Annotated in this window: 55 protein-coding genes, 13 pseudogenes and 1 riboswitch (2 of these 69 cut by a window edge); of the genes and pseudogenes, 45 read left to right on the plus strand and 23 right to left on the minus strand. The window is 37.8% G+C overall.

What is annotated here, in order from left to right; genetic code table 11:
• The 3 genes from NST16_RS07640 to NST16_RS07650 all read left to right on the plus strand — a co-directional run.
• Window positions 1–1,729 carry the 3' portion of a T7SS effector LXG polymorphic toxin gene (locus NST16_RS07640; RefSeq protein WP_340885373.1) on the plus strand. Its footprint begins 26 nt before the window's first position, so the window shows 1,729 of its 1,755 coding nt (coding positions 27–1,755); its start codon lies off the left edge, out of view; its stop codon occupies window positions 1,727–1,729.
• A gap of 1 nt (window position 1,730) precedes the next feature.
• Window positions 1,731–2,294, plus strand: coding sequence for an SMI1/KNR4 family protein (locus NST16_RS07645; protein ID WP_340885375.1), 564 nt, complete (start codon window positions 1,731–1,733; stop codon window positions 2,292–2,294).
• Between the two features lie 104 nt (window positions 2,295–2,398).
• Window positions 2,399–2,860: a YrhA family protein gene (locus NST16_RS07650; RefSeq protein ID WP_268449763.1), complete on the plus strand. Its 462-nt coding sequence runs from the start codon at window positions 2,399–2,401 to the stop codon at window positions 2,858–2,860.
• A 289-nt stretch (window positions 2,861–3,149) separates the two neighbouring features.
• Here the strand turns inward: NST16_RS07650 and NST16_RS07655 are convergent, their stop codons facing one another.
• The gene (locus NST16_RS07655) at window positions 3,150–3,230 is read right to left on the minus strand and encodes a putative holin-like toxin (RefSeq protein ID WP_229147581.1); all 81 of its coding nucleotides are present in this window, start codon (window positions 3,228–3,230) and stop codon (window positions 3,150–3,152) included.
• Window positions 3,231–3,569: 339 nt separating this feature from the next.
• Between NST16_RS07655 and NST16_RS07660 the strand changes: the two genes are divergently transcribed.
• The 3 genes and pseudogenes from NST16_RS07660 to NST16_RS07670 form a co-directional block, all read left to right on the plus strand.
• Window positions 3,570–3,932 carry a hypothetical protein gene (locus NST16_RS07660; protein ID WP_340885379.1) on the plus strand — a complete coding sequence of 121 codons (363 nt, stop codon included), beginning with the start codon at window positions 3,570–3,572 and terminating at the stop codon, window positions 3,930–3,932.
• 271 nt (window positions 3,933–4,203) lie between these two features.
• Window positions 4,204–6,798 carry a phosphoenolpyruvate synthase gene (ppsA, locus tag NST16_RS07665; RefSeq protein WP_340885382.1) on the plus strand — a complete coding sequence of 865 codons (2,595 nt, stop codon included), beginning with the start codon at window positions 4,204–4,206 and terminating at the stop codon, window positions 6,796–6,798.
• 284 nt (window positions 6,799–7,082) lie between these two features.
• Window positions 7,083–8,001: pseudogene (locus tag NST16_RS07670) on the plus strand (DinB/UmuC family translesion DNA polymerase); the annotation flags it as partial.
• Between the two features lie 25 nt (window positions 8,002–8,026).
• Here NST16_RS07670 and phrK read toward each other — a convergent pair.
• Together phrK and rapK are read right to left on the minus strand one after the other, a co-directional pair.
• On the minus strand, window positions 8,027–8,149 hold the full coding sequence (gene phrK / locus NST16_RS07675; protein WP_004399440.1) for a phosphatase RapK inhibitor PhrK: 123 nt from the start codon (window positions 8,147–8,149) through the stop codon (window positions 8,027–8,029).
• Window positions 8,146–9,261 carry a response regulator aspartate phosphatase RapK gene (rapK, locus tag NST16_RS07680; protein WP_340885385.1) on the minus strand — a complete coding sequence of 372 codons (1,116 nt, stop codon included), beginning with the start codon at window positions 9,259–9,261 and terminating at the stop codon, window positions 8,146–8,148. Before rapK ends, phrK begins: the two co-directional genes overlap by 4 nt.
• A gap of 284 nt (window positions 9,262–9,545) precedes the next feature.
• Here rapK and NST16_RS07685 point away from each other — a divergent pair, with 284 nt between their 5' ends.
• The 4 genes and pseudogenes from NST16_RS07685 (at window position 9,546) to NST16_RS07700 (ending at window position 11,172) form a co-directional block, all read left to right on the plus strand.
• Complete coding sequence (locus NST16_RS07685) at window positions 9,546–10,058, plus strand: GNAT family N-acetyltransferase (protein ID WP_340885389.1); 513 nt, start codon at window positions 9,546–9,548, stop codon at window positions 10,056–10,058.
• A gap of 27 nt (window positions 10,059–10,085) precedes the next feature.
• A pseudogene (locus NST16_RS07690) lies at window positions 10,086–10,197 on the plus strand (helix-turn-helix domain-containing protein); the annotation flags it as partial.
• A 212-nt stretch (window positions 10,198–10,409) separates the two neighbouring features.
• A pseudogene (locus NST16_RS07695) lies at window positions 10,410–10,684 on the plus strand (hypothetical protein).
• A gap of 104 nt (window positions 10,685–10,788) precedes the next feature.
• Window positions 10,789–11,172: a UPF0715 family protein gene (locus tag NST16_RS07700; protein WP_340888311.1), complete on the plus strand. Its 384-nt coding sequence runs from the start codon at window positions 10,789–10,791 to the stop codon at window positions 11,170–11,172.
• On the opposite strand, the gene NST16_RS07705 is transcribed toward NST16_RS07700, so the two are convergent.
• Both NST16_RS07705 and NST16_RS07710 read right to left on the minus strand, forming a co-directional pair.
• Window positions 11,165–11,395, minus strand: coding sequence for a hypothetical protein (locus NST16_RS07705; RefSeq protein ID WP_286059914.1), 231 nt, complete (start codon window positions 11,393–11,395; stop codon window positions 11,165–11,167). The two genes, NST16_RS07700 and NST16_RS07705, sit on opposite strands and share 8 nt — an antisense overlap.
• 206 nt (window positions 11,396–11,601) lie before the next feature.
• Window positions 11,602–11,750, minus strand: a pseudogene (locus NST16_RS07710) (hypothetical protein).
• An 89-nt stretch (window positions 11,751–11,839) separates the two neighbouring features.
• On the opposite strand from NST16_RS07710, the pseudogene NST16_RS07715 reads away from it, so the two are divergent.
• The 8 genes and pseudogenes from NST16_RS07715 to NST16_RS07750 all read left to right on the plus strand — a co-directional run.
• A pseudogene (locus NST16_RS07715) lies at window positions 11,840–12,084 on the plus strand (hypothetical protein).
• A gap of 3 nt (window positions 12,085–12,087) precedes the next feature.
• Window positions 12,088–12,302: pseudogene (locus tag NST16_RS07720) on the plus strand (hypothetical protein).
• 11 nt (window positions 12,303–12,313) lie between these two features.
• Window positions 12,314–12,406 (plus strand): annotated as a pseudogene (locus NST16_RS07725) (hypothetical protein); the annotation flags it as partial.
• 53 nt (window positions 12,407–12,459) lie between these two features.
• Complete coding sequence (locus NST16_RS07730; RefSeq protein ID WP_326232451.1) at window positions 12,460–12,771, plus strand: hypothetical protein; 312 nt, start codon at window positions 12,460–12,462, stop codon at window positions 12,769–12,771.
• 89 nt (window positions 12,772–12,860) lie between these two features.
• Window positions 12,861–13,142 carry a hypothetical protein gene (locus NST16_RS07735; RefSeq protein WP_340885393.1) on the plus strand — a complete coding sequence of 94 codons (282 nt, stop codon included), beginning with the start codon at window positions 12,861–12,863 and terminating at the stop codon, window positions 13,140–13,142.
• 114 nt (window positions 13,143–13,256) lie between these two features.
• A complete protein-coding gene (locus tag NST16_RS07740; protein WP_168748021.1) occupies window positions 13,257–13,586 on the plus strand; it encodes an HIT domain-containing protein in 330 nt (109 codons plus the stop codon).
• Between the two features lie 300 nt (window positions 13,587–13,886).
• Entirely contained in the window at window positions 13,887–15,020 is a 1,134-nt protein-coding gene (locus NST16_RS07745) for a hypothetical protein (RefSeq protein ID WP_340885399.1), read from the plus strand.
• Window positions 15,021–15,029: 9 nt separating this feature from the next.
• Window positions 15,030–15,287 (plus strand): annotated as a pseudogene (locus NST16_RS07750) (UV damage repair protein UvrX); the annotation flags it as partial.
• A 41-nt stretch (window positions 15,288–15,328) separates the two neighbouring features.
• Here NST16_RS07750 and NST16_RS07755 read toward each other — a convergent pair.
• The 3 genes and pseudogenes from NST16_RS07755 to NST16_RS20810 all read right to left on the minus strand — a co-directional run bounded on the left by NST16_RS07755 (window position 15,329) and on the right by NST16_RS20810 (window position 15,796).
• Complete coding sequence (locus NST16_RS07755) at window positions 15,329–15,505, minus strand: aspartate phosphatase (protein WP_340885402.1); 177 nt, start codon at window positions 15,503–15,505, stop codon at window positions 15,329–15,331.
• A pseudogene (locus tag NST16_RS07760) lies at window positions 15,495–15,596 on the minus strand (tetratricopeptide repeat protein); the annotation flags it as partial. The gene NST16_RS07755 and the pseudogene NST16_RS07760, both read right to left, overlap by 11 nt.
• A gap of 77 nt (window positions 15,597–15,673) precedes the next feature.
• Window positions 15,674–15,796 carry a phage holin gene (locus tag NST16_RS20810; RefSeq protein WP_445684574.1) on the minus strand — a complete coding sequence of 41 codons (123 nt, stop codon included), beginning with the start codon at window positions 15,794–15,796 and terminating at the stop codon, window positions 15,674–15,676.
• A 345-nt stretch (window positions 15,797–16,141) separates the two neighbouring features.
• On the opposite strand from NST16_RS20810, the gene NST16_RS07765 reads away from it, so the two are divergent.
• Complete coding sequence (locus NST16_RS07765; RefSeq protein WP_340885405.1) at window positions 16,142–16,594, plus strand: hypothetical protein; 453 nt, start codon at window positions 16,142–16,144, stop codon at window positions 16,592–16,594.
• Window positions 16,595–16,673: 79 nt separating this feature from the next.
• Window positions 16,674–16,820, plus strand: a pseudogene (locus tag NST16_RS07770) (hypothetical protein); the annotation flags it as partial.
• Between the two features lie 91 nt (window positions 16,821–16,911).
• Here NST16_RS07770 and NST16_RS07775 read toward each other — a convergent pair.
• The 3 genes and pseudogenes from NST16_RS07775 to NST16_RS07785 form a co-directional block, all read right to left on the minus strand.
• Window positions 16,912–17,187, minus strand: coding sequence for an LCI fold-containing protein (locus NST16_RS07775; RefSeq protein ID WP_340888314.1), 276 nt, complete (start codon window positions 17,185–17,187; stop codon window positions 16,912–16,914).
• A 46-nt stretch (window positions 17,188–17,233) separates the two neighbouring features.
• Window positions 17,234–17,611: a YoqO family protein gene (locus NST16_RS07780; RefSeq protein WP_340888316.1), complete on the minus strand. Its 378-nt coding sequence runs from the start codon at window positions 17,609–17,611 to the stop codon at window positions 17,234–17,236.
• A 293-nt stretch (window positions 17,612–17,904) separates the two neighbouring features.
• A pseudogene (locus NST16_RS07785) lies at window positions 17,905–18,328 on the minus strand (ATP-dependent DNA ligase); the annotation flags it as partial.
• Between the two features lie 24 nt (window positions 18,329–18,352).
• On the opposite strand from NST16_RS07785, the pseudogene NST16_RS07790 reads away from it, so the two are divergent.
• Together NST16_RS07790 and NST16_RS07795 are read left to right on the plus strand one after the other, a co-directional pair.
• Window positions 18,353–18,424: pseudogene (locus tag NST16_RS07790) on the plus strand (hypothetical protein); the annotation flags it as partial.
• A 210-nt stretch (window positions 18,425–18,634) separates the two neighbouring features.
• Window positions 18,635–19,276 (plus strand): glycoside hydrolase family 11 protein, encoded by a 642-nt coding sequence (locus NST16_RS07795; protein WP_010334513.1) that lies wholly within the window; start codon window positions 18,635–18,637, stop codon window positions 19,274–19,276.
• Between the two features lie 808 nt (window positions 19,277–20,084).
• Here NST16_RS07795 and NST16_RS07800 read toward each other — a convergent pair.
• Complete coding sequence (locus NST16_RS07800) at window positions 20,085–20,324, minus strand: hypothetical protein (RefSeq protein WP_340885409.1); 240 nt, start codon at window positions 20,322–20,324, stop codon at window positions 20,085–20,087.
• A gap of 183 nt (window positions 20,325–20,507) precedes the next feature.
• Window positions 20,508–21,011 carry a DinB family protein gene (locus NST16_RS07805; protein WP_010334512.1) on the minus strand — a complete coding sequence of 168 codons (504 nt, stop codon included), beginning with the start codon at window positions 21,009–21,011 and terminating at the stop codon, window positions 20,508–20,510.
• A gap of 315 nt (window positions 21,012–21,326) precedes the next feature.
• On the opposite strand from NST16_RS07805, the gene NST16_RS07810 reads away from it, so the two are divergent.
• Together NST16_RS07810 and NST16_RS07815 are read left to right on the plus strand one after the other, a co-directional pair.
• A complete protein-coding gene (locus NST16_RS07810; protein WP_340888317.1) occupies window positions 21,327–21,947 on the plus strand; it encodes a lytic polysaccharide monooxygenase auxiliary activity family 9 protein in 621 nt (206 codons plus the stop codon).
• Window positions 21,948–22,463: 516 nt separating this feature from the next.
• Window positions 22,464–22,860, plus strand: a pseudogene (locus NST16_RS07815) (UPF0715 family protein).
• A 12-nt stretch (window positions 22,861–22,872) separates the two neighbouring features.
• Here the strand turns inward: NST16_RS07815 and NST16_RS07820 are convergent.
• Complete coding sequence (locus NST16_RS07820; RefSeq protein WP_061573089.1) at window positions 22,873–23,103, minus strand: hypothetical protein; 231 nt, start codon at window positions 23,101–23,103, stop codon at window positions 22,873–22,875.
• 567 nt (window positions 23,104–23,670) lie between these two features.
• Here NST16_RS07820 and NST16_RS07825 point away from each other — a divergent pair.
• The 3 genes from NST16_RS07825 (at window position 23,671) to xynB (ending at window position 27,595) form a co-directional block, all read left to right on the plus strand.
• The gene (locus NST16_RS07825; RefSeq protein ID WP_010334507.1) at window positions 23,671–23,934 is read left to right on the plus strand and encodes a hypothetical protein; all 264 of its coding nucleotides are present in this window, start codon (window positions 23,671–23,673) and stop codon (window positions 23,932–23,934) included.
• A gap of 637 nt (window positions 23,935–24,571) precedes the next feature.
• A complete protein-coding gene (locus NST16_RS07830) occupies window positions 24,572–25,963 on the plus strand; it encodes an MFS transporter (protein WP_340885415.1) in 1,392 nt (463 codons plus the stop codon).
• 30 nt (window positions 25,964–25,993) lie between these two features.
• A complete protein-coding gene (gene xynB / locus NST16_RS07835) occupies window positions 25,994–27,595 on the plus strand; it encodes a xylan 1,4-beta-xylosidase (protein WP_340885418.1) in 1,602 nt (533 codons plus the stop codon).
• A 171-nt stretch (window positions 27,596–27,766) separates the two neighbouring features.
• Here the strand turns inward: xynB and xylR are convergent, their stop codons facing one another.
• On the minus strand, window positions 27,767–28,921 hold the full coding sequence (gene xylR / locus NST16_RS07840; RefSeq protein ID WP_340885421.1) for a transcriptional repressor XylR: 1,155 nt from the start codon (window positions 28,919–28,921) through the stop codon (window positions 27,767–27,769).
• A gap of 269 nt (window positions 28,922–29,190) precedes the next feature.
• Here xylR and xylA point away from each other — a divergent pair, with 269 nt between their 5' ends.
• From xylA to NST16_RS07855, 3 genes are all read left to right on the plus strand, one after another.
• Window positions 29,191–30,528, plus strand: coding sequence for a xylose isomerase (gene xylA, locus NST16_RS07845; RefSeq protein ID WP_326197496.1), 1,338 nt, complete (start codon window positions 29,191–29,193; stop codon window positions 30,526–30,528).
• 158 nt (window positions 30,529–30,686) lie between these two features.
• Complete coding sequence (gene xylB, locus NST16_RS07850; protein ID WP_340885427.1) at window positions 30,687–32,186, plus strand: xylulokinase; 1,500 nt, start codon at window positions 30,687–30,689, stop codon at window positions 32,184–32,186.
• A gap of 348 nt (window positions 32,187–32,534) precedes the next feature.
• Window positions 32,535–33,230 (plus strand): glycoside hydrolase family 11 protein, encoded by a 696-nt coding sequence (locus tag NST16_RS07855; protein ID WP_340885430.1) that lies wholly within the window; start codon window positions 32,535–32,537, stop codon window positions 33,228–33,230.
• A 191-nt stretch (window positions 33,231–33,421) separates the two neighbouring features.
• Here NST16_RS07855 and NST16_RS07860 read toward each other — a convergent pair whose 3' ends face one another.
• Together NST16_RS07860 and NST16_RS07865 are read right to left on the minus strand one after the other, a co-directional pair.
• Window positions 33,422–34,861 (minus strand): flavin monoamine oxidase family protein, encoded by a 1,440-nt coding sequence (locus tag NST16_RS07860; protein ID WP_340885433.1) that lies wholly within the window; start codon window positions 34,859–34,861, stop codon window positions 33,422–33,424.
• 79 nt (window positions 34,862–34,940) lie between these two features.
• Window positions 34,941–35,552: a thermonuclease family protein gene (locus NST16_RS07865; protein ID WP_340885436.1), complete on the minus strand. Its 612-nt coding sequence runs from the start codon at window positions 35,550–35,552 to the stop codon at window positions 34,941–34,943.
• Window positions 35,553–36,087: 535 nt separating this feature from the next.
• Between NST16_RS07865 and NST16_RS07870 the strand changes: the two genes are divergently transcribed.
• From NST16_RS07870 to NST16_RS07885, 4 genes are all read left to right on the plus strand, one after another.
• The gene (locus NST16_RS07870; RefSeq protein ID WP_340885439.1) at window positions 36,088–37,503 is read left to right on the plus strand and encodes a sugar porter family MFS transporter; all 1,416 of its coding nucleotides are present in this window, start codon (window positions 36,088–36,090) and stop codon (window positions 37,501–37,503) included.
• Between the two features lie 355 nt (window positions 37,504–37,858).
• The gene (locus NST16_RS07875; protein WP_268449688.1) at window positions 37,859–38,404 is read left to right on the plus strand and encodes a delta-aminolevulinic acid dehydratase; all 546 of its coding nucleotides are present in this window, start codon (window positions 37,859–37,861) and stop codon (window positions 38,402–38,404) included.
• A gap of 192 nt (window positions 38,405–38,596) precedes the next feature.
• Window positions 38,597–39,076, plus strand: a complete 480-nt coding sequence (locus NST16_RS07880; protein ID WP_268447411.1) for a hypothetical protein — start codon at window positions 38,597–38,599, stop codon at window positions 39,074–39,076.
• 290 nt (window positions 39,077–39,366) lie between these two features.
• Complete coding sequence (locus NST16_RS07885) at window positions 39,367–39,846, plus strand: DUF4944 domain-containing protein (protein WP_326197491.1); 480 nt, start codon at window positions 39,367–39,369, stop codon at window positions 39,844–39,846.
• 159 nt (window positions 39,847–40,005) lie between these two features.
• Here NST16_RS07885 and NST16_RS07890 read toward each other — a convergent pair whose 3' ends face one another.
• Window positions 40,006–40,203: a YoqO family protein gene (locus NST16_RS07890; protein ID WP_340885450.1), complete on the minus strand. Its 198-nt coding sequence runs from the start codon at window positions 40,201–40,203 to the stop codon at window positions 40,006–40,008.
• A gap of 235 nt (window positions 40,204–40,438) precedes the next feature.
• On the opposite strand from NST16_RS07890, the gene NST16_RS07895 reads away from it, so the two are divergent.
• On the plus strand, window positions 40,439–40,795 hold the full coding sequence (locus NST16_RS07895; protein ID WP_340885453.1) for a DUF3221 domain-containing protein: 357 nt from the start codon (window positions 40,439–40,441) through the stop codon (window positions 40,793–40,795).
• Between the two features lie 149 nt (window positions 40,796–40,944).
• On the opposite strand, the gene NST16_RS07900 is transcribed toward NST16_RS07895, so the two are convergent.
• Entirely contained in the window at window positions 40,945–41,490 is a 546-nt protein-coding gene (locus NST16_RS07900; RefSeq protein WP_340885458.1) for a hypothetical protein, read from the minus strand.
• 171 nt (window positions 41,491–41,661) lie between these two features.
• Window positions 41,662–42,255 (minus strand): VanZ family protein, encoded by a 594-nt coding sequence (locus NST16_RS07905; RefSeq protein ID WP_340885461.1) that lies wholly within the window; start codon window positions 42,253–42,255, stop codon window positions 41,662–41,664.
• 951 nt (window positions 42,256–43,206) lie between these two features.
• On the opposite strand from NST16_RS07905, the gene NST16_RS07910 reads away from it, so the two are divergent.
• Window positions 43,207–43,980 (plus strand): acetoin reductase, encoded by a 774-nt coding sequence (locus tag NST16_RS07910; protein ID WP_268449671.1) that lies wholly within the window; start codon window positions 43,207–43,209, stop codon window positions 43,978–43,980.
• Window positions 43,981–44,265: 285 nt separating this feature from the next.
• Here the strand turns inward: NST16_RS07910 and NST16_RS07915 are convergent, their stop codons facing one another.
• Entirely contained in the window at window positions 44,266–45,276 is a 1,011-nt protein-coding gene (locus NST16_RS07915) for a polysaccharide lyase family 1 protein (RefSeq protein ID WP_411803617.1), read from the minus strand.
• A 196-nt stretch (window positions 45,277–45,472) separates the two neighbouring features.
• Here NST16_RS07915 and NST16_RS07920 point away from each other — a divergent pair, with 196 nt between their 5' ends.
• Both NST16_RS07920 and NST16_RS07925 read left to right on the plus strand, forming a co-directional pair.
• The gene (locus NST16_RS07920; RefSeq protein WP_268472582.1) at window positions 45,473–46,150 is read left to right on the plus strand and encodes a YoaK family protein; all 678 of its coding nucleotides are present in this window, start codon (window positions 45,473–45,475) and stop codon (window positions 46,148–46,150) included.
• Between the two features lie 259 nt (window positions 46,151–46,409).
• Entirely contained in the window at window positions 46,410–47,108 is a 699-nt protein-coding gene (locus NST16_RS07925) for an expansin EXLX1 family cellulose-binding protein (RefSeq protein WP_229147329.1), read from the plus strand.
• Between the two features lie 335 nt (window positions 47,109–47,443).
• On the opposite strand, the gene NST16_RS07930 is transcribed toward NST16_RS07925, so the two are convergent.
• Together NST16_RS07930 and NST16_RS07935 are read right to left on the minus strand one after the other, a co-directional pair.
• The gene (locus NST16_RS07930; protein ID WP_168748001.1) at window positions 47,444–47,740 is read right to left on the minus strand and encodes a hypothetical protein; all 297 of its coding nucleotides are present in this window, start codon (window positions 47,738–47,740) and stop codon (window positions 47,444–47,446) included.
• A gap of 110 nt (window positions 47,741–47,850) precedes the next feature.
• The gene (locus NST16_RS07935) at window positions 47,851–49,893 is read right to left on the minus strand and encodes a molybdopterin oxidoreductase family protein (protein ID WP_340885469.1); all 2,043 of its coding nucleotides are present in this window, start codon (window positions 49,891–49,893) and stop codon (window positions 47,851–47,853) included.
• A gap of 148 nt (window positions 49,894–50,041) precedes the next feature.
• Window positions 50,042–50,133, plus strand: a riboswitch (SAM riboswitch).
• 97 nt (window positions 50,134–50,230) lie between these two features.
• On the opposite strand from NST16_RS07935, the gene NST16_RS07940 reads away from it, so the two are divergent.
• The 7 genes from NST16_RS07940 to NST16_RS07970 form a co-directional block, all read left to right on the plus strand.
• On the plus strand, window positions 50,231–51,253 hold the full coding sequence (locus tag NST16_RS07940; protein ID WP_326202600.1) for a 2-hydroxyacid dehydrogenase: 1,023 nt from the start codon (window positions 50,231–50,233) through the stop codon (window positions 51,251–51,253).
• Between the two features lie 18 nt (window positions 51,254–51,271).
• Window positions 51,272–52,750 carry an FGGY-family carbohydrate kinase gene (locus NST16_RS07945; RefSeq protein ID WP_340885473.1) on the plus strand — a complete coding sequence of 493 codons (1,479 nt, stop codon included), beginning with the start codon at window positions 51,272–51,274 and terminating at the stop codon, window positions 52,748–52,750.
• Between the two features lie 93 nt (window positions 52,751–52,843).
• On the plus strand, window positions 52,844–54,088 hold the full coding sequence (locus tag NST16_RS07950) for an MFS transporter (RefSeq protein ID WP_340885476.1): 1,245 nt from the start codon (window positions 52,844–52,846) through the stop codon (window positions 54,086–54,088).
• Window positions 54,089–54,530: 442 nt separating this feature from the next.
• Window positions 54,531–55,082, plus strand: coding sequence for a MarR family winged helix-turn-helix transcriptional regulator (locus NST16_RS07955; RefSeq protein WP_010334482.1), 552 nt, complete (start codon window positions 54,531–54,533; stop codon window positions 55,080–55,082).
• Window positions 55,083–55,094: 12 nt separating this feature from the next.
• Window positions 55,095–56,033: an ABC transporter ATP-binding protein gene (locus tag NST16_RS07960; RefSeq protein WP_340885480.1), complete on the plus strand. Its 939-nt coding sequence runs from the start codon at window positions 55,095–55,097 to the stop codon at window positions 56,031–56,033.
• Window positions 56,034–56,043: 10 nt separating this feature from the next.
• Window positions 56,044–56,790, plus strand: a complete 747-nt coding sequence (locus NST16_RS07965) for an ABC transporter permease (protein WP_340885483.1) — start codon at window positions 56,044–56,046, stop codon at window positions 56,788–56,790.
• Window positions 56,784–57,671, plus strand: partial view of an ABC transporter permease gene (locus tag NST16_RS07970; RefSeq protein WP_340885485.1) — the 5' portion only. Its footprint extends 102 nt past the window's final position; 888 of the gene's 990 nt are visible here — the first part of the coding sequence; its start codon is at window positions 56,784–56,786; the stop codon falls past the right edge of the window. The genes NST16_RS07965 and NST16_RS07970 overlap by 7 nt, the downstream gene beginning before the upstream one ends.

Raw genomic sequence — 57,671 nt, forward strand, 5'->3', positions numbered from 1 at the left:
ACTCTCTGAAGCGGATAAAAGAACCAAAGAGTACAAGGAACTAAGGTCGCAAATGGTGAAGCTCAGAAACGCGTTTAAAGACGTAGCCGACCTAGATGACAGTGAGCTTTCAGGTAAGGGTGCTAACAACATTAAAGCATTTTATCATGATCATGTCGGTGTTACCGATCAATGGATTGATTTAATTGACATGAAGATTGCCTTCTTAAGCAGCATTTCTGCAAAACTTGAAGATGCCAAGATGTCAGATGCATATATAGAAGAATCTTTTCTTGAACATGAGTTGGCGAACGCTTATACAAAATCAAAATCCATTATGTCTGAACAGAAAAAAGCAATGAAAGACATATTAAACGACATCAATGATATTCTTCCACTTGAAATATTCTCAACAGAAGACTTCAAAGACAAACTTTCTTCTGCAGATGACAAACGTGAAAAAACAATCGATAAGCTGAACAAGCTTGATGAGGATTTAAAAACAGAATACGCTGAAACAGAACCAAACGAACAATTTATTCAGCAAGACTTTAAAAAGCTGCAGGAATCAACAGGCAAAGGGAAAAACGCCACACCAATTCACTATAACGCCAAAGCGTATAGAGAAAGTGACATACATAAGAAAAGAGGCGATATTGAGAAGCATTCTGAAGCTTATTTAAGCGTGAAGAAGGAGGAAGCAAAAGAACGAGAAATTAAGGAATTGAAAAAGAAACTTAATGACGGTGTTTCTGATCCTGATGAGTATTTAGAGATTGCTAAGAAAGTAGGCTACGAGAATCTTGAACCGGCTCAAGTTCAGCTTGCAGTGCAAATTGAACAAGCGAAGCAGCTAGAAGGAGCAGGAGAAATCACCTGGGATATTGTAAAAGGTGTAGGAGTTGGTTTATACGATGTTGGAAAAGACACTGTAACCGGCATATGGGATTTCATCACCGATCCAGGAGAAACATTGTCAGCACTGGGCAATGCAGTTCTTCATCCGGTCAAAACATATGATGCTGTTTCAGCAGCAATAGAAGAGTCGTATCGAAAAGATATGGTGAATGGAGATGCCTATTCTAGATCAAGATGGGTTACCTATGCTGTTGGTTCAGTGGCTGTAGCTGTTTTTGGAACCAAAGGTGCAGGAGCCATTAATAAAGCAGATGCAGCGGGTAAGGTCATAAACAAAGCAAGTCAGGCAGGGAAGAAAATTAATGACGTCAAGATTCCAGATTTTCTGCCTTATAATCCTAAGTACGACCTTGCCATGGCAGGGGGCGTGCCATACAATGTAGTAAACGGAGAAAGTTTAAAAAATAGGCTACTCCAATTAATTCAATCTGCAAATCCAAGAACCAGATTGCCGAGAACTAAAGGGCGCTGGGAAGGTACTCCAGGTAACAGTAAATGGTACTCTGATAAACCAGAAGTAAATGCAGTAACTAAAGGAGAGCCTATAGTATTTAAAGACAATAGGCCAATTTTTACACCTTGGTCTAAGGGAACAATTAAGTTTAAAAAGGGCGAACTAACTGGAGAAAACTCTGACTTCGCTAAAGTTTATAAACGTATCAAAAAAATGAAAGGTTTTAAAACACAGGCCGAAGCTGAAGATTGGTTGAAATATACTGCAAAGCTTACTCCACACCACCTAGACAACAAAACTATTCAGTTGATCCCAACTGCACTACATAAGAATGTACCGCATATAGGGTCTGCATCGGACTTAAGGAGAGGTTATTAATATGAGCTTTCAAGATATCAATAATAAAATGAAGCAATTTGAGCTTAAGTACTATGGAGAAGGTTCTCATAAAAAAAGTAGCGAAGCAATTGAGAAATTTGAAAAAGACTTAGGGGTCGCAATAGATGATCTATTTAAGCAATTTGTACTGTACTACGGGGGTAGTAATATACTGGCAGACAATGTTGTTTTCCCAGTACTTGAGAAAAACCCATGGGCAGATGATAACAAACTTAGATTAGGTATATTCTATGGGTTTGGCTTGGACGATGACGACTTTAATATTGCAGCTCTTACTGATACATACGATGATCAAATGCCTGATTGGATAATACCAATAGCTGATGCTGATGGTGGAAACCAAATATGCCTTGGTATAAAAGGGGAAGGAACAGGAAAGGTTTATTTCTGGGATCATGAGTTGACGAATGGAGTAAAAGACACCTTTCTGATTGCTGATACATTTGAAGACTTTATTCAAAGCTTATCAGTTGAAGAGGATTCAGAGAAAGAAGATGACGGTATTCTTTTCATGGAATTAGATGATGATTTACTAAACAGTTAAGCAAAAGTATTGCAAAGATAATGTTTAAGCTCTCGATAGGAGAGCTTTTTTATTAAAGTACAAGGGTGGATTAGAATTTAGCCGAGATAAAAGGGGGCAGTTTTATGTCGGTAAATAATTTATTAGGAGAAATTCGAAAAAGAAAAGCAAAGTATGGAGATGAACCGAACTCTCCCGCCACAGAAAAAGAAATCAATAAATTTGAAGCGGAGGTTGTAGGCAAGTTTCCAATAAAGGAGATTCCAACAGGTTATAAGGAATTCCTTCAAAGTGTAAACGGATTAGACTACAATGGTATAGTGATTAACGGGATCGACAATGATTTATTGGAAGAAGAAAAAGATGAAGAGGTTTACGGCTTTCTTGAAACAAATGAACTTTGGCACGAAAATGATGAGCAGAAAAAATATCTGTTTTTTGGTGACTCAGATACAGCCTGGTATTGCTTAGATGTAATTGAAAATGAGTACCTAGAGCTTGATAAACCCTCTGGAACGCCTATGAACAAATTTGATGATTTTAACGCCATGCTAGCTGATGCATTGAAAGTTAGTTTAGACGACTAAGCAAAAGTATTGCAATTGTATGAGATTTTGCAGAAATAAGCATCCAATTCAATAAAATAATGGTTTTATCCATAAAGCAATTGTATTGCAAATAACATTGCCGTCTGGTTATAATTAGGGAAAGATAATATAATTATTTTTTGCATGTGCTTAATGGAAGTGCATAAAATAAAAAAGACTAGGGTGTTGGCGCACCCCGGTTTTGTACAAAAAGCTGCCCGTCAAGGGGCTTGCTCGATGTGGTTTCTTGGTAGACCTATCCCTTCAGGTTCTGAGGCTCAAGGGAGGTCTATTTTTTATTTATATACGTCAACAGGGCAATTATAAACGACCCGAATGCAAGCATCATTAATGCCTGGAATGTTGACATAGCATCACCCCCTTTGTTAGGGGATGAGTAAGACTCCCTTCAGTGAGCAAACTTAGTGTACAGGAAATATTATATTATACATAAATCCCCTTGTTGTTAAAAATTAACAATATACTGACAACGAGCATGTGAAAGAATTTCTATCAACATCATTTATATTTGAAATGACAGACACATATGGTAGTTTGCGACTCGCAAAATTCAATGTGCAGCCCTAATTCAACTATTGAGTAGGATTGTTAAAAAGTGTTGATTTGTTGTTTTCAGCAATCGGTCTATATTACTGAATAGAAATTTAATAACTGTAGGATTATTAAAAACGAAAAGTGAGGATTGTATATGAAGACTGTTAGTCAAGAAATCCAAGATTTATCCATTACATCCTTGGAGTCAACTTTTAGCAAACTTTCAAATGCTTATAAAAGCGCGACAGAAAAAGGTTCAAACACAACTCTTGTCAAAAAGAGACTAAACGCAGTAAAAATTGGTTTGGAAAGCCTAAAAGGTACTTGGAACGGCGACGATTTTTGTTATGAACAAGAAATCATATTGACCTCTAAAGAAGTTCTACAAGATATCATTCCTTCTATAGAAAAACAAATAGCAAAAGCAAAAGAAGGCAGTTCTCAAAAAACATTAAACGAGCGTCGCTTAACTGCACTAAAACTGGCAATCGAATCTTTAGAGAACCGTCTTATATAAGACAGTTAATTGTTCCAGAATCGGGTGCGTTACATAAACAAACAAGATTGGAGGAAACCCTGTTTTTTAATGTGGCTAATGGTAGCGGGAAATTAAAAAAGAACCTGGTGAAATTGCCCAAGTTCTTTTTATATTGCACAAAAATAGACACGGTGATATAATCATGCTACGTGCGCTTTATTAATAAAAGTTATAGTTATCCATCTTATATTTTCATTATATCATGCTGTAAAGCTCTTGTCAATTTTTATTTTTGAAGGGGAGATGTAGAATGAGTTCTTTGGTTCTTGGTTTTCACGAAATTGAAAAAACACAGCATTTGCTTGTTGGAGGAAAAGGGTTAAATGTAGGTGAATTATCAAAAATTCAAGGTATACAAGTACCAGAAGGATTTTGTGTCACAACAGTAGGATATCAAAAAGCTATCGAACAAAACTTAACGTTACAAGTGTTGTTGGATCAATTGGCCGTGTTAAAAGTTGAGGATCGAGATCAAATTGGTAAAATCAGCAGGAAAATTCGACAAATCATTATGGAAGTAGAAATTCCTTCCGATGTTGTGAAAGCAATTGCTCACTATCTCTCCCAGTTTGGCGAGGAACATGCCTATGCCGTGCGTTCGAGTGCGACTGCTGAAGATCTACCACATGCTTCTTTTGCAGGTCAACAAGATACCTATCTAAATATTATCGGCAAAGAAGCGATCTTGCAGCATATCAGCAAATGCTGGGCTTCCCTATTTACAGAACGAGCGGTAATCTACCGCATGCAAAATGGATTCGACCACAAACAAGTTTATTTATCCGTTATCGTTCAAAGGATGGTTTTCCCTCAGGCTTCGGGGGTTTTATTTACCGCTGATCCGATTACCTCTAACCGAAAGGTGTTATCCATCGATGCCGGTTTTGGACTTGGTGAAGCACTGGTTTCTGGCTTCGTATCTGCAGATTGTTATAAAGTGCGGGACGAGGAAATCGTTGAGAAGAGGATCGCAACCAAAAAATTAGCTATCTATGGAAGGGAAGAAGGCGGAACAGAGACTAAGCAGATTGAACCTGATCGGCAGATGTCTCAAACACTCACTGACGGGCAAATTCTACAGCTGGAACACATTGGAAGGGAGATCGAAGCTCATTTCGGCCAGCCGCAAGATATCGAATGGTGTTTGGCTGATGATACGTTTTATATTGTTCAGAGTCGGCCGATCACTACTTTATACCCGATCCCTGAAGCGATTGATCAAGATAATCACGTCTATGTATCTGTTGGTCATCAACAAATGATGACAGATCCCATAAAACCTCTTGGATTGTCTTTTTACCTGTTAATTACTCCTGCGCCTATGCATAAAGCCGGTGGAAGGTTGTTTGTAGATGTTGCACCTAGGCTGGCTACACCTGTCGGCCGAAAAAATTTATTAAATACCATGGAATCCGATCCGCTTATAAAAGGCGCACTTATGACCATAATAGAGCGAGATTTTATTAAATTGTTACCAAATGATCAAACGGCACCGATTTTGGGCAGAAGTCATACAGATATGCTGGCACAATTCGAGAACGATCCGACAATCGTTTCTGATTTGATTAAGCGTAGTCAAGCATCAATAAAAGAGTTAAAACAAAACATTCTAACGAAATCGGGATCGGATTTGTTTGATTTTATTCTGGAAGATATCCAGGAATTAAAGAAGATTTTATTTGACCCGCAAAGTTCGGCTGTTTTTATGGCTGCGATGAATGCCTCAGCATGGATCAATGAAAACATGAACACGTGGTTAGGCGAAACAAACGCAGCTGATACGCTTTCTCAATCTGTACCGGGTAATATTACGTCGGAAATGGGTCTGGCGCTGATGGATGTCGCGGATGTGATTCGCCCATATCCAGAAGTGATTGATTATTTGCAGCATGCAAAAGAAGATAACTTTCTGGATGAATTGGTTAAGTTTGATGGAGGAAGGGAAACCAAAGACGCTATCTGTGATTATCTAAGCAAATACGGGATGCGATGTGCCGGAGAAATCGATATTACGAAAGCTCGTTGGAGTGAAAAACCAATTACACTTGTCCCGATGATTCTTGGTAACATCAAGAACTTTGAGCCTAATACAGGCAATCGAAAATTTGAGCAAGGCCGCCAAGAAGCTTTAGAAAAAGAACAAGAGTTAATAGGTCGATTGAAGCAATTGCCAGATGGTGAACAAAAGGCTAAAGAAACCAAACGAATGATTGACCTCATTCGGAATTTCATTGGGTATAGAGAGTATCCCAAATACGGTTATGTTAGCCGTTTCTTCGTTTATAAGCAGGCTTTACTGAAAGAAGCTGAGCGACTCGTTCAAGCTGGCGTTATCCATGACAAAGAAGATGTGTACTATCTCACTTTTGAAGAACTTCACGAAGTTGTACGCGCAAACAAACTTGGTGATCAGATCATCAACAAACGAAAAGAGGATTACAAATTTTTCGAAAAACTAACCCCTCCGCGCGTTTTCACGTCTGATGGTGAAATATTCTCCGGTGAGTACAAGCGAGAAAATTTGCCGGCTAATGCGATTGTAGGTCTACCTGTTTCTTCCGGAGTGATAGAAGGAAGAGCGCGTGTCATTTTAAACATGGAAAATGCCGATCTGGAAGACGGAGATATATTAGTCACCTCCTTTACCGACCCTGGCTGGACACCATTATTTGTATCCATAAAAGGTCTAGTCACCGAAGTTGGGGGACTGATGACCCATGGATCGGTCATCGCGCGTGAATATGGCTTGCCGGCAGTTGTCGGAGTGGAAAACGCAACCAGACTAATCAAAGACGGGCAACGAATTCGCGTGAATGGAACAGAAGGATACATTGAAATATTGTAATGCTTAAATCAAATTAAAAATCACTGTCAAAGTGGACGGTTATTCTTTTATCTTCTTGAGCAGCGATAACGATACTTAGTGAATGATGAATATTGATGGTTTGCTACACACATTGAGGTCTTAGCTATTTTCGACAAGATCAGAGAATCAATGAAATATACACGAAATGTAAAAACATTACTTTAATATAAGCAAAGCCGGAACCCATGGAGTGGGAATCCGGTTTTTTTATGTGAAAAATACTTGGCATGCGAAATCCGCATTTTGTTGGCGGAACTCCTTTAATTGATGAATCTTTTTTAGATGCAGGAAAAGAAGATCCTGAAGAAATGGCCAAAGCAATCCAAAGCAGCATGTGGAGAGAATTTGGGCTTATGTGTACAGTTGGGATTGGTGACAATATGTTGTTAAGTAAGCTTGCACTTGACCTGGAGAGTAAGAAAACGAAGAGTGGCATTGCACGTTGGAGATATGAAGATGTGCCAAATAAACTCTGGAAGGTTCGACCTTTGTCTAAAATGTGGGGGATAGGAGGGAGGATGGAAAGAAACCTAAATCGGATGGGAATATCGACTGTAGGTCAGTTAGCCAAATTTCCATTAGAGCTACTTGAGAAGAAATTTGGAATAATGGGGAACCAGTTGTATTATCATGCTCATGGGATCGATTTATCTGAAATAGGTGCTCCATTGATGCAGGGTCAGATTAGTTTTGGGAAGAGTCAGATTTTGCTTAGGGAATATACAAAGAGAGAAGAGATTAAAGCCGTTCTTTTGGAGATATGTGAGGAAGTCGCAAGAAGGGCACGTACACACAATAAAGTTGGTCGAACGATCAGCCTGGGAATTGGGTACAGCAAGGATGAGCTTGGTGGTGAATTCCATCGATCCAAAACAATTGATCTTCCCACAAATATCACGATGGACATTTATAGATGCTGCTTGATGCTTTTTAATAAGTTTTACTCGGATAAAACAGTGAGAAGTATTGAGGATGATGTTCATCAGCAGTTGAGTTTATTTGAAGTGGATAACGAGAAGAGAAGGAAGCTTGGGTTCGTTATGGGTGGAATTAGAAGCAAATACGGATCGAATGCGATACTAAGAGTAGTCTCTTAACACACCCGCAGGGACAGCGCTTCATAGAGCTGGGCTTACTGGGGACATAAATCATAAAATAAAAGCCCACTCAAAGTATGAGTAGGGCTAGATTAATGAATCAACCTTTTTTAACCTCCGACAGGCCTTTCAGCTACCTGGATGTTAGATGGTGAATCTGTACTTAATTGCGTTAAAGCTACCCCACTTAAAATTACAGCTAAAATAGATACGCAAAGCACAAGTTTTTTCATAAGATTCCCTCCACCTGGTTCATTTTCTGTTCAGCCCAAATTTTCGCATTGAAAAAGCTTGTTGCTTCTTCAAAAGCACCTATTGATTCAAACCTTTTTGCAGCGATGTAGGACAATTCATCTACACTTTCAAGTTCATTTTGTTGTTTTAAAAACTCAATATTACTATTACAGTTACTAAAATTATTTTTTAATTCCCCACAATAAAGGTTATATAAGATGCTAATTTTGGCTTCGTATACTTTATTCTCCATTAATATGAGTCTTTCCTGTGCTTTATTGTAAAAATTAATGGCTTTCATTTTTTCGTCAATTTTAAAGAGTTCTTTAATCATCATGAATAAAGAATTTATATAATAAATTGAATGTAACCAAGATTCATATTCTATTGCTTTTTCAAGAGATTCAATGCATTTATCAGGTTTGCTCCAATCAGAATAAACGATACTAAGATTGTGGTATAATTGAGCTTTCAAAAATTCATCTTTTGTTTCTTTTGCAATATCAATTGCTTCTAAATAATATTTTTCTGCTTCCTCAAAACGTTTCATATCAGCATAGTTTGCAGCTGCAATCATTGTTGATGTAGCTAGTTTGCATTTATAATCAGGGTGTCGCTTATATATTGAAATTGCATTTTTTATATAGTGTTGTGCCACAATGCTTTGTTTAACAAGAGTGTATAAGTAAGAGACTTTAGAGTAAAATTCAGCTGCTTCAATTTCATCCGGAATTTCTGCAAGCTTTTTCTCAGCTAATCCATATAAGTTAATTGCTCGATCATAGTTTTTGTTGTATGCCTCATACATTGCTTCAAATAAATAAAAGTTGTATTCTAATTTATCATTTGTTTTTTTAATGAAGTTTTGATTGTCTTCAGTAAAATAGGTGTGCTTTTGCAAAGGTTCTCCTCGTGAGGAATGCAGCAACATTTTATGTCTTTCTTCTAATAGACTATAATACGCGAGAACTTCTTGATCTTCTTCCATATCATCAAAAAGTTTTTTTATCTCTGAATAATATTTAATTGATTCATCTACCTTTTGTTTTTTTATAGCAATGTACCAGTCATTCAGTGTAGTAGCGACAACTTCTGCAGCAATCTGACTCATTCAAACCCCTCTTTCTGAATATTTCAAAAATCTCTAGAAAACAATCATAACATAATCATTGAAAAAAATGTAAAAGGGTGTAAAGTTTTTGGCGATTTTTCATTTAAATACCCTCCTCAATTAAGAGAAGGGTAGGGGTTTTATCTCGGTGAATCGTATTCTATTGCTTGTTCCCTATCAGAATTTCCTGAGTTGTTTGTGAATAAGGGTAGTGTTTTAGAGGTTATTGATGTCTTTTTATCGAAATAAAGACTAAGTTTAAGTATTTTGAGGGGAGTTCCTTTATGCATATAACAACAAAAAGGTTATTAATACGTGAATTTAAATTCAAAGATTGGAAAGCTGTATATGAGTATACATCAGATATTAATGTTATGAAGTATATACCAGAAGGGATTTTTACTGAAGAAGATGCAAAAGAATTTGTAAATAAAAACAAGGGTGATAACGCTGAAAAATTTCCTGTAATACTAATAGATGAAGATTTCCTTATAGGGCATATTGTTTTTTATAAGTATTTTGGTGAACATACATACGAGATCGGGTGGGTGTTTAATCCGAATTATCAAAATAGAGGATATGCTTCTGAAGCAGCACAAGCGATTTTGGAATATGGATTTAAAGAAATGAATTTACATAGGATTATAGCTACTTGTCAACCTGAGAATATTCCCTCATACCGAGTTATGGAGAAAATCGGAATGAGAAGAGAAGGCTTTTTCAAAAGATGTATTCCACGAGGCAATGAATGGTGGGATGAATATTACTACGCTATTTTAGAGGAAGAGTGGAAATGAACGATTAAGGATTTTTAAGTATTGCTGATGGAGCAGTATCTAAGAGAGTTGTTGGATAAAGTCTGTACTTACTTAAACATTGAGATGCATGAGTTATTGATTTTCCAAAAAGCAAGATCATAACAATATCGATCACTCAGAAATAAATGGTATACTAAAGTTACAAGGTGAGGAAAGAATTACAAGTTTTCTAACAGTGTGCTTTCAAAAATTTAATATTATATAGTGAATATTTGGTGTAGTGTTAATCCCAATGTTTATAGCAGCTTATACTCCTGATATAAGCAACTTTATTAGAAATATATTTAAATAAAACTACGATTTAAAAGAGAACGGAGACTTGCCTTCAATATGAATGTTAAAAAAACTGCAGCTGTTTTTTCAATCACTATTCCAACTATCTCAGCTATCTTAATTATTAATTTTTTTACTGGAGTTATTTCAATACCATGGCAAGGTATGCCGGTGTTTTTTCCATTAATACTTTCCCCTATGGGATCATCTTGGCGTTGGTCTCAATAAAGGCAAATAAACGGTGTGCTGTATATGGAATAGTCTTAAATGCAATTATGTTTCCATTTCCTTTTTTCTGGTTTATAGGCGGGAATTTGTTATTTGGAGTTTGACGAAAATGGACGAAGATTGATCAATTGCATAACTGAATTACAATTCTTTTTAGAGTGAGTTATTTTTTTGGAGGTTAAGAGTTTTGAGTATTAATAAAAAAAATTTGGCTATATACGGTCTTACACTAGCGCTCTCATGCATTACATACGGAATTATCATTGGGTTTTATGGTTTTATTTACTCCAATTTCGAACCTTGGATGCTGATAACCATCTTTATCATACCATTATATGCATTTATCCCATATACAATATTTGCTGTTCCGTTGCAAATTTTACTTCGAAAAAAAGTAAAGAAATTCAGTGTGCAGTACTTATTAATTTATATCGTAGTAGCGCTAATCGCATTATTCTTGTTTTCCTTAGCGAGTGATCCATCTTATGTGCTTAGTGAGGTTAAACATGTGAGCTTTTATTATTTGAGTTTTGTAGCAGCAGCGGTTTACTGGTTCTGGGATTCAGTATTTATCAAGAATCAAATTAAATAATGGATTTAACAACGTTTACAACAAGTAAGAAGGCTGCTGATCCAAACAGTAAATATCCAGACAGTTTTTGTTTGTTTAATATCGCTTCAACTCCGACTACTGATAAAAGGCCTGCAACAAATAATTGAACAACCAGCAACAACAATTCATCTTGATTAAACAGTGAGTATACGCACAAGAATAATGCAATGCAAGAAACTGAAATTTTCACAACTTTTAGCAAAGTATCACTCCTTATGCAGTCATGAATTAACCTTAACACGATGACGGTCTTAATCCAAGACGCAGGCACTTCTGAAAAAAGATAGGCTCTTGTTGGTGTTAAAGCAACTGTGATTGGAATGGAGATTATCAATATTTTTGATGGTGAAGCAGTTGTTCCTACTATTAAAATTCGGAAATAGGCACAGAATTTAACTGAAAAGAGCATTAAATTAAATGCTCTTTTTTCATACCACAACGCCGGCATTCTCGCAAGAATACACCACTTTTTACGCTGAGCTTTTGAACAGAGTGTAATGGCGATTGTCGCATCTGCCATACTTTACAACAGGATACTCCTTGTAATCATAAACGATTGAAGTAACATACCCATTTGTTTCATACTCCTCTTCCCAAGATTACCTACAAAATATATCCAAATTTCGTTAGTTATAGGGAGGAACAAATGATTGGATTAGCTTATTTTTTAATTATCTAGTTTGGAGTTGACCGGCATTAAGTTCATTTTTGTTGACCAGGATTATGATGAAGAGTTTAAAAAGAGATCATGAACCAAAAACGTCAGATGGAATGGAAAGAGATTTGGCCAATCTGTTTTTCAAAAATAGGCTTAATGTGATTGCCTTTTTCATGTTAATCGGTTTGTTACCATTAACAATAAGGATTACAAAATTATTTATAAGAGGTTGATTTATGCCTTTGGTTGTTTATTTTTATGTACTGCAGTTTGAAAACAAGGAATACCTCAAATCATTTAAGTTAGATGAGGACGGTTATTTGACATCTAGCGACCTTCACGAAGCTTCTAAAATGCATAATATATTAGAAGTCATTGAAATAGCAAGTGAGCTCAAATGAAATGTAATGTGCAATGTGAGGTAAGGGAAATTCAAGTTGTGACTCGGTAAGGGGTGTTCATGTGTATTGGATAGAGTGGATTGAAGGTGAGGAAAAGAAAAGCATTGTTGCTGAAGGATGGATTGAATGGGCTGCTATACTTGAAGACTTGTATTAAAAGCGGTTTGAGTATGTTGATTGGACGGCTTTGAAAAGGAGTGAAATGACATTAAAAATTTAATTTTATTATCCAGTTTTTTCGGTATTACGCTATCAATTATAGGGCAATTATTTGGAGTCCTAACAGATTTCTTTATTCCAGGTATTGCACGGCTTATGGGGGTTTTAGCTGGTATACTAGTATTACTTAGCTTGAAGTCAAGAAACATAGAAATGCAGGCATTTATAGTGGGTTCAAGTACCTTGTTAGGAATAATGGGCGCAGGGATTTTATATTTTCCAGCTGCGATTGTCAATGTCTTAATAGGGTTCAAGCTAAACAAAAAGTTAAAAGATGAAAACACTAAGCAGCAGATCTGAATAGACTGCTTTTTTGTTTAGTGTGGCCATGGAAAATTGTAGTATAATAGTAATAAAATAATCATTTCATTCAGAGTTGGGTTTAGAATGTGCTTAAAGAAAGAGGTCAAATAGGTCAAGAATTTGACGCTGAAGAAATTGCCGAATATTTAAAGTCAAAGGGCTATAAACCAAAGCTTAATGTTAATCACTATCGAGATCACTTTGGTGGCTCTATAACCTTTTGGCCTAGACTTAGGAGATACTACATAGCTCTTATACAATCTGATAAGCAAGGGGATGGAGAACCGCTAAGCAGCAAAGGTGGCTTTACCCAATTAGGCATGGATTCAAAAGGAAAAGCAGAGAAAATAAATGATTCATGTGGTTGACCACTTTAAAGGATGGTATAGAACCAACAAAGAACCAAATACTTGAGAAGAGTATTTGGTTAATTTGTAATTGGCTATGATGATCAAATCTAAACACTATAAGGGGGATTAATAATGAGTGAAGACTTTTATTGCGATGAAGTATTAAGTGGAAAAACAAAAGTAAATAAAGTTTTAGAAACCGAGAATGTATTGGCGTATCATCATACAAGACCTTTTTGGCCCGTCCATATAGTTGCAATTCCTAAAAAGCATATTTCTTCTTTAATAACTTTGGAAGAAGAGGATAACGAGCTACTAGTTGAGTTGCTTGGTGTAATAAAAAAGGTTGCAGCTATGGTAACAAAAGAAAGCGGTTCTTGTAGAGTACTTACAAACTTGGGAAAGTATCAGGATTCGAAGCATCTACATTGGCATATAGCTTCGGGAGAGCCATTAAGATAAAAGAATCCTTTTAATCAAAAGGTGTGAAACTAAATGGATTTGTACACATTTATAATAGTTATTAATTGTTTAGCAGCTATAACTACCATTCTACTTACCTAAAATTCTACTGCTCTCAACTAGCATGGCGTTCTTGGAAAAAACAAGGACACGACATTGACAATATAAGTCCAATGGAATTAGTCAAATCAGACAATACGGTAATATTCCACCACAGAAAATGATGATTTAAACAAATCAGAAAAAGCCAAAACAATCGGATTAAAACCGATTGTTTTGTTGCTTCATAAGGAGGAAAAAATGAAAAGACTAAAGACCCTTTTTATTCTGGCGAGTATTCTTATAGTCACGTGTTCTTGTGATTTACAACCGACAGGAAATAAAACAGAAAGGAGCAGCAATCATAAAACTGAATTAAAAAATATAACCAAAGGAGACTTCATTGTTGGCTTTTCACACACATTAAACAGAGGTGCTGAGTTTGCTATATACAAAGAGAATGGATCAATACAGTATAGCATCTTAATAAAGGATGCTGTTAATCTTAGCACATCATCATACAATAAAGATGATACGTTTTTTTCTTCAAACAGAAGCAATAACCATTTTATGGTCAATAACAAAACTGGGCGTATTAAGAAATTTAATGATAAAAGCTTGTCTAAAGCAACCGAAGATGAAGGAGCTTTTTTCATTAACACTTCAGAGAATTATGTGTTACATGATATAAACGTTGGGTACACTGACTCAGGATTACAAGGTGAATTGGTTTATTGGAAAGATGACAAACAAAAGAAAAACCAAATTAAACTTGATGGAGAGATTGTTTCGGCACAAGTCCTTGATAATAAAATTTACGCTATTACTAGTGATGAAGAGAATATGTCCATCATCTCAATTAATCCCAAAACGAACAAGCAGGAAAAGAAGGCCTCCATTCCAAATAAAACAGTTTATTTCACAGATGATAAAGATGAATTCCAAATTTTTGATGAAAGAACATTTATGTTAGCTATTAATGATAATGTAAATGAAAAAGAAGCTTCAAAAATACTGTTGATTGATAAGGAGACATTAAAAACAAAAAAAGAAGTTGTAATGGAGAATGGATTCATACCAACAAAATTAAAAAGAATAAATGATGAGATTGTTGCTGTCTCATACAATGGAAAAGTTAGCTTTTTTGATGAAAATCTAAATAAGAAAAAATCTTTCAAATTTTATGCAGGCAATAGCGAAATGTTATTGAATGATATTAAATTTGATGATAGTAACATGTACGTCCTTATCAAAGGGTTTGACATGCAAAAAGAGAAAGTCTTAGGGGAAATAACCTCCTATGACTTAAAATCAGGGAAAAAGGTTAATACAACACCATTAAAAGCGAAAAAAGAATGGGAAATTGCACGTTTTGAATTATTGCATAATGAATAAGATTAATACTGCTTGATGCTCTTTCATACGTTTTACTCGGGTAAGACTGTGTGAAGTATCTCAGTCACACTATCAAATATTGAGGATGATGTTAATCAGCAGTTGAGTTTATTTGAAGTGAATAATGAAAAGAGAAGGAGACTCAGGTTTGTAATGGATGGGATTAGAAGCAAGTATGGATCGAAAGCCATTCTGAGAGCAGTCTCTTATACACCCGCAGGAACTGCACTTCACAGAGCTGGACTTACTGGGGGACATAAATCATAAAAATAACCCCCTCAATTTGGAGGGGGTATAAGAAAAACATATTAAGAAGTATGTCCTCTGCTTGCAATTTCATACGAATGACCATCAGTAAAACCAATACTGGCTGTATGTCCTCTGCGTGCTTCTTGGACATCTTTTTGAGTGTTAGTTAAATAATTGCTTACAAATCCAATTAAAACAATGGCTAAAATAAAGACAGATGCATGCTTAAGTTTCATAAAGACAATCCCCTCTCTGAATTTGTTTACGGGCATAAAGCACTTTCTCATAATAAGCAACAGCCACTTTATGGTCTCCTTTTTCATTGTATTACTTCGCTGCATCTCCCTTCTATATTAAATATCTAAATATGTAATATTTTATCATATTTAAATGAATAAGGAAGATTAATATAACTTAAAAAACGGAAAAACAAGAGATGGATAGGGGGTTTTTTTTGGTGAATCATATTCCAATGCCTGTTCACTATCAGACATTCCTTGAGTAGTTGGGCCAACAATATGACCCATTGGTTAAAGCAGTTAGGAGGGCATTAAATTTCTCTGTCAAATCGTCACCATATACAGTCAAATCATATTTCCTCTACAATTAACAGGCTTATCATAAAAATTTAAAAAGAGCTAAAAAAGTAGTAAACATAAGGATTTTTGATGCTTTATAAAACATAAACATGATGTTCACTCGAACAGAGGAAGTTAAGGAAATTTAAATACTTGTGCAAAGGGAGAAACAATAATTTAGGAAGAGCATTTTTCTGAAGGGATTAAATAAAAAAATGAAGTTTTAATTAAATACATATGAATAATCAATCCAGAAATCAGGAAAATTAACGAAAAAATTGTGAGGAACTATCAATGAAACAATTTATTTTAGTTTTATCCTTATTAAGTATGATTGTTGCCTATCCCCTTCAAACAAACGCCAGTCCAATGCCTTGCAGTGTAATACTGGAGCCGGTAAATAAAAATCTTAAAAATGCTAAAGGTGTAGCATTAATCTATAAGGTGCAATTGAACCCGCCGAGTGCTGCCAGAACCAATATAAGCATTCTTGCTGTCCATCTTCCTGCTCCTTCTTCTTTTGGAAATTACGACAGTTACGAAGGATTTGCTACTATACCAGGTGAGATTAGTTGGCGGTTTAAACTGTATCCTACTCCTGAGGAAGAGAGCCCTAGTTGGGCGGGAAGGTATGACTTAATTACAGCCGAAATGAAGAATGTTAAAGTTCAAGTTCGTCTTACTAATTCTAGAACTCAACAGTTGGGACCAAGTGTGTTAACGGATAATATTCAATCTTGTGATTAGAAGTTACTTGAAGGCACAAACGTGGTCAAACTTGGTTTGGATTGAAGTTTATGATTAAATCGATTATTTTGTCTAAGAGAAACCGATAAGCGGAGGATCAAATAAAAAGGTAGTCGCAATTTATGACTATAGGAATGAACCAGAGGAAGCTTTTTGGGTGCAATTATCGAATGGGGACGATCTGCTGTTTTTAGACAATGATGAGGTCGTTGTTATATACGAATAAACTTATGGTTCGAGGCACAAATATTTCAATCATACTCGAGAAGAAGTTCTTGAGGTTAAAAAAGGGAGCTAGAAGCCCCCAATTGCAATCTTTATATTCGTACACCTTCGTAATGGCCAATCCAATGTCCTTCTGAGATTTTTGTAATTCCTTTTAAATACCAGCGGATTCCGTCTTTTTCAAATGTGTTGGCAAAAATACCTGTAGTGCTAGGTAGATCCCATGTGATAGCTTGGGTTTTAAATTCATCATTTGTAACATTTGCAATTCCCTGATCCGGGCTTGTACTTGCAGCGTACGCTGGAAATGCTGAAACAAGTTTTTTGGGTTGCGCAGCGAGAAACAGAGGAAATGGAACCTGAGAAATTTGATATTACTTGTGATTTCATACATAAGAGACCACAAGGCAAGAGTTAAAACTCTTTACCATGAGGCGTTTTCCTTAACCGATTTGCAATAAGCTTCATTAAATTCACTGCAATAGATACCAATACAATGATCAAAGCGATCTCAAGTAAGATGATAAGTCCAATATTTACATTGTGGCTATCAAAGTAATCACCGGTCAAGGAAAGGAGCTGATATATACCTAGCATTAGAGTTATAAAGATTGCTCCTAATGCTATTAGAGATTTTTTAGAGAAATCCTTAGCATGTTCGAAATTATAAATCATCAAGAATACAAATAGAGAAACCATAGCAATTTCATGAGTAAACGAATCACTTGCTGAAAACCCTTGAACAATTAAGGAAACAATTAATCCAATTATTCCGATTCTTTTATTTAAGATATCACCTGCTTTTATGACCTATGTGTCAGCTTACCAATTAAAGGGGAGTTTCTCAAGATGATACTCTTTAAACTTAACTTAAAATTGTGATGCTATTTAGATTTCAAGGAGCTGAAAAATGAACTCTCTTTTATATGGCATTCATATGGCTGCCTCATTAATAAAGATGAAATGAAACTTGGAATAAAACATTTATTTAATAGAGAGTAACTAATTAATCTATGTACTAAATTTTTATTCAACTTTAAAGAGCTTGGCAGTAAGGAGTTATGTAACGGAAAGATTAAACTCTCATATTCATCAGATTCAGACTTTACTTGTTTCATAGAGTGGAACTTACTTCGTTCTGCATGTGGCATGAATTCCATAAACCCAGCTGCAGTTCCATCAGAGTAAGACAGAAGAAATGTTATATCCTTCTTGGTGTAGTCGGTTATGAGTACTTCAGTGTAATCGTAATTGATCACTTTGAGCTAATTATATGAACGTTTATTAATTTCATAATGGGGATCAGCTTTCTTGAGCACGATTCCCTCTAAATTCTTTTCTTTGGTCAGGTTGAAGTAAGCGAGTCCGTTTCCTTTGACTGTCCGTCTTTGTAGATAACATTGAAGACACAGTAACCAATAAATGATCTGATTTTTTGGACACGAAACGTTCCATTACAGCTTCAAAGGCACCACCTAGGGCAGCTAAAATGACTTCACAATCTCTAATGTATATCTCCTTTATATGAAATGGTTCAAATGGGGATTAATCGCAGATATTACTCCATCAGATTTAGAAACAAGAATTGCGATTCTACGAAAAAAGGATTAGGTTATGGTGAAACAAGATTACTTATAATGTAATTTTTGGGCCCTTGTAATTAAATTACAAATATTTGTAATATTCACTCATAAATTCATGGTATTATATTGAAGGGAACGATCAGAAGCTTTGGGGTAGTAATTAAGGATGTTTTAAATAGATACGAGTGCTACCTCATGTCAAAGTCAGAAAAAATATTATAGGAGGTAACATATGTTTAAGTTTACAAAGAAATTCTTAGTTGGGTTAACGGCAGCTTTGATGAGTATGAGCTTGTTTTCGGCAAACGCCTCTGCAGCTAATACAGACTACTGGCAAAATTGGACTGATGGGGGCGGAACAGTAAACGCTGTCAATGGGTCTGGCGGGAATTACAGTGTGAATTGGTCTAATACCGGAAATTTCGTTGTTGGTAAAGGTTGGACTACAGGTTCGCCATTTAGGACGATAAACTATAATGCCGGAGTTTGGGCGCCGAACGGCAATGCATATTTGACTTTATATGGTTGGACGCGATCCCCTCTCATAGAATATTATGTAGTGGATTCATGGGGTACTTATAGACCTACTGGAACGTATAAAGGTACGGTTTACAGTGATGGGGGTACATATGACGTATACACAACTACACGTTATGATGCACCTTCCATTGATGGCGATAAAACTACTTTTACGCAGTACTGGAGTGTTCGCCAGTCGAAGAGACCAACTGGAAGCAACGCTACAATCACTTTCAGCAATCACGTTAACGCATGGAAGAGATATGGGATGAATCTGGGTAGTAATTGGTCTTACCAAGTCTTAGCGACAGAGGGATATCGAAGTAGTGGAAGTTCTAACGTAACAGTGTGGTAACAGATCATCTTTAATCAGGGGTAGCTAACGGGCTGCTGATCGTTCCTTGAGAAGTTTTATAATCATTGTGATTGTGAGTTACTAAGAGGCGACAGTCTTTTAGTTGGAATTCTAATATATGCCTCGGGCATGGTAAATGATTATTAAAATCGTTAGTAATGGTTAAAGGTCGTTTTCTACTAGGCGAACGGCCTTGGCATTGCTGGTAGGGTATTCTCCATCAGGTTTTATAACTTTCCCTATAAGTTTAATGGAATAGTATTAAAATGAGAATGCTTTCAATTTTTTGCTCTTGCTCTCAACATACACCTTCATATAATCCTTCTTCATCAAATATAAGCCTTAAGCAAATTAAAAATATCTCGGTAGTTGAACCAGATCCTCAAAACGTTATCCTCGTTAAAGATGGGACTGTTAAGAACAAAAAGTCTAACTTTTATAAAAAGTTATCGAGCTTTTATATCGGCAAAAATGAGTTAACTTAAAAAGAGTGGACAGAAGCAACCTCCTCACAATTCAAAAACGATAAATTGCAGGTAGAAATGGTAAGTTGGTATATGCCAATGAATACTGTAATAAATTCAGTATCCAAGGAGGCTTAAAACCCTATTACAATATAATTAAGAATAACAAAGACTCTCATATTAAGGGTGAGTACAATAATTTAAATATGAAGTATCTTGTCAGGCACTAGGGTTTGCATTGGTCATCGTATTTTGCTGGATCTGATAGCTTTCTCATTACAGATAGAGGTGACCCAAAGGTCGCTGAATAGAGTTTAAACAAAAATCCTCCCTTTCTGGGAGGCTTAAAACGATATATTTACTAATGTGTAAACCAACGCAACGATGAACAAGAAATATGAAATATAAGAAATTGCTTTTGACGAACTTGCTTTATGTTTTCGGAAAGTATATATAAGTGCAAAGCCCAAAAAGAAAACAGTCACAAACCAAGAAGTGTATGGAGGAAAGATTGCGACCAACAACACCACCATCGTTGAAAAAATAAATGAAGAGTAATGAGTACCTTTTTGATCATTATTCAAAGAAATCACCTTAATAAATTTTTACCCATTTTAATGTGTATCAACACAATTTAAAAAGAGATTAAAAAAATGCCAGACATTATTTCTGATGTGAACAAAAGAAAAGAGCATGTTTTGAAAAAAATTGATCAACACATGCTTTTATATATTGTAATGGGTTAACTTCTTTATAAAAAAGTTTGCTTACATTTGCGGGGGTTCCAAACCAAATGTTGTCCATTCCTCTTTTGCTGGACCATAAATACCAGGAACAGTTAATCCTGCTTGTCTCATAAGAACAGTCATTTGTCCTCGGTGGTGATTTTGATGTTGAATCAAAAACATCAAAAGTGAACCATTTGGCAATTGTTGACCAATAAAGTTGATGCGTTCTTGAAGTGTATGATCAGTCCATTGGTTTTTTAATGCCTGTACAAATGCATTACTGGCTTGATGATAGCTGTCTGCTATAAACTGAGCCGAAGTAGGAACAGGGTAATCATCAGCAGGGGCATGAAATGTTAAGTCTGTATTTGAGGTAATGATGCGAATGGCTGCAACAGTATGCCAAGCAATACGGCCTAAAGTCCAATTTTGTGAAGTGATTTCTTGTTTAAGTGATTCATCAGTTAGACTATTTAGCAGTTTCTGTGTAGCATCGGCTTCGAACTCCCATGATTTCAAAAAATGGTCCAAGGTTTGAAACACAAAAATCCTCCTTAAGATTTTTTTTGTTTTCTTTTTACAGTTTCATTATACCTGCCCGTTTAGGTAAAAAGAACAAAACTTTAGACAAGAATGATTCAAGTAATAAATTGGTGAATCACTTTAAGAAGATACAGAACACATATATCGAGCCGCATGGTTAAATGATGCTGCATATGATATGTGTTTTGGAGTTGCCAAAGCAGAGATTGAAGAGTGTTTGCCATCAAAAATAAAGAAGGAGATTACCTGACATATAATGAATTATTATATCAGGAAAGAGAAAAATGTTGCAGCAAAGGGAGGAATGAGTTGGTAATGAAGGGTTTTATCAAAGGTGCTGTTCTAACTGCTGTTCTAGGTGTTGGTGCTACTTTATTTGCAGGTGATGTATCTGCACACGGGTATATAAAAGAACCTGCTAGCAGAGCGTACATGGGATCATTAGAAAAACAAATAATTGGTTGGACGGCAGCTGCACAAAAATATGGTTCCGTAATTGATAGTCCTCAATCGGTAGAAGGACAAAAAGGGTTTCCATCCGCGGGTCCACCAGATGGGAAAATTGCATCTGCAAATGGAGGTTCTGGTCAAATTGACTTTGGGCTAGACAGGCAGACTGCAGATCACTGGGTAAAACAAAACATACATGGGGGCCTAAACACCTTTACTTGGCACTATACTGCTCCTCACGCTACATCAAAGTGGCACTATTATATAACCAAGAAAGATTGGAATCCAAACAAACCATTAACAAGAGATGAGTTTGAATTAATTGGAACAGTAGATCACGATGGTTCAACGGCGGATACTAATCTTTCTCATAAGATTTATGTACCAACTGATCGCAGTGGTTATCATGTCATTCTAGGGGTGTGGGACGTTGCGGATACCTCTAATGCCTTTTATAATGTAATTGATGTAAACCTAATGCAATGATGTTAGCCTCCAACGACAAAACTTAATCCCATGGACAAGAATATGAGGCTTCATCAGAAAATTGCCACCGCATCTGGCACAGTGTTATCGCTGAGGTTTTAATAGCTGCCAATAGTTATGACTATACCGGTAAAAGCGATGAGTATATCCGATAAGCCATCACCAGCTTTACTGTAACAACGAAGGAAACTGTAACGAACCGGGAGGACACAGAGTGTTTGAGTGTGGAAGTTTCAGAATCATATACTGTGAAGCTACTTAGAGGAAGCTATACTATTGCCGATCGGTTAGATGTTCATGCATCTGCCGATCTTTTTTAAACTTTAATAGTTGTTTGCTCAATACATAGAATACTCAGATAAATTCACCATCTTCTCGAAATATACGGAAGAATTAATTTCATTGTTATCTGAAGCAACTATTGAAATTATTAATGACCCTAATGACGTGAAAATCGATGAAGATGTTGAACAATTCAATAACGGTTAAAAAGGATACATGGTAGGGGGTGCTGATTTGAGCCTCAATCAAAAGACGTTAAACAGTTATGTTTATACGCTGGTATTCTCAAGTTTGTCATATGGTCTAGTCTTTGGCTTGTATATGTTTGTTTATTCAGATTTTATGGCGATCGCATTAATCACAATAGGTATCATTGCATTCTACTCTTTTATCACTTACTTAATATTTGCTTTTCCTTTACAATTATTACTAAGAAGAAATCCCAGAAAGTTCAGTTTGATCCATTTTTTAATTTATACTGGCAGTAGCTTTTTTAGCTGTGTTCGTGTTCTTGTTTATTGATTATCCGCCTAGTGCTTTTACAGTGTTCAGGAGCTTACATTATTACATAATGAGCATTGCTGCTGCGTTAATTTATTGGTTCTGGGATTCCATATGCCTGCAGAAGTAGTTTATCTACAATTTAAATCATGTATTTCACAACGTTCACAACAAGTATAAAAGCCGCTGATCCGAACAACAAATACGCAGACCTTGTTTGTTTCTTTGAAAGTGTCTCCACTCCCATTAAAACAAAGAGAAGTGCAACCAATACTTGGAGAGAAAACAAGAGGAATGCACTTTGATGATATAAGGAATACACGCATAGGATTAAAGCTACACATGAGATCAAAATTTTTGAAGCTTTAAGCAAAGAACCACTCCTAGGAAGTTTTGTTAAACCATAACACGATATGAGCTTTTAGTGGGAGAGGCAAAGGGGTCATGATAAAAGAAGTGTTTTATTTAAAATTGGGGGATTTAACTTGAACATTTTTATTTGGATTGCCATGTTTATAGCTATTTTTGGCGGCTCTTATGCAGGTTACAAAAGGAATAAAAAGAAAGAACTTAAACAGGAAAAGTAAATGATATAAGTTTATGGAAATGGACTGTGAGATTCTTAAAGAGTATTAAGTTAAATGCTCTTTTCCATTCCACATCTCCGGCATTCAAGTAAGAATACACCGCTCTTTACAGAGGCTTTTGAATAAAACTAATCGCCTTTGTTGAGGGTAAGGAGTATTTATTTGTATAGGAATAGAGTGGAAAGAGGATGGTGAGTCAAAAAGCATGGCAGCTGAGAGGGTTTGTAGAGTGGGCTGCTATACTTGTAGACCTGTATCAAAAGCGGTTTAATAATGGAAACGGATTTAAAAAGGGGTGAAAAGCCATCAAAATATTAGTTGTGTTATCCAGTTTTATGGGAATTGTGTTATCAATGATTGGACAAATATTTGGAATCCTAACCGATTTCTTTATTCCAGGCATTGCTCGGTTTATAGGGGTATTAGCGGGTATTCTAGTGTTACTTAGTTTGAAGTCAAGAAATACAGAAATACAGGCTTTTATAGTAGGTTCAAGTACTGCGTTAGGAATAATGGGATCAGGAATTTTATATGTTCCAGCTGCGATTATCAATGTCTTCATTAGTTTCAAGCTAAACAAAAAGTTAAAAGAAGAGAACGTAAAGGAGCAGATCTGAATAGACTGCTTTTTTTAGGGCTACCATGGAAAATTGCAGGAATAAAATAATATTTTTATTCAAAGTGAGGTTTAGATTCAAAATTTTACAGGCTTCTTAGATATTAAACAAAATGGTATGAGGTACGATCATTACTTTGTCAGGTTTTTTTGAAGAGAATCATCAGGATATTTGAGAAACTGAGTGTATAAAAAAAGAAGGCGATCATCACCATTTGCTGCAGGGTGATTTAAATTTTCTGAAAAAGCATTGAAAAAGTGAATAGGATTATATAATATGAAGTCAAGTTAGTTTGTCCAATCAACAAACTAATGAAAGGTGCTTGTTTAGTTTCATAAGAAAACTAAGTATAAAGGGGGGGAATAAGAGGCTCGATCCAATTGGAGCTAAACAATATATAACACAAAAGAATGAATCTTTAAATTCTTTCCCGAGTATACGAGATATTACGAAAAAATGAATTTATTGCTTGCTGATACAGACCATTTTGTACGATGAAAAATGCTCTTTGAAATTAAACCACTTTGTGATTATTTGAAAGCGCTTTAATAAAGCACTTTCCAGCCGATGTGATTGAGAAATTTTTAAACCATTTCATACTGTTCCTTATTTAAGGATCGAAAAGGGAGGAAAAGTCATGATCAGTGAAAATTTAAGGAAGATTAGCATGACTGAAAAAGTTGGTTATGCTTCTGGAGATTTTGCATGTAATTTAATTTATGCAACGGTGTCTACCTATCTTTTGTTCTTCTACACCGATGTATTTGGTTTATCGGCTGCAGCAGCCGGCACCATGTTCTTAGTAGTTAGAATCATTGACGCTCTCGCTGATCCTTTTATTGGAACAATAGTAGACAGAACAAATAGCAAATTTGGACGCTTTCGACCGTATCTTTTATTTGGAGCTTTCCCATTTGTAGTACTTGCAATACTCTGTTTTACAACTCCAGATTTCTCAGATATGGGGAAATTAATATATGCCTATATGACCTATGTTGGCTTGTCGCTTACATACACAACAATAAACGTTCCATATGGCGCGTTAACTTCTGCAATGACCAGAAATAATCAAGAAGTTGTTAGTATAACATCTGTTCGTATGTTATTTGCGAATCTTGGGGGACTTGTCGTTGCATTTTTTGTTCCCTTATTGGCTGCTTATTTAAGCGATACTTCCGGCAACGAATCTCTTGGCTGGCAGCTAACCATGGGTATTTTGGGAATGATAGGTGGGTGCCTTTTAATCTTTTGTTTTAAAAGCACAAAAGAGCGTGTCACTCTTCAAAAGTCTGAGGAGAAAATTAAATTATCGGATATATTTGAGCAATTTCATGTGAATCGTCCACTTGTTGTATTAAGCATTTTCTTTATTATTATTTTTGGAGTGAATTCAATAAGTAATTCAGTTGGCATCTATTACGTAACATATAACTTAGGAAGAGAGGATTTAGTGAAGTGGTACGGTTTGATTGGAAGTTTGCCTGCTTTGGTCATTTTACCGTTTATTCCAAGGCTTCACAAATTCTTGGGGAAGAAAAAACTACTAAACTATGCATTATTACTGAATATTATCGGCCTCTTAGCTTTATTATTTGTTCCGTCAAGTAATGTATATCTTATCCTCTTCTTTCGATTAATTGCTGCTGCTGGAAGTATCACCGCCGGGGGATATATGTGGGCGCTCATTCCTGAAACAATAGAATATGGAGAGTATAGGACTGGGAAAAGAATGGGTGGGCTCATTTATGCTATTATCGGATTTTTCTTTAAATTCGGTATGGCACTGGGAGGGATTGTTCCTGGATTGGTTCTAGATAAGTTTGGATACGTGGCAAATCAAACACAAACCCCGGAGGCATTAACGGGAATTTTAATTACAGCAACTATCATTCCAGTATTCTTGCTGGTTCTAGCCATGATTGATATTAATTTCTATAATTTAGATGAAGAGAAATACAAAAAAATGGTACGAGAATTAGAGAATAGAGATAAAGTTTATTTGGATAATATCGAGGAATTCAAGGCTTAAATAAAAGAAAATGGCTGAGGAGGAGTTCAAATGAAGATTATTAATCCAGTACTTAAAGGATTCAATCCCGATCCAAGTATTTGTAAGGTAGGAGAGGATTATTATATCGCTGTCTCTACATTTGAGTGGTTTCCAGGTGTCCAGATACACCATTCAAAAGATTTAGTGAATTGGCGTTTAGTCGCACATCCGTTACAGAGAGTTTCACAATTAGACATGAAAGGAAACCCTAATTCAGGCGGGGTTTGGGCGCCATGTTTAAGTTATAGTGACGGAAAGTTTTGGCTAATCTATACGGATGTTAAGGTAGTAGAGGGCGCTTGGAAAGATTGTCATAATTATTTAGTTACTTGTGAAACGGTTAATGGTGATTGGGGGGACCCAATCAAATTAAATAGCTCAGGATTTGATGCTTCTTTGTTCCATGATACGGATGGAAAAAAATATTTATTAAATATGTTATGGGATCAGCGTATTGACCGGCATTCATTTGGAGGAATTGTTATACAGGAATATTCTGATGAGGAGAAAAAATTAATTGGTAAGCCGAAAGTTATTTTTAAAGGAACCGATAGAAAACTAACAGAAGCTCCGCACCTTTATCATATTGGGAACTATTATTATTTATTAACTGCAGAAGGAGGAACACGGTTTGAACACGCTGCAACAATGGCCCGCTCTACAAATATAGAGGGTCCATATGAAGTTCATCCCGATAATCCAATCTTAACGTCATGGCATGACCCTGGAAATCCATTGCAAAAATGTGGTCATGCATCCATTGTTCAAACACATACAGGTGAGTGGTATTTGGCTCATTTAACGGGACGTCCTATTCATCCTGACCATGATTCAATTTATCAGCAGAGAGGATATTGTCCTTTAGGCAGAGAAACTGCTATTCAAAAACTCTATTGGAAAGATGAATGGCCTTATGTAGTAGGTGGAAAAGAAGGAAGCTTGGAGGTAGAAGCACCTTCTATACCCGAAACAATGTTCGAAGCAACGTACCCGGAAGTTGATGAATTTGAGGATTCAACATTAAATATAAATTTTCAAACTTTAAGGATTCCTTTTACGAATGAATTAGGTTCATTGACTCAGGTGCCAAATCATTTACGATTATACGGTCATGAATCATTAACCTCGACATTTACTCAGGCATTTGTAGCCAGACGTTGGCAAAGTCTCCATTTTGAAGCGGAAACTGCTGTAGAGTTTTACCCGGAGAATTTTCAACAAGCCGCTGGATTGGTGAACTATTACAATACTGAGAACTGGACGGCTCTTCAAGTTACGCATGATGAAGAACTTGGCCGTATTCTTGAATTAACAATATGTGATAACTTTTCTTTTTCTCAACCATTAAAAAATAAAATTACTATTCCTCGTGAAGTAAAGTATGTATATTTAAGAGTAAATATTGAAAAGGAAAAGTATTATTATTTCTATTCTTTTAACAACGAAGATTGGCTCAAAATTGACATTGCATTGGAATCGAAAAAATTATCTGATGACTACATCCGTGGGGGAGGGTTCTTCACAGGAGCCTTTGTAGGGATGCAATGTCAAGATACCAGTGGTAATCATATTCCGGCCGACTTTAGATATTTTCGCTATAAAGAAAAATAATTTTTGCATGAAAAAAGGAGACTTCTATTTGAGAACTCCTTTTTTCATATTAGAGGGTGTCATATGCAAATATGCCTTCAGAAATACTCCTATTCAGCTTTAAAATAACAAAACAAAAGAGCTCATCTAAAGATGAGCTAGAACATAGGGATTTGACATTTTAATCATAAATTACATTGTAATCATATCTAGAAAATGATCAATAACAATGGAGGACATTCCTAATGCTGGCGCATTTTTTCCTAAGAAAGAAGGCAATAATTCATAGCTATTGCCTAATTGGGAATAAACCCTGGACGACACTTCGCTTCTAATTGAATTTAGTACCATAGGATGCGATTCAATTATGCTGTTTCTTAAAATGATGGCTTGTGGATTGAATGTATTTAGAATATTGGTAAGGCCTACTCCTAAATAAAATCCAAAAGACTGTAATGCATTTAAAGTGCCGATATCATTCAGATGGGCGAGGTCTATGATCTCTTGATAGGACACTTTTTTCTCTTTAGTCTGAAGAGATTTTAATAAAGCCTTCTCTGAAGCATACAATTCCCAGCAACCCCGGTTTCCGCAACTGCATTTAGGACCATTAAAGTCTATTGTCATATGTCCCATTTCTCCGGAGAATCCGCTTATCCCTCTATATAAATCATTATTGATAATAACACCAATCCCTATCCCTGTACTGATACTTGCATATATAATGTTATCGTGATTTTTTGCAGCACCAAATACTTTTTCTCCATATGCGCCGGCATTTGCCTCATTTTCAATAAAAACGGGCACATTGAACTTCTCTTGTATGAAAGACTTTAAGTCAATATCTCTCCAGTTGGAGTTCGGAGTGAAAACAATTTTTTGATTTTTATCAACTAGTCCAGGCACGCATATGCCTATACCTATAAGCCTGTACGGAGATTGTGGCATATGCGTAATAAAGTGATGAATCATATCAATTAAAACATCTTTGGTTATTTCTGGAGAATCCGTTTCCAAATGGTGGTGTTGATCAAGAACGATCGTTCCTTCAAGGTCTGTTAAAATGCCATTAATATAATCCACACCAACATCTATTCCTATGGAGTATCCCGCCTTTTTATTAAAAACAAGCATGACAGGTCTTCTTCCGCCACTTGATTGTCCTTGACCGATTTCAAATACAAGATTTTCTTTCATCAGGGTGTTTACCTGTGATGAAACAGTTGATTTATTTAATCCAGTCATTTCAGATAATTTTGCTCTTGAAATAGGTGAATTCTTAAGAATTTCTTTTAATAATAGCTTTTGATTTACTTTTTTGACAAAGGTTTGATCAGCGATATCCACTTCATCCACTCCAATTGTATAAACTTTATATTAAGTTACATGTTTTCGGTTTCAGTATGAGACATAGTACATAGCTAATTTACCTTTATTATATCTAATGTGTTCATGAAAAACTTAAAAAAATATTGAAAATACTGATGAGGTTATATAAAATTAAAATAAGTTAGTTTGTTTGGGCAACAAACTAATATGCAACTTACTTACTTTATGAAATAAAAATGCTGAATTGTATGATCATGTTTTGAATTTATTTTTAAGGGGGAAATAAGATGGCTCAAACTCATTCTAGTTCAGTCAACTATTTTGGAAGCGTAAACAAAGTGGTTTACGAAGGGAAAGATTCCACTAATCCTTTAGCATTTAAATATTATAATTCTGAAGAAGTAATCGGCGGAAAAACGATGAAAGAGCATTTGCGTTTTTCTATTGCCTATTGGCACACATTTACCGCTGACGGCACAGACGTTTTTGGGGCAGCTACGATGCAAAGACCATGGGATCACTATAAAGGAATGGATCTGGCGAAGGCGAGAGTAGAAGCAGCTTTTGAGATGTTTGAAAAACTGGATGCACCATTTTTTGCTTTTCATGACCGAGATGTTGCGCCAGAAGGAAATACGTTAAAAGAAACGAATCAAAATTTAGATATCATCGTGGGCATGATTAAAGATTACATGAGCAATAGCAACGTTAAGCTATTATGGAATACTGCAAACATGTTTACGAATCCCCGTTTTGTCCATGGTGCCGCAACTTCCTGCAATGCAGATGTGTTTGCGTATGCTGCAGCACAAGTAAAAAAAGGGTTAGAAACAGCAAAAGAGCTTGGCGCCGAGAACTATGTATTTTGGGGCGGCCGTGAAGGATATGACACATTGTTAAATACCGATTTAAAATTGGAGCTTGATAATTTGGCGAGATTTATGCATATGGCAGTGGATTATGCGAAGGAAATCGGATATACAGGACAGTTTTTGATTGAACCAAAACCAAAAGAGCCGACCACTCATCAATATGATACAGATGCAGCAACAACCATTGCCTTTTTAAAGCAATATGGCTTAGACAATCATTTTAAATTAAATCTCGAAGCCAATCATGCCACATTAGCCGGGCATACTTTTGAACATGAATTACGGATGGCAAGAGTACACGGTCTTCTTGGCTCTGTTGACGCGAATCAGGGTGATCCTCTTTTAGGCTGGGATACAGATGAATTTCCGACAGATTTATATTCTACGACATTAGCAATGTACGAAATCCTGCAAAATGGCGGCCTTGGACGCGGCGGATTAAACTTCGACGCGAAGGTTAGAAGATCTTCTTTTGAGCCTGATGATCTAATATATTCCCATGTTGCGGGGATGGATGCATTTGCAAGAGGATTGAGAGTAGCCCATAAATTGATCGAAGATCGTGTGTTTGATGATGTGATTCAACATCGTTATCGCAGCTTTACTGAAGGAATTGGTCTTGAAATTACAGAAGGAAGAGCTAATTTCCATACTCTTGAGCAATATGCGCTTAATAATAAATCAATTCAAAACGAATCAGGAAGACAAGAGCGATTAAAAGCTATATTGAACCAATACATTTTAGAAGTATAACAGATAAAGAGAATCACGATAAAAAGGTATGATACCCAAGTTACCTGAGGCTGCCCGTCATGATTTCTTACCTTTTGCTTATTGTTATGACGGGTACTTTCTATAATTGGGTTTTATTTTGAGTGAATGGATTTTTTATAAGGGTAAGGGGTGAAAAAATGAAGTATGTCATTGGAGTAGATATTGGAACGAGTGCTGTTAAAACGATTTTAGTCAATCAAAACGGTAAGGTTTGTGCAGAAACGTCGAAGAGTTATCCGCTCATTCAAGAGAAGGCAGGGTATAGTGAGCAAAATCCCGAAGACTGGGTGCAGCAAACAATTGATGCATTGGCTGAATTGGTTTCCATATCCAACGTTCAAGCCAAGGATATTGACGGGATAAGCTATTCAGGACAAATGCATGGGTTAGTCCTGCTTGACCAAGACTTAAAGGTGTTGCGTCATGCAATTCTTTGGAATGACACCAGAACGACACCTCAATGTATTTCGATGACTGAGAATTTTGGCGATTATCTGCTTGATATCACAAAAAACCGAGTTTTAGAAGGGTTTACATTACCTAAAATTTTATGGGTGAAGGAACATGAGCCTGAACTTTTTAAAAGAACAGCTGTTTTTTTGCTTCCGAAAGACTATGTGAGATTTCGTATGACTGGTGCCATTCACACCGAATACTCCGATGCAGCAGGAACGCTGCTTTTACATATTACTCGCAAGGAGTGGAGCGTTGATATTTGCAATCGATTTGGTATTTCTGCAGATATTTGTCCTCCGCTTGTTGAATCTCATGATTGTGTAGGATCGCTGCTTCCGCACGTTGCGGCGGAGACAGGGCTATTGGAAAAAACAAAAGTATACGCCGGGGGAGCTGATAATGCTTGCGGTGCTATTGGAGCGGGTATTCTTTCTTCCGAAAAAACACTATGCAGTATTGGGACGTCAGGGGTCATACTTTCCCACGAAGAAGACAAAGAAAGAGACTTTAAAGGGAAAGTGCACTTTTTTAATCATGGAAAAAAGGATTCTTTTTATACAATGGGAGTCACACTCGCTGCAGGGTACAGCTTGGACTGGTTTAAAAGAACGTTTGCACCAAACGAATCGTTTGAGCAATTATTGCAGGGAGTGGAATCTATTCCGATAGGAGCCAATGGACTGCTATACACTCCTTATTTGGTTGGTGAAAGAACGCCACATGCTGATTCTTCTATTCGGGGAAGCTTGATCGGAATGGATGGAGCCCACAAAAGAGAGCATTTTTTGAGGGCAATAATGGAAGGCATCACATTCTCTTTACATGAATCAATTGAGCTATTCCGCGAAGCGGGAAAATCAGTAAATACTGTTATTTCTATTGGTGGGGGAGCTAAAAATGAAACGTGGCTGCAAATGCAAGCTGATATTTTCAATGCGAGCGTGATTAAGTTAGAAAATGAACAAGGCCCAGCCATGGGGGCTGCTATGCTAGCTGCCTTTGGAAGTGGGTGGTTTGAATCCCTTGAAGAATGTGCAGAGCAGTTTATTCACAAGGCTTCTACATTTTATCCCAAGGAACAGAATGTTCAACAATATAAAACGCTATTCGATTTATATAAGAAAATTTACACTCACACTAAGGATCTCAATACAGCTTTGAAGGGCTTTCGAACAAACTAATGATTAGTGAGGGCCGGTAAGCGTTTATATTTTCCAGGAGATCAATGAAAGAACAATTAACGACGCATCATGATCATAAGCCCCTTTAATCACATAACTACAGCTGCATCATAGAAGTTGGGTTTATATATCTGTTAACAAAATTGAAAGCGGTATCAAATAATCTTTAATGCAATTCTATTGATAATCAAATAACACAAAGCTATTACATTACCAAGCTAAATTTTTAGGGGGATAGCATAGCAGGAAGAATATTATAGCTACTAGGCTGCTTTCTTTTGAAAGGTGGTGAGAACAAACATTACGGTAAGACTCAAATACAATCTAATCAAACAGGAGGTATACCAAATGAAACAAAAAAGAATGAAGTTTTTTTTAGTGGTTTTATTTAGTCTAGTGCTGACATTACCTGCATGGTCCGCACAGGCGGCAACTACAATCACCTCAAATCAAACTGGCTCCCAAGATGGCTATGACTATGAATTGTGGAAGGATTATGGGAACACCAGTATGACGCTCAATAGCGGCGGCGCGTTTAGTGCCCAGTGGAGTAACATTGGAAATGCTTTATTTAGAAAAGGCAAGAAATTCGATACAACCAAGACTCACTCACAACTTGGAAACATATCAATTCGTTACAACGCAACCTTCAATCCTGGAGGGAATTCTTATCTATGTGTTTATGGATGGACGAAAGATCCACTCGTAGAATATTATATCGTCGATAATTGGGGCACCTATAGACCGACCGGAATACCAAAGGGTACTTTTACTGTTGATGGAGGGACATATGACATTTATGAGACCACTCGAATCAACCAACCCTCCATTATAGGCATCGCGACTTTTAAACAATATTGGAGTGTCCGACAGACAAAACGCACGAGCGGAACCGTATCTGTCAGCGAACACTTCAAGAAGTGGGAAAGCTTAGGAATGCCAATGGGTAAAATGTATGAAACCGCGCTTACGGTAGAGGGATATCAAAGTAATGGCAGTGCTAATGTAACTACGAATGTACTGACTATTGGCGGTAAGCAATAAATCATCCTGATTTGGTAACCGTTCAAACTCTTGATTTACGATCAAATCGGAAGTATTGTCTACGCACAAAAAACCCCTCACAGTCATGTGAAGGGTTTTTTTAAATTAGCTATACTATCCTAATTGCTGTTTCTCTAGTATTCAACAACATCAATGTCCGTCATCAAAAAGGAATATAAAAAACGGAGGATTTAAGTGATACGATTCACTCCATACGCCGTTCGTATTCCGGATTCAATCGCTCCTTGCATCCATCCATGAGTAAGTGAGGCATGTTCTCCAGCGAAATGTATTTTCCCTTCAGGGGTAGGGATATATGGATACAGCTGTAATTCCTGTCCTGGTTCAAAAGCTGTGAACCCTCCGGCTGAATAAGGGTTGAGGGTCCAGCTAAAAGAAGCGCCGGTCACAAACTCTGACCACACTATATCACCATATATTTCTGATAAATTCATTAAAGTATAGCGGAGGCGCTCCCCCTCTGAAAGACTGTCCCATATCAGCGCCTCATCCGCCCATGTGTAACTCGCTACAATAACAGCATGACCATTCGAGCCAATGTCAATGCTGGGATAATATGAAAATCTTATCGGAAGATCAGTGATCGATTTGCCGCCGCGCTGCCCAGCTTTTTCCCAAAAACGACTCTTAAACTCTATTCCGATTTTTGTTGCGGCAATATAGTTGAGTTCACGAATGGCCCGCCGTTTATAATAAGAAAATGAATCATATGGTTCGACTTGGACAAAACGCAATGTTGAAAATGGGATGGTTATGATAGCGAGATCGCCTGTCACTTCCAAATGGTTTGCTGTCTGTTGATGAATGCAGTTGATCGTAACATTGTTTTGATTTTGAGTTATTTTCACCATTTTATGATGGAAGACAATATGTTCTTTTAATTGGGGAAGAAATGCTTGAGGAAGCCGGTCCATGCCGCCTGTTATTTCATAGAAGCGAGTTGGCGACGTATAGAAGATGGATTCCCGTAACACTTCAACAAGGGACATACCCATATATGCTTCCATATCCAACAGTACGCCGATCATATCGATTGCACCGTTTGAAAAATAAGTATTCAAGTAAGAGGCTAACGAATGGTTCCTGTACTGTGCTTCAACAACCCGCCAATTTCTCGCGGGATCTACAGAAATAAAATTGAGGATAGGCTGCAATACAGAAAGCATCAGCTCTTCGGCCGTTTTTCCTTGTTCAATTTCTGCAACTGGGTATCTTAAGATACCCGGATTGCTTTCAAAATGATGAAGACGTGTTTGAATGCCATTGGCGTAAATGATGTCCATTGGAGTTCTGTTCAAAAATACATTGGTTGGCAGGCTGAATTTTTTTATATATTCCCAGGTTAGAGTATGGATCTCCGGAATGCGCATTGGTCCAACATTGAAATACAGCCCGGCACTGAAGGGAGATCGCAACGTGCAAACTCTGCCCCCGACTCTATCACTCGCTTCCAGAATCGTCACATTATGTCCTGCGTTCTTCAGTAAAGATGCAGAAACAAGCCCAGCCAACCCGGCGCCAACGATAATAATGTGCTTTGGGTATTGTGATGAGTTAAGACCATTTCTAATAATCGCAATCATGTCTTCGTTCTTTAGTGGAGCATTCATTTATGTGAGGCACCCTCTTTTTTGATTTATTGCATTATATTCATTCAAAAGGGTGTCTATCACGAACTATATCCTTTTTTCACTTGTGTTTTTCAGTGGAGTGCTGCTTAACACAGCCTTTAAATCCTCTGGCATTCACATAACCGTTTTTACTCCAAATAGAACGTTTTTTCGTTTGTGCCTCCTGTTCATCTTTTCTAAACTGGTCTATGTATTTCGTATTTGGCTCATAAACATATGCTACTCTGGCTAATCCTTCTTTTAACAGTGTTTCTTGAACAGACTTGCCATCGACATAAACGTAAGCTAACAGCCTTCCGAATTTATCTCTGCGCTCTCCTTTATCAAATTCTAATTGCAGCTTGCTGCCACTAACCAATTCTTTGTTTCGTTTAGATGCATCCTCGCCATATGGCTGAACACATGAATTTGGCTTTTTAGTCTCTGGAGTATCAATGAGCAAGTAGCGAACTGTGTCAATATTGCCGTTATAGCTAACTTTGATCGTATCTCCGTCAACAGGCCTTTCTAACACAGCATCCACCAAGCCTTTTTTTGCTTCAGGTTGAGAATTCTTGGCAACTGGCTGTTTAAGATCTGAATTGCTTTTTTCAGCAGTATCATTTAATCCGCAGGCTGCCAACGAAAAACTCAAAGCTAATAGACTAAAGCATACCATTGCTTTCTTCAATTCGATTTCCCCTTCTTCTGTTTCTATCTCAATCAACCATCATTCATTATAATGATATCGCCATTTATTGTGAAAGTATTTTTCTTAACACGTTTATATTTGAGTACAAACTCTTAATCAATATTCAAATATCACAACAAGATTTCAAAAACGTAACCATGAATAGGCGTTTTATCTGGGAAATTCTACGATTGCTAAAAACTCAGAAGTTTTATAATTGACTGAAAGCACTTTTAAAATTATGATAATATCAAACCTAACTAGGATGTAACAAACATATAACAAGGAAATAACAATAAAGTGGATATGTTTCTCACGAAATGAATGAAAGCGATTTCAATTAAGTTTGTTCTTGCGAAAAGCCTCGTTCACCGCATTGAGTTTTTTTAATCTTCAGATTGACAAGGTCTCGGGAAATAAAAAACCTGGCTGAAATGAGTATTGCTCTTTTAAGAGAGCAAGGGTGAATTCAGCATATTCGGTTGACAAGAATGAAAAACATATAAAGCATTCTTAATAAAGGTGGGGAAAGGGTATGAAAGAACAACGAAATCCCAGGTCGTTTTTACAGTTGATAATGATCTCAGCAACATTTGGCGGGCTTCTCTTTGGATATGACACTGGAGTTATAAATGGAGCCTTACCTTTTATGGCAAGATCTGATCAACTTAACTTAACACCGGTCACAGAAGGGCTGGTTACAAGTATGCTTCTATTAGGAGCAGCGTTTGGTGCATTGCTGTGCGGCAAATTGGCTGACCGCTATGGCCGACGTAAAATGATCCTTAATCTATCCTTTTTATTCTTTCTGGCATCGCTTGGAACAGCATTTGCGCCGAATGTTTTAACGATGGTTATCTTTCGGTTTTTTCTGGGACTGGCTGTCGGTGGGGCATCTTCAATGGTACCGGCTTTTTTAGCAGAAATGGCGCCGTATGAGAAAAGAGGGCGTATGGTAACGCAAAATGAACTGATGATCGTCGGCGGGCAATTTTTAGCCTACGTTTTTAACGCGATTCTTGGTGTTGCAATGGCTGATACAGGGCATGTTTGGAGATACATGCTTATCCTTTGTGCCATACCGGCTCTCATTTTATTTGCAAGTATGCTCATGGTTCCGGAGAGCCCGCGGTGGCTAACTTCTAAAGGTAAAAAAAGCGAGGCGCTGCGCGTCCTTAAACTCATACGTGACGAGAAAAGGGCAGAAGCAGAATTTAAGGAAATACAAGCAGCGGCAGTTAAAGATTCAAATGTAGAGAAGGCATCGATCAAAGAGTTTACTACACCGTGGCTGCGCCGTCTTTTATTGATTGGAATCGGTGTTGCCATCGTTAATCAAATCACAGGTGTCAATTCAATTATGTATTACGGCACTCAAATCCTGCAAGAGTCCGGTTTTGGTACAAAGGCAGCTTTAATCGCTAATATTGGGAATGGATTGATATCAGTCATTGCCGTTATCATCGGCATTTGGCTGGTTGGCAGGGTAAACCGGCGCCCGATATTGATGATTGGTTTATCAGGAACGACCACAGCGCTTTTATTCATTGCCATATTCTCAATCGTGCTTGATGGATCAGCAGCACTCCCGTATATCGTGCTATCTTTGACCGTTTTATTTCTAGCCTTTATGCAGGGCTGTGTCGGACCAGTAACATGGCTGGTCATTGCAGAAATATTCCCGCAGCGATTAAGGGGGCTTGGTACTGGCATCAGTGTATTTTTCCTTTGGATTTTAAACTTTATCATCGGTTTTGCTTTTCCAATCATGCTTAGCTCAGCAGGCTTATCCTTTACTTTCTTTATATTTGTCGCTTTGGGTATATTGGCAATCGGTTTTGTATACAAATTCATGCCGGAAACTAAGGGACGAACACTTGAGGAACTAGAAGAGCATTTCCGTTCAATAGATGGGCATTATGACTCTGAAAAATCAATTCATGAAGCGTGATATCTGTACTAAAATGATATTGTAAACTCGATTAGGTTAATTAAGAAAGCAATTCTGCATCAGAAGTCTCCTAATGAAGTACGAGAAATATTGGATATGGAATTGTGGGAGAAAGCACTTTTTTAAGTCAACGATTACGTCTGAAGGCCACCATTCGTATTGGCTAAGGAAATGATGGGATAACATTGGATGTGCATATGGCATGCCCTAATCTGCTCAAACAAAAAGATTTTAATGATGATTTGTTGAAGTTCTTTTCGGTTGGGAAATAAATAACGGAACCTTTTGATATCACATTTTAATTTGCCTGAAGCTAGAATGTAGGTCACTAATACCTTTGGGGAGGCTATTTGATTTGAGTCAGTCAAGCATGCGCATTACTTTAGTGGCAGGGCCACATTGTGAGTTAGAATCATTTGCATTACGTTCCGCACTTGAATATTATGGTGCAAAAGTACACATGCATTGGGTTGGACGACCTAATGATTTAGTTAGCGTGCTTTCGGGCGAGAACCGGGGAGAAACCGACTATATGATTTTAAGTTTTCATGGAGAAGATGGAAAATTTATATTGCCGGAATTGGGACAAGACGTTTATGAAAAAAACGAGCCGCTTTCATGTTATTTCGGTCCTGAAGAAGTTCGGGCGTATGCAGATTTACGAGGGGTGCATGTGTTAGCAACTGGATGCACATTAGGTGACAAAAGGCTTGCAGAAGCGTTTAGACAATGCAAAAGCTCTTCTTACATAGCCCCTGGCGACTATATAGATGGAAACGCTTCGCTTATTTTCGTCCTCACATTCATATATGAACAAATGACAAATGCGAAATCTCTAAAGGCGGCATTTCAAAAGGCTGCTTCGATCGACAAAGAAACAAGCTTGTTTCAATTGTATTGAATCTAAACCATATACATAGCTATTATATTGCTATGTTGCAGAAAGTCCTGCTTAGATTCACACAGATTAATGAAATGAAATAGCATTTCAATTGTAATTGAAGCCCTCTCAATCAATGAGGGCTTTTTATTATACGTCATAGCGGACACCTATATTGGGGAAGCTAATGAAAAAGAAAGAAGGAGATACGAAGTGAAGAAGCACTTACTTTCCTTATGTGTTTTAATATTTGCATTGATTTTTGTTCAAACAAAGACTCAAGCCCTGACATTTACAGAGTTGCCAATTAAACAAAAAACAGAGCAATGGTCAGTCGAGATAACCGAAGCAAAAAATGCAAAGGAATTAGCGAGTCCAAAAAAGGGGGAATATAACGTCTATTCAATGGACATCCAAAACATAGGGGAAGCCGCAGCTACAGTAGATGTACAATTGTATAGAAATGATCCTGATTCAACCACGAGGTTTTCACTTTTTGGCTGTCCCAACGAAAATTGTGTGAGACAGAAGGAGGATTTAATAAGCTTAGCCGAAAGTTTAAACGATGGTACCCCGCTGAAGTTTACACATTTTATGGTGGCTGAAAAGGCATCTGAATTAGAGGTTGTTATTATTTGGACACAAAAAGGAAAAGAAGGACGACAATTAAAACAAACCTTTACATTCAGTTAGAAGAGGTTAATTAGGCAATATAGTGACCTACATAGGAGCTTGAGCATTAAAGCTGTTTGAATGTTGTTTCCATTTGGGTTAATACGCAGATAATCAACACCTGATCAGTCTTAAGGCAGATATAGCTGCGTTGCGAATCATATGAGCTGAGAACCACCAAGAAAGTCTAATATAGCTGCAAAATTTGAAAAGATAATTATTGGGCTGCTTGAACAGCAGCTCTTTTTCATTTTCAAGTAACATTTTGATCATTTATTCTACTAATTAAAATGAAGAAAGCGAGGGAAAACATGAGAAGCAAGCATAAAATCAAAAAAGTACTAATCATTACAGCTCCATTATTGATTTGTTTAGTAACGTTCTTTGCTATGATAGCAGGAGACAAAGTGAAATATGAGGGAAGCAGCAGGAACGGATTGTGGGTTTCTACCATTGAAAAATCAGATAAAACTTCGATTGGACCTAATTACTTCTTGAATTTATATTGGCAGGGGAATAAGAAAGAAGCGAAAAGAACCATTGTTGAAAAAATTACATTATACATAGATGGTAAAAAGTATGATGACAGAGAGAATTATGATTTATCAGAGTACACAGGTGAAGAAATGCCAGGCGGAGGACAAATGGAAGACCACATTGCTACGTTTGATTTTATGCCTGAAGATGAAGTAATCGGACATGATGTAGTTGTTAAGGTGGAGTGGAAGACTGGTAAGGAGAAACATACAGATCAAATGAGATTACAAGAGAAACCATGGTATAAAAGATAAATCTGCAATGGCGAGTTTAGGTTTAGGGATGAAACGTCCAACATATAGGTTTGCTTTCAAAAACATCTGATTGATAAGTACATGTCAGGATAGAGGCATGTTTTTATCCAAGTAAAATAAAAACATGCAAGTTTAGCTCCTTCCCTGTACATAAGACGCTTACATTTCTTTTAAATGCTCGTAAAGCAATCTAAAGCAAACAGTACCAGATATCAAAGGGACTGCAAATAAAATAATCACTGCTGTGATCTCCCAGCCGTTAAAGAAATCGTGGTTTTTAATGAATACCTGTCCTTCTATAATGATAAGAGCTACGATTCCTGTTAATACTAAAAAGCATGAAAACAGAATGATCATGAGTCTATTGGTCAACTAAATAGTTAATTTATCATATTGTACCATGTACTAAATATTCAATTGTTTTTTGTGTGCAGGCACTAGGGAATGATGTGTAACGGAAATGTAAAGCTGAATTGAAGGGAGTTTACCGTGTACATCTGTTCTGCAAATCTATAAATTTGTCCTGTCGTGATGGGTGCAGCACTTTTGTGTCACGTTATTATAAAGATATACACCAAAAAGGGAGAGAAAAATGCATAAAATCGCGATACTGGTCTTAGCGTTCTTTGCTTTTATTTCAGGCTGCAATGATAAGGAAGAAAATAAAATAAAAACGCCAAAGATGCAGAACCTTGTTGGTTTTATCCTTATTAAGGATGAAAAGTCAGCCATATTTCTTGAGGGCAAACATACTCCTGATAAAGAAGACTTTCAATTGTCTCAAGATAGACTAATAAAAAAATATAAAAGTCATGTTGTGATATTGGGATTAAGTCAAATTGAAAACAAAGAAGACCTTGTGACAGGTAAAAAAATGAAGGTGTGGTTCAACACTCTTAAAGAATCTGATCCTCCAAAAGCAACAATTAAAAAATTCAAAAGGTTATAACAGTTGGCATCCCCCACGTATGATCATTTCATAAAAAGCTCTCCAAACCATATATAACAATTTGAAGAGTAATAAATATAGCATGAAAAACAGCACTCACACGAAGACGTAGTGCTGTTTTAACGTTTGCAGAACATTGCATAAAAGGGTTATTTCCAGGCTGACAAATATTTCTTTCGATATTTGCTATCTTTCTCGAGCTCAATCAATTCCATTGCTATTTCCCTAATGTACTCATCTTTGTCTTCATCGTATAATTTTTTTAATCCTACAATCATATCGTAGCGAATCAATGTATAATGTTTTTCGTTTATTCCATTTTTAAAGCGATCAATAATATGAGTAAGCACCATTTCTTTTTGTTTTGGCCCAGCTAAGCCAACCTTCCAAATTGATTGTAAACTATGCCGAGCAGTTACAAATTTTGAATCCTTGGTCACTTCCCATAATGTTGGAAAGTCGCGCAGCATCCGTTTATCCGGATCACTGATTGCTAAACCAGCAAGAAACTGTGCTGCTCTCGCTCGCCTGTGGTTATCCGGATCGGTCAGCCATCCTATTAATTGGTCCCACACTTCATAAGCCCAGTCTACTTTCTCTTTTGTGGCGTTAATAATATGCTGAAAGGCTTCTAATTGCAGATTTTTGTCCTTTGCTTCTAGATGTTCAAAATGAGATTTCATTATACTGTCCATTTTCGTATCACCTTAAAATGATTAGTTATGTTAATTATATCCTTTCACTTGCGATCTTCCAATAAACATCATTTCTCGTGCTAGTGATGGTTTTTGATTGAACAATTAATTGACACCTTTTCGATCATATTTTGTGCTTGAGGGAGTTACATGTCTTCATTAGAAAGTGATTCAATGTTTATGAAAGAATCGGATTTTTTTATATAACGACGGAAGAATACAAAACAGCCCGTATCCTAGCGCAGTACCTGACGTATTAAGGATTAAATCATCAACGTCAAAACTTCTATAAGAATTTCCTAAATACATAGAAATCGAAAGTTGCGTTAGTTCTATAAACAATGAGATAAAAAAACCAGTTAATAAAATTCGTTTTAGGTTCCTTAACTTGTCAAATAAAAGAGGGAACAATAAGCCAACTGGCAGCAGTAAAATTAGATTTCCACCAAGAGATCTTATCACATAAAACTGCAAACCCAGATGATAAATATCTACCACGAAGCAAAACGGGATAAAGTTATTTCCATACAAAAATGGATGATAGGAATCGTTCCTCAAGTTCGCAATTAAATCGCGATCTATAGGTAAAGGAAATATTGTAACACTTATCAGTTCAAAGAAGTAAACAAATAAACAAAAAATAACAAGGTGCTTATAAATGGCCATTCGTTCTTTCTTATATATAAATCGCTTAATAATTCTATAAAGAATAAAACAAATATAAAGTACAAACATGAATATCAAGAGAAAAGTTGAGTCAAGCATAAATACACCACGATTTCTTTTTTGATCTATTCTAACATAATTAGGAAAGAGATTGAGATTACAATATTAGAAGACTTTTATCTAGAATGGAATGTGTTTAATTGCTTTCAAAAAGGGGCGTTCTTTTAAAGAAAGCCTAATTTCGTATGGACAAACGCATTTGGCTGTGAGGCAAAATACAATACAGTAAAACCAGAGGAACGAATGGAGGGTTCGATGTGTTTAGACAATATCCAGTTTGGTATACGCCTTACGATCTGAACTATCATGTGCCTCAACACCTAACAATCTCTTATGATCCACAACGATGTTATCAACGTTGCATGTATCAAACTGGCGGTAACTATGAGTTATGTGACAGATTATGTTATGGAGAAATACAAGTGTAAAAGAGGGGACTTTCTCCTCTTTAACACCACATAATAAAAACCAACATTAAGAATCTGATAATAAAAAAAGGAATTGAATAGGGATAACTCTATTTGAATGATGAAAAAGTGAACCAGGTCGATGAGCTCCTCTTCATCATTTAAAAAAACGACTTCATCACGCATTCTTTGGAATCAAGACCAAAATGGCATTACACCATACGAAATTCAATGGTATGTATGTTAAGCAAGAGAAACTACATTGAGAAGTATGACCATAACGATGACATAATAGCTCTTGGGAACCGCTTTAATGTATTCCTAATACAATGTAGTACAGCGCATAATGACTAAAGAAAACGGATAAGAGCTCGGTGTACATATCGTTACCAATGGTGTTGTCATGTTTACACACGTCATATAGATAAATCTGTATTATGGATCAATCCTGTAGTGATTTCAACTTGAATTAACTATATAATACAAGCTTTCTTTTGAAACAGCAGTTTAGCGATGTGGAAAAACACTGATTTGTTAAAATAAATATATCGTCACTAAACCTCATTTGGAAAGGGGAATTTTTATGACCAAGGTAGCAATAGTTACTGGTTCCGCAGGCGGTTTAGGGAGAGGGATAGCAGAGAGGTTGTGCAAGGATGGTTTTAGTGTCGTTCTGCATGACATTAACGAGGAACTGCTGCATGCAACTGTTTCAGACTTCAAAGAAAATGGCTTTCATGTTATCGGAATAAAAGGGGATGTATCCAAGCGTGAAGACCAATTCAATTTAGTTAAAGCAGCGGCAGATACCTTTGGTCGTTTGGATGTGTTTGTAAACAATGCTGGCATTGAGGCAGTTTCTCCATTTTTAGAAATAACAGAAGACCAACTGAATCAATTGTTCAAGGTTAATGTCAATGGCGTTGTGTTTGGCACTCAAGCAGCTGCCGACCAATTCATTAAGCAAGAAACAAAAGGCAAAATCATTAACGCATGCAGTATAGCAGGGCACGAATCATTTGAAATGCTAGGAACATATTCCGCGACGAAGCATGCTGTGAAATCTTTTACTCATTCAGCTGCTAAAGAGTTAGCCACATATAAAATAACAGTAAACGCATATTGTCCTGGTGTTGCAAAAACAAAAATGTGGGATCGCATTGATGAAGAAATGGTTAAACATAGCGATGATTTCAAACCAGGAGAAGCATTTGAAAAATTCTCTTCAGACATTGCTCTCAAAAGATATCAAACACCTGAAGATGTGGCCAATTTAGTCTCATTTCTAGCTTCAGATGATGCAGATTACATTACCGGTCAAGCTATTTTAACTGATGGCGGCCTGGTTTATAGATGATAGAATTATAAAAGAATCCATTTTGGAGATGGATTCTTTTTGTTCGAGATGAATCAATAATGACTCCTGTTGTATAATGAGAAAAGCAATTGAGAGGTCCATGTATTCATGTAAGAAAATTGAATGAACATTTTGGTGAAAAAATATTTGGTACGTGAGAGCATGTTTAACTTGTTCAGGAAACAAGCAACATTATGGCGCATGTGTGAGTTTTAGACACAAGCAAGACACACAATACATAGCCTTAAAAGAGAGACTTGGCGTTTTACGCAAGCCCTCTTTGTGTCAATAGCCAAAAACCAGTGTTGTACTTTGTGATCCGGCATATTTTGTGACAAATTCTTTTGTGTACTGCGGAGTTTGAACCCGGTAACTGTAATTGGAGCCTGGATTCCATGTTGTCAACGGAGAGGATTGCCTGTTCAAGGACGGATAGCTTCCTGTATCCTTAAAGTATCCGGTGCCCTTGTCATCAAGGATTCCTCCTTTTTCGCTGCCTTTTCCAAAATAATTGTATTCAGAGTATATTTTTGCCTTTGTCGCGATGGTAATCGCTTGGTTAAAATTGTTGCTGTAATTGTTTTTGACATGAAAGTAGCCATACCTCATCAGCCCAGGGCCTCTTACATACAAATTCTCAAAATAGTTGTTGGCGATGGTCATGTGCGGATAGCCGTCATATTGGTGCTGGGAATCATCAGGATATCCTAAAATTAAACCGTACTTATGATTTGCGAATTTTGAGTTGCTGATGGTGATATAATCAGCTGATTTACCGATATACAACAGCTTGTCCAGGTCACTTCCGCCAGCACTATAGCTGTGTCCTGAAAATGTCACATGGTCGATCCAGTAGTTGAAGCCTGAATCTAGATAAAGCTGAATATCGTTATTTCCGTTAATCTGCGGGCTGTGTTCAAAGGTCAGATTTTGAAAGATGACGTTTCCAGATGAAGATGATGTTGTTAAATAAATATTTTTCAGCGTTTTCTTAGCGTAAGAACCGACCAGTGTTTTATTTGAACCAATGGTTACCGTTGTTTTTGAGGAAGCGGTTAGATCATTTTGAAGCACTAAAATTTTAGGTGTTGACCCGCTCAGATGGGTTTTTAAATCACTTAGACTTTGGATATAGACGATCTGACCGTTTTTTCCGCCGGTTGTGCTCGCTTTAGAGACTCCTTTTTCATTTTTTGCATTTCCGGCAAAGCCTAAGATGCCATTCGTCGAAGTATTCGGAAAATCGACGGCGCCTAAAGCTTTTTCAGGCAAGAGAAGCAATAATAAACTTAACATGGCAAATAATAAAGAAAATCGTTTCAAAGCCACTCAGCTTCCTTTCAAATTTAAATAAATTGCATATGGATTATTATTACAGTTGGACAAAAGGAAGAATAGAGTCTATATTCCTGATCAAAACCGGGATTTTATATGTTTTTTGATGCAAATAAAAGAGTTACAGTTGGAACCACACGAAAGGATTGATACACCATTGACTGCTGCAGCATATCGAAACACTTTGCTTTCTCTTCTTTGTTTAACAGCGGGAATCGTGGATGTGATCGGTTATTTAAGCCTAGGACACGTCTTTACTGCTAATATGACGGGAAATATCGTTTTATTGGGATTAGCGATCGGAAAATCTCTTCAAGTCACTGTTTTTCATTCTTTAACTGCGCTAATCGGTTTTATCGTGGGAGTAATTGTTTCCACGATCATTGTTGGAAAGGCAGAGAAAACATTTTGGCCATCCCCTGTAACAAAAGCGCTGGCAATTGAGGCATTCATTTTATTTGTTTTTGCTTGTCTTTCAATATCTTCTGCTTTTGTTCCCGTGTACATCCTTATTATCCTTTTGAGTATTGCCATGGGGATACAAACAATAGCAGCTAAACGACTGGGGATTGCAGGCATTTCTTCAACTGTTTTAACCGGAACATTGGCTTCTCTTTTAGAGGATCTTTCCGGCCGGTTGTTTTTCTCCAAACAGAATAAAACATTCTTAAGAGATGCTGTGTTAAGGGCGCTGGCTATCATATTATATTGTGTCGGGGCTATTATTGTAGCTTTTGCAGAGCCGCATTTTCATTACATCATTATTTGGGCTCCGATTGTGCTCATTTTAGGTATTATACTTACTGCTCTGATCAAGTTGCAAAAAGTAAAGTAAAATTTTCCCGCTTGTGGAAGCGGGGATGGGAATTTTTTGAGCTTATACACTATGAATGAAATAAGAATTTTGGTTCATATGTGCATCAGAACATAAGGATTGCATTGTCATATAAAGTGCACCCTTTGCTATATATACAATAGTGAATTAGACATAAATCAATCTATGAATCTATGAATCTATGTCCTCTTTTAATCCACATTGATGAGTATTACAATGATAATGATTCTCATTTAAAGCTTGGATTAGGAGGATGTCTATGAAAAAGAAGATGAGTGCTGTAATTAGCGTAGTTATGCTGATGATCCTTTGCTTTTGCCCGCAAGCTTCAGCAGCCTATAACGACTTGCACGAAGGCTATGCAACCTATACCGGATCAGGCTATTCAGGAGGGGCTTTCCTTCTTGACCCAATCCCATCCGACATGGAGATTACGGCAATTAACCCAAAGGACCTGAATTACGGCGGTGTGAAAGCTGCTCTTGCCGGCTCTTATCTTGAAGTGGAAGGGCCAAAGGGGAAGACGGTCGTCTATGTTACCGATCTATATCCTGAGGGCGCCCCAGGAGCCCTTGATCTTTCACCAAATGCATTCAGCAAAATCGGTGCTATGAAAGATGGAAAAATTAAAATCAAATGGCGTGTGGTCAAAGCGCCAATCACTGGCAATTTCACATACCGGATTAAAGAAGGCAGCAGCCAGTGGTGGGCAGCAATTCAAGTCAGAAATCACAAGTATCCCGTTATGAAAATGGAATACTACAAAGATGGAAAGTGGATCAACATGGAGAAAACGGACTATAATCATTTCCTCAGCACCAATTTAGGAACGGGCTCTCTTAAAGTCAGAATCACTGACATTCGCGGAAAAGTTGTAAAAGACACGATTCCAAAGCTTCCTGAAAACGGAACATCTAAGTCATATACAGTTCCTGGGCATGTGCAGTTTCCTGAATAAAACAGGTTGTAAGAAAAATCTGAAAATAAATAAATTCATGAAAAGCAGGTTACCGATCCTGCTTTTTATTTTTATGGAAACTGAACATCATAGTTCGTTTTATTGGACTAATCGCTGTTACCTGTACAATAATAAAGCCCTTTCTGTATTGAGTCATACGAAGAATCAATCAAGTTGTGCATGAATTTGAATTGTGGTTTGACCGGTTATCCTTTCCCGAGGAGCGAAGTTTTGGTGGTGGCCAATCTATACTGCTGAGAATTATTACTGGCTGGAAGACAGCTGAATGGGGAAGAGCGGTGCCTGAAAGAACCGCTCTCCTGTAAAAACTCGTATTAATCTTTCGCTTGGTGTTCCTCTCCTAATGTTAATAGCCATTCTCTTAAGATATGTTTTTGCACATATCTTTTTCCGTTTATTTCAATATGAGGGAGGTCTGTGAGATCCTTCGCTAAGTGTTTCGCTTCCGCTTGGGTTATGCCTAAAAAATGCCCGATGTAAAAGTGAATATCTCGTTCTTTAATCAGCATGATGTCATTTTTTCCGTTAGCTTTTGGGTTGTTAATATGCTTTAATCCTTCTCCGATAAAATATCCAGCCAATGCAATACCGATTCCTAAAAAAACGTCCATGTGTCTGCCTCCATTATGTAATCGTCATGTTATACGGTCAATCCATATCATTGGTTTCATTTTTTTGATTGTGTACACAAAAAACCGCCAGAGCAAGCTCTGGACGGTTTCTATGCTTTCTCAATCTGCACTCGGCCTGAGAAAAAAGTGGCGCCTCCGCCCATATCAGACAAGCGGTCTGGGGTCAGGGCGTTAACAAGCTGATTTTTGCCTGGTTCATCTGCCCATAATCCTTGGCTGACGACAACACCGGGCAGCACTTGTTCTCCGACTGCGGCGGTTAGTTCACACTCACCTCGGCTGTTCCAAATCCGTACAGCTTCACCATCAGTGATGCCGTGTTCTTCGGCATCTATCGTGTTGATAAAGAGTTTCGGTGTTTTTTCAAGTTTGACGTGCTTTGCATTGTTGGAAAACGTTGAATTTAAGAAATTATGATTCGGCCCCGGAACATACATAAACGGGAATTCTTGATCCGGCGCAAGCGGCGTATGTGTCGGTAACGGCGGGAAACCGGCTTGTTTCATTTTTTCTGAATATAATTCTATTTTTCCGCTCGGTGTCGGCAGTTTACCCGGGAACAGCGGCTTTTCACGCTTCGCCTTCATAAACGAACGTTCAGTGAGTGATTCATAACGAATCTCTGCCAAATAAGGGTTATCTGGATGGTGAAGCGCCTGGCGGATTAAGTCTTCATCTGAATCTTTCAGCTCCTGATCCGTAAAACCCATTGCCTCAGCCAATAACCGGAATACCTCGGTATTAGACTTACTTTCTCCGTATTTCTCAATCACCGGCTGCTGAAGCTGAATGTAATGGTGCCAGTATGAGGTGTAAAAATCAGTATTTTCAAAAGCAGATGTAGCAGGCAGTACAATGTCCGCATATTTGGCTGTTTCTGTCAAAAACAAATCATGAACCACGGTGAACAAGTCATCCCGCAGGAGGCCTTGTCTGACTTTGTTCGCTTCTGGCGCCACAACGGCTGGGTTCGTCCCATAAATAAAGAGGGAGCGAACAGGAGGGTCTGTTTCCAGAAGGACTCTGCCCAGCTGGTTCATATTAAACGATCTCGGTGTGCGGCCTTTCAGTAAATCAGGACGCTGAAGCGCGTTGGTGTTATATTCTAAAATTCCGCTGTTATGCTTGATGGCGCCGCCTCCTGTATGCATCCATTGACCGGTAATCGCCGGAAGACAGGCAATCGTTCTAACAATTATCCCACCGTTGTCGTGATGCTGAAGGCCGTTTCCGATTCTGATAAAGGAAGGGGAGGTTTCACCATACATTTTTGCCAGCTGATAGATATCGTCGGTACTGACACCAGTGATCAGCGATACCTTTTCTGGATGATACTGTTTCACATGCTCGCGCAATTCTTCATAGCCGACTGTATATTCTGATAGAAACGCTTCATCGTAAAGGTTTTCTTTAAATAATATGTGCATGATTCCAAGGGCAAGCGCGCTGTCGGTACCGGGTTTTATAGGAATAAACCAATCTGCGAGACGCCCTGTCTGATTTTTATGCACATCAATCACAACAATTTTTGCGCCTTTTTTCCGTGCCTTTTGTGCGATTGTAATTTGATGCATGTTTGTGCTGACTGCGTTAATTCCCCAAAAGATAAACAGTTTTGTATGAATCGTTTCTTCAGGATCGATTCCAGCACTCACACCCATGGTATATTTATAGCCTTCTGAACCGGCTTTGCTGCAAATCGTCCGCTCAAGCTGGCTTGAGCCCAGACGGTAAAAGAAGCGGCGGTCCATTCCTTCAGCTGTTAATTTTCCCATATTGCCGTAAAAGCTGTAAGGCAATATGCTTTCAGCTCCTTCTTCATCAATCAGCTGTTTCCAGCGAGATGTGATGGTGTCAATCGCTTCTTCCCAAGAAATTGGTTTAAACTCTGCCTCGCCCTTCATACCTATTCGTTTCAGCGGAGTCGTCAGCCGCTTCTCATCATAGATGCGCTCAGCCATATTTCGTACTTTGTTGCATATATTTCCGGCTGTCACGGGATGATCAGGATCACCCTGCACTTTCACAATTTTCCCGTCTTTTTTATGTACCAGTAATCCGCACTGGTCCGGGCAGTCCAGTGAGCAAACGGATTTAAAAATGCCGTTTTGTTGAGTGGCAAACGATTTCATAGCCCAGTTCCTCTCCCTAGTTAGATATATTGTAAGAATTATAACATTTCGAATGATAACGTCAATTCTGAAAAAAAGACATTGACATCAATCTGGGTCTTCTTTATGATAAACGTATTCTTAATTCTGAAAATTGCATACAAAACATTTTCTATCAAGAGAGGTGGAGGGACTGGCCCTATGAAACCTCGGCAACATTATTGTGCCAATTCCAGCAAGCGACAGCTTGAAAGATAGGAAAGTAAGGTTTATACCGGCTTCTGTCTGTGGCAGAGTGCGCCTATACATGAATCTCTTTCCATCTTTGGAGAGAGATTTTTTTGTGTGAAAAATAACGATGAAAAGGATGTTTTGCATCATGACGGTTTTGATTACAGCACCGTATAACGAAGAAGGACGAAAAGAGCTTGAAAAATTGTTCGGTTCCGTTGTTTATCAGTCTTGGAAAGAAAACGGCCGGGCATATAGAGAAGAAGAATTGATTCAGCTATTACAAGAGTCAAATGCGACGGGGTTGATTACTGAGCTTGATCAAGTGACAGAAAACGTGTTTGCATCAATGCCGGAACTTTCATTTGTGGGAGTATGCAGGGGAATGCCTTCCAATGTTGATGTGACAGCAGCGTCAAACAGAGACATTCCGGTTTTCTATACGCCTGGGCGAAACGCACAAGCTGTTGCTGAAATGTTTATCGGAAATGTAATATCATTTCTCCGTCATACAAATACCTCAAATCAATGGCTAAAGGATGGAAAATGGAACAGCGATTATTTGCAGGCGTATGCCAAATTCAAAGGTAATGAAATAACAGGAAAAACCGTGGGTATGGTGGGTTTCGGAGCGGTTGGGCAAAGGATCGCAAAACTGTTGACTGCATTTGACTGCAAGGTTTTGTATTACGATCCATACGTACACCACGATCATCCGCTATATGAAAAAGTATCTCTGGAGAAGGTTTTTTCAGACAGTGATATCGTTTCTGTTCATCTGCCGCGTACAGATGATACGCTTGGCCTCATTGATCGTTCGTATTTTGACTTGATGAAAGAGAGCGCCATTTTCGTGAATACATCACGAGCTGTCGTGGTAAACCGAGAGGATCTTTTATCTGTACTGAAAGAAAGTAAAATCAGGGGTGCAATATTAGACGTTTTTTATCACGAGCCTCCAGAGGAATCGGATTATGAATTTATTTCATTGCCTAATGTTCTGGCAACACCGCATTTAGCAGGAGCAACATTTGAAGTAGAGGATCATCACGTTACCATTCTGAACGAAGCGCTTAAAAAGTGGAGGGATGAAAAAACTCTCAATATTCCGACTTTATATAACAAAAACGATCTTACAGCAGAGGTGTAAGAAAAGGAGGGCATCAGGATGACGAAACAAAAAGGTCATCTCGTATTTGACATTGGCACTGGCAATGCAAGAGTTGCAGTCGTAAGTGTGTCGGGCAGCGTTCAAACGGTTGAACGGGAGGACATTGTATATACGGCCGAGCCGCTTTATCCGGACAGCCGCTATTTTTCTCCACAGGCGCTGTGGAATCAAATCATGAATCTGGCTAAACGTGCGATGTCTCGTTCTCATCATATTGAAATTATTGGTCTCACTTCAACAAGTCAAAGACAGGGGATCGTGCTGCTCGATCAAAATGGTGAGTCTTTCCTCGGTCTGCCGAACATTGACAATCGGGGCAGGGAGTGGGAGGGAAATATATCGAATCGTGAAGAAGTATACAGCCGAACAGGCCGTCTGCCGACTGCGCTTTTTTCAGCGCTAAAGCTTTATGGTTTAAAGCACCGGCAGCCCTCCTTATGGAAAAAAACTGCAAGCTTCACAAGCATCAGTGATTGGGTGACGTATCAGCTGAGCGGAGTATTGACATATGAACCGTCACAGGCGACGGAAACGCTGCTGTTTGATGTAAAACAAAATACATGGTCAGAAGAGATGTGCAATATATTCGGTTTCTCGCCATCTATTCTTCCGCCTCTAGTAAGAGCGGGAACAGTCATTGGATCGATAACTGATGAGTATGCGTCAGAATTGGGACTGTCACATCATGTGAAGGTTATAGCGGGTGGGGGAGATACACAGCTTGCTGTCAAAAGCACTGGCGCTGCTCTGGGAGATGCAGTCATTGTATCAGGTACGACAACACCGATTACCAAAATGATTGATGAAATTCATGAGGACAGACATCATAAAGCCTGGCTGAACTGCCACACAGATCAAGGACAGTGGCTTGCAGAGACGAATCCCGGGATAACAGGTCTGAATTTTCAAAAATTAAAGGATATTTTCTATCCGAATGAACCGTACGATGTGATGGAACAAGAAATTGCTGCAATAGCTAAGGAAGATCATTCCTGTGTGTCGTCCCTTGGTTCATATTTATCGGCAGAAAAAAACAATCTAACGAAGGGCGGCTTTCTCTTTGATGTTCCGCTTTCAGCCCATTTAAGCAGAGCGCATTTTGTACGTGCGGCATTACAGGAGATTGCATGTTCAATCAAATGGAACTTTGACATTTTAACAGAGATCACTCCGTTTAATCGTGACTATGTGTGGGGATGCGGAGGCGGTTTCCAAAGCAGAGCATTTACACAATATATCGCCAATCTTCTTCAGAAAAAAATCTATGTCAAAGAAGGATACAGTCAGGCATCAGTCGTTGGTGCTGCGGTGGTTTGCAATGAGGCCTTTCGTTTGACCGAAGAAATGTCTGGAAGTGTTCGGGTGATAGAGCCACAGGATTGCCGGATAGAAATGGCTTTATACGAGGAGTGGAAGCAGGTCCAGCGCTTCTTTTCAGGATTAGAGCCGTCATCGGGAAACAAGGTATTAGCATAAGGCGGAATTTGCCGCCGTTTGAGGAATTATACATGTTCTTACTTTATCGAGGTAATACGGTAATTGAGATAAGCATCTAAGGAGGATACAGATATGTTAGATCAAATTGGTATACCAAAGCGGCTGGCCTGGGGGTTTTTAGGGGTTGTGCTGTTTATGATGGGAGACGGCCTTGAACAAGGATGGCTCAGTCCTTTTCTGATTGAAAATGGGCTCACCGTTCAGCAATCTGCTTCGATTTTCAGTATATACGGCATTTCACTGGCCATTGCTTCATGGTTTTCAGGTGTATGTCTGGAAGCATTTGGGGCAAAGCGAACGATGTTTATGGGGTTGTTGTTTTATGTGATCGGTACAGCTGCTTTTATCGTCTTCGGATTTGAACAGCTAAATCTGCCTGTCATGTATGTGACTTACTTTATTAAAGGCTTAGGATACCCGCTATTTGCTTATTCCTTCTTGACATGGGTCATCTACAGAACACCGCAGAACAGGCTCAGTACAGCTGTCGGCTGGTTCTGGATTGCATATTGTCTGGGCATGTTTGTTTTCGGTGCTTGGTATTCAAGTTATGCCATTAAAACGTTTGGTTATTTAAATACGCTGTGGAGTTCTATTTTCTGGGTATGCCTCGGCGCAGTCTTCGCGTTGTTTGTTAATAAAGACCGATTTGAAAAGAAGAAAAGAAAAAGATCAGAAACGGCGGAGGAGCTTTTAAAAGGCGTTACCATTCTCGTTACCAATCCGCAGGTGCTGACAGGAGGAGTGATTAGAATCATCAACAGCATCGGCACATATGGTTTTCCTGTGTTTTTGCCGATGCACATGGCTCAGCATGGCATTTCAACTCATGTGTGGCTGCAGATTTGGGGAACGATTTTTCTGGGCAATATTGTATTTAACCTCATTTTTGGAATTGTCGGTGATAAATTCGGATGGAAAAACACCGTCATTTGGTTTGGCGGTGTCGGCTGCGGCATTTTCACCGTTTTATTATACTATGCGCCTGTTTTTTCAGGCGGGAATATAGCGGTTGTGAGTATTATCGGCTTTGTATGGGGCGGTTTGCTGGCAGGCTACGTGCCGATTGGTGCGATTGTGCCGACAGTTGCCGGAAAAGACAAAGGAGCCGCCATGTCCGTTTTGAACCTGGCAGCCGGCTTATCGGCATTTGTCGGACCTGCTTTAGCTTGGATGTTCATCGGACTCGTCGGTGCACAAGGCGTTGTCTGGATTTTTGCGGTGCTTTATCTTGCAAGTGCAGTCATGACGAAATGTATTAAGATACCTGAAGAAAAAGAAGGACAGAAAGCAATTTCCCCTCAATATGCATCCTGATGAAAAGCGCCCCTGGAATAGGGCGCTTTTTTCAGCAATGGTTTCAGTTACAGAGTGCTCCGGAATGTTTGGTCTGAAAGGGGCTTCATCATCACCAGTCCTCCCAATAAAGAATGATAGTTTGAGCGATCGCTTCTTAACTCTCCTGATTGTATGTCTATTTTCTTCAAATGTATCTTTGTAGGGCGCGCGTTCAACCATTGTAGTAATGTCGCGGCATTTAATGGTTTTCTGTATTTCTCTTCAATTAAATCTTCAAAAAAGCGGATTCCAATGCTTTTTCCTTATCAAATTTACGTTACCGAACCATGATATACCTTTTTCATATTGATCAATATGATATTGTCGTATGATTTGCAATAAAATAGACAATATGTTGACAAAGTGACAAAAAGTGCTATGATGATAAAGACAACAAATTGTCTTTTTGAGGAGGGTTATAATGGATTTTTCTAAGGAACTAAAAGATTTATTTTTAATGCAGCAGTCTTACGCTACACTTTTTTCTGTTTTAAACAAAATTCAATCACGAGGTGATGAGTACTATGAAAGCTTAACGACTAGGCAATTTATGACAATGGTCTCCATACTGCATTTACCGGAAGAAGAAACCACTTTCAACAACATTGCCAAAAAATTAGGTACGTCGAAACAGAACATAAACAGGCTGGTCAGCAGTATTGAAAAAAGAGGATATGCCGTTACTGTGCCAAGTAAACGTGACAAGCGTGCGGTTAATGTGAAAATTACCGATTCTGGAAAACGCGTTTTAGAGGAATGCGGTGAAAAAGCTGTGTACTTTATGGCAGATATATTTCAAGGATTTTCGACGGAAGAATTAGAGACACTGTGGAATTTATTGAAAAAGCTATACAGTTTTGACGGAGAAGAGCAGGATGGTTTCGAAGAAGATGCTCGTGACTTTGAAATTGAACAAGAACGTGATGATCTGAAAATAAAAGTTCTTCAGGAATTCGCAAAACGGAGAATGTAAAAGGAGATACGTATGAACAGCGTGGCATCAATTGAAAATTTGACAAAGCAGTACACGAACAAAGCTGCGGTAGACGGCATTTCATTTGAAGTAAAGGAGGGTGAAGTTCTTGGGCTTCTTGGCCCAAACGGAGCAGGAAAAAGCACAACGATTCATATTTTATCCGGAGTACTGTCGGCCACTTCCGGAAATGTTACGATATTGGGCCATAATGTAAAAAACGGCGCAAAAAAAATGAAGATGGGCATTGGAATTGTCCCTCAGGATATCGCCATCTATGAGGATATATCCGCTGAGAAAAATGTTCGCTTTTTTGCCAGTCTATACTCTCTTAAAGGAGAAGGTCTGAAAGCCCGGGTTAAGGAGGCTTTGGAGCTCGTACAGCTATATGATCGTAAAGATGATAAGCCTAAGACTTTTTCAGGTGGGATGAAAAGAAGATTAAACATTGCCTGTGCTATTGCCCATCAGCCGAAACTGATTATTATGGATGAACCGACTGTTGGAATAGATCCTCAATCCAGAAACCACATTCTGGAGTCTATTAAAGTGCTGAAAGAAAAAGGAGCAAGCATCATTTACTCAACACATTATATGGAAGAGGTGGAGGCTATTGCTGATCGGATTATGATTATGAATGAAGGAAAAATCATTGCTAACGGGACGAAAGAGGAATTATACAAAAAAGTAAATAAAGAAATGACTTATTCTTTTCAGCTGGCGAATGCAGATAAATTAAACAAAAACATTCTAAAGGATATCGAAGGGGTTATAAAAGTGCTCTTTATAGAGGATGAATTGAAAGTTACAGTCCGAAAGATCCAAGATCCCCTAGGTGAAATCATAGCAGAATTAAGTGTTCAAGGATGCAGCATTCTGCATATGAGCAGTCAAGAGGCATCCTTAGAAACGGTATTTTTAGAGCTGACGGGAAGAAATTTAAGAGATTAGGAGAGGCATCATGAATTTAGTGAAAGTAATGTCATTTGATTTTAGGAATATTTTAAGGAATCCGGTTCTCATTTTAGCCAATACGATTTTTCCTTTCATTCTTATTCTGATCATGGGCTTTGTCACAAAAAATAGCTTTGGGGCAGGCCGTATCAGTTCCTACGATTATTACGGGGTGAATATGATGATTTTCTCAGCGGCTCTGATCGCGATGACCGCGTCCAACACATTTATGGAAGAAAAGGTGAAGAGAGGAAACATCCGCCTTGTATACGCACCCGTTTCAAAGACAAGTATTTATCTTTCAAAATTACTATCAACTTACATATTCAGTGTGATTTTGTACACCATGAATGTATGGACGGCTCAAACGATTTTTAAATTGAACTTTGGCGGTGAAGACCTTCCGTATATCTTGCTTTTACTGCATGTCTTTTTGTTCTTTGGCTGCTGTTTCGGCACCATGTTTTGCTGCATTTTCAAAAATGAAGAACGGGCGAATAGCATCATGCAAATTCCAGTTGCTTTTTTTGTTTTTTTAGGAGGCGTTTTTTTCGGGATTCATAGATTTGGAGATACCGTAAATGAAATTTCCGTATTTTCTCCGGTTAAATGGGTAGCGGAATGCTCATTTCGCCTCATTTATGATCATGATTTCAGTATTTTGCTGCCTGTGGTATCCATTCTTCTCTTGGCTTCAGTCGTTTGTATTGCCGTTTCCCATGTTGTTTTTAAGCCTGAGGGATATGTATGCTGAATCTATTCCGAAATAGGTGGGAACGAATACTGGCCAAGAAAGCCATTATTATCATTGCAGTGATCATCATTCCGCTGATGGTTGGAGCAGCCATTCTTTTTTCCGGTAAACCTGTCTTAAAAGAAACCATTGCATTTGTTACGGAGCAGGATGAGATGAAAAATCTCCCCAAAGATCCTGCCTTTCGAGTGGTTATGGTCCATCAAAAGCCGAGGTTTTCTGATCTTGTGTTAGGAAAATATGCAGCAGTTGTAGAAAAAAATCATCAAGACTATAAGGTAACCACTTTGAAAAGTAAAGCTGATGAAAAAATGATTCGGGAGCTTTTTGAGACTGGGAAAATGCCGATCAGCTATAAAGGAGAGGATAAAATAAGGACTGAAAGGGGGACAGGCACAAATATTTTAGGATTTATCGTGATGCTTGTTTTTATGCAAGGTGTCGCGCTCACTGCCTTGTATCCTGAAGATCGGATGCTTAAAACCTTCAGGCGGATTTTAGTGTCACCTGTAAACGAGAACAAATATCTGATTGTTCAATTTACCTTTACATTTTTATGTCTATATATACCAACCTATCTGGCCATTGTGATGACAACATTATTATTTCATGTGGATATTGGCTTTCGCTTGGACATTTTTGCTGAACTGCTGGCTGTTCTCGCAGTGCTTGCAGCGTCATTCGCTATTTTTATGTCTTCAGTTATGGATCGAAACTTAAGCTTGATGACGAGCGGAATCAGTGTGGTTACGTCTGTATTGTCAGGCTGCTTTATTTCTTTTACGCCTAATCTCCCCGTCTTAGATGTACTCTGTACCATTTTGCCGCAAAAAGCATTCATGACCTTTATCCATGGAATAGAAATGGGGCAGACAGTGCGG

Origin of the sequence: Bacillus sp. FSL K6-1005, assembly GCF_038000225.1 — a bacterium.
Classification (GTDB): Bacteria; Bacillota; Bacilli; order Bacillales; family Bacillaceae; genus Bacillus; species Bacillus mojavensis.

Coding starts and splice junctions, on each gene's coding strand:
- NST16_RS07645 (WP_340885375.1), top strand. CDS start 1,731: ATGAGCTTTCAAGATATCAATAATAAAATGAAGCAATTTGAGCTTAAG.
- NST16_RS07650 (WP_268449763.1), top strand. CDS start 2,399: ATGTCGGTAAATAATTTATTAGGAGAAATTCGAAAAAGAAAAGCAAAG.
- NST16_RS07655 (WP_229147581.1), bottom strand. CDS start 3,230: ATGTCAACATTCCAGGCATTAATGATGCTTGCATTCGGGTCGTTTATA.
- NST16_RS07660 (WP_340885379.1), top strand. CDS start 3,570: ATGAAGACTGTTAGTCAAGAAATCCAAGATTTATCCATTACATCCTTG.
- ppsA (WP_340885382.1), top strand. CDS start 4,204: ATGAGTTCTTTGGTTCTTGGTTTTCACGAAATTGAAAAAACACAGCAT.
- phrK (WP_004399440.1), bottom strand. CDS start 8,149: ATGAAAAAACTTGTGCTTTGCGTATCTATTTTAGCTGTAATTTTAAGT.
- rapK (WP_340885385.1), bottom strand. CDS start 9,261: ATGAGTCAGATTGCTGCAGAAGTTGTCGCTACTACACTGAATGACTGG.
- NST16_RS07685 (WP_340885389.1), top strand. CDS start 9,546: ATGCATATAACAACAAAAAGGTTATTAATACGTGAATTTAAATTCAAA.
- NST16_RS07740 (WP_168748021.1), top strand. CDS start 13,257: ATGAGTGAAGACTTTTATTGCGATGAAGTATTAAGTGGAAAAACAAAA.
- NST16_RS07745 (WP_340885399.1), top strand. CDS start 13,887: ATGAAAAGACTAAAGACCCTTTTTATTCTGGCGAGTATTCTTATAGTC.
- NST16_RS07755 (WP_340885402.1), bottom strand. CDS start 15,505: ATGAAACTTAAGCATGCATCTGTCTTTATTTTAGCCATTGTTTTAATT.
- NST16_RS20810 (WP_445684574.1), bottom strand. CDS start 15,796: ATGGGTCATATTGTTGGCCCAACTACTCAAGGAATGTCTGATAGTGAA.
- NST16_RS07765 (WP_340885405.1), top strand. CDS start 16,142: ATGAAACAATTTATTTTAGTTTTATCCTTATTAAGTATGATTGTTGCC.
- NST16_RS07795 (WP_010334513.1), top strand. CDS start 18,635: ATGTTTAAGTTTACAAAGAAATTCTTAGTTGGGTTAACGGCAGCTTTG.
- NST16_RS07810 (WP_340888317.1), top strand. CDS start 21,327: ATGAAGGGTTTTATCAAAGGTGCTGTTCTAACTGCTGTTCTAGGTGTT.
- NST16_RS07825 (WP_010334507.1), top strand. CDS start 23,671: ATGATTGGACAAATATTTGGAATCCTAACCGATTTCTTTATTCCAGGC.
- NST16_RS07830 (WP_340885415.1), top strand. CDS start 24,572: ATGATCAGTGAAAATTTAAGGAAGATTAGCATGACTGAAAAAGTTGGT.
- xynB (WP_340885418.1), top strand. CDS start 25,994: ATGAAGATTATTAATCCAGTACTTAAAGGATTCAATCCCGATCCAAGT.
- xylA (WP_326197496.1), top strand. CDS start 29,191: ATGGCTCAAACTCATTCTAGTTCAGTCAACTATTTTGGAAGCGTAAAC.
- xylB (WP_340885427.1), top strand. CDS start 30,687: ATGAAGTATGTCATTGGAGTAGATATTGGAACGAGTGCTGTTAAAACG.
- NST16_RS07855 (WP_340885430.1), top strand. CDS start 32,535: ATGAAACAAAAAAGAATGAAGTTTTTTTTAGTGGTTTTATTTAGTCTA.
- NST16_RS07860 (WP_340885433.1), bottom strand. CDS start 34,861: ATGAATGCTCCACTAAAGAACGAAGACATGATTGCGATTATTAGAAAT.
- NST16_RS07870 (WP_340885439.1), top strand. CDS start 36,088: ATGAAAGAACAACGAAATCCCAGGTCGTTTTTACAGTTGATAATGATC.
- NST16_RS07885 (WP_326197491.1), top strand. CDS start 39,367: ATGAGAAGCAAGCATAAAATCAAAAAAGTACTAATCATTACAGCTCCA.
- NST16_RS07890 (WP_340885450.1), bottom strand. CDS start 40,203: ATGATCATTCTGTTTTCATGCTTTTTAGTATTAACAGGAATCGTAGCT.
- NST16_RS07895 (WP_340885453.1), top strand. CDS start 40,439: ATGCATAAAATCGCGATACTGGTCTTAGCGTTCTTTGCTTTTATTTCA.
- NST16_RS07900 (WP_340885458.1), bottom strand. CDS start 41,490: ATGGACAGTATAATGAAATCTCATTTTGAACATCTAGAAGCAAAGGAC.
- NST16_RS07905 (WP_340885461.1), bottom strand. CDS start 42,255: ATGCTTGACTCAACTTTTCTCTTGATATTCATGTTTGTACTTTATATT.
- NST16_RS07910 (WP_268449671.1), top strand. CDS start 43,207: ATGACCAAGGTAGCAATAGTTACTGGTTCCGCAGGCGGTTTAGGGAGA.
- NST16_RS07915 (WP_411803617.1), bottom strand. CDS start 45,276: ATGTTAAGTTTATTATTGCTTCTCTTGCCTGAAAAAGCTTTAGGCGCC.
- NST16_RS07925 (WP_229147329.1), top strand. CDS start 46,410: ATGAAAAAGAAGATGAGTGCTGTAATTAGCGTAGTTATGCTGATGATC.
- NST16_RS07930 (WP_168748001.1), bottom strand. CDS start 47,740: ATGGACGTTTTTTTAGGAATCGGTATTGCATTGGCTGGATATTTTATC.
- NST16_RS07935 (WP_340885469.1), bottom strand. CDS start 49,893: ATGAAATCGTTTGCCACTCAACAAAACGGCATTTTTAAATCCGTTTGC.
- NST16_RS07940 (WP_326202600.1), top strand. CDS start 50,231: ATGAAAAGGATGTTTTGCATCATGACGGTTTTGATTACAGCACCGTAT.
- NST16_RS07945 (WP_340885473.1), top strand. CDS start 51,272: ATGACGAAACAAAAAGGTCATCTCGTATTTGACATTGGCACTGGCAAT.
- NST16_RS07950 (WP_340885476.1), top strand. CDS start 52,844: ATGTTAGATCAAATTGGTATACCAAAGCGGCTGGCCTGGGGGTTTTTA.
- NST16_RS07955 (WP_010334482.1), top strand. CDS start 54,531: ATGGATTTTTCTAAGGAACTAAAAGATTTATTTTTAATGCAGCAGTCT.
- NST16_RS07960 (WP_340885480.1), top strand. CDS start 55,095: ATGAACAGCGTGGCATCAATTGAAAATTTGACAAAGCAGTACACGAAC.
- NST16_RS07965 (WP_340885483.1), top strand. CDS start 56,044: ATGAATTTAGTGAAAGTAATGTCATTTGATTTTAGGAATATTTTAAGG.